This is a genomic window from Acetobacter pomorum, assembly GCF_002738225.1.
Taxonomy (GTDB): domain Bacteria; phylum Pseudomonadota; class Alphaproteobacteria; order Acetobacterales; family Acetobacteraceae; genus Acetobacter; species Acetobacter pomorum.
In genome coordinates this window covers 1-54092 of the sequence record NZ_PEBQ01000080.1, presented here as the reverse complement: position 1 = coordinate 54092, position 54092 = coordinate 1, and the positions used below count along the sequence as shown (strand labels likewise).

At 53.6% G+C, this 54092-nt stretch carries 42 protein-coding genes, 2 tRNA genes and 1 pseudogene; 22 read left to right on the top strand and 23 right to left on the bottom strand.

Annotated features, from left to right (window positions below):
- Together CSR02_RS16980 and CSR02_RS05130 are read left to right on the top strand one after the other, a co-directional pair.
- Positions 1–84 (top strand): annotated as a pseudogene (locus CSR02_RS16980) (biopolymer transporter ExbD); the annotation flags it as partial.
- Between the two features lie 11 nt (positions 85–95).
- On the top strand, positions 96–1325 hold the full coding sequence (locus CSR02_RS05130) for a tetratricopeptide repeat protein (RefSeq protein ID WP_099540805.1): 1230 nt from the start codon (positions 96–98) through the stop codon (positions 1323–1325).
- Positions 1326–1400: 75 nt separating this feature from the next.
- Here the strand turns inward: CSR02_RS05130 and rodA are convergent, their stop codons facing one another.
- From rodA to CSR02_RS05095, 7 genes are all read right to left on the bottom strand, one after another.
- Positions 1401–2570 (bottom strand): rod shape-determining protein RodA, encoded by a 1170-nt coding sequence (rodA, locus tag CSR02_RS05125; RefSeq protein ID WP_042786341.1) that lies wholly within the window; start codon positions 2568–2570, stop codon positions 1401–1403.
- On the bottom strand, positions 2567–4492 hold the full coding sequence (gene mrdA, locus CSR02_RS05120) for a penicillin-binding protein 2 (RefSeq protein WP_099540804.1): 1926 nt from the start codon (positions 4490–4492) through the stop codon (positions 2567–2569). Before mrdA ends, rodA begins: the two co-directional genes overlap by 4 nt.
- Positions 4493–4511: 19 nt before the next feature.
- Positions 4512–5075 (bottom strand): rod shape-determining protein MreD, encoded by a 564-nt coding sequence (locus tag CSR02_RS05115; RefSeq protein ID WP_099540803.1) that lies wholly within the window; start codon positions 5073–5075, stop codon positions 4512–4514.
- A gap of 5 nt (positions 5076–5080) precedes the next feature.
- A complete protein-coding gene (gene mreC, locus CSR02_RS05110; RefSeq protein ID WP_042786338.1) occupies positions 5081–5995 on the bottom strand; it encodes a rod shape-determining protein MreC in 915 nt (304 codons plus the stop codon).
- 95 nt (positions 5996–6090) lie between these two features.
- Positions 6091–7137 carry a rod shape-determining protein gene (locus tag CSR02_RS05105; protein ID WP_003629847.1) on the bottom strand — a complete coding sequence of 349 codons (1047 nt, stop codon included), beginning with the start codon at positions 7135–7137 and terminating at the stop codon, positions 6091–6093.
- 203 nt (positions 7138–7340) lie between these two features.
- Complete coding sequence (locus tag CSR02_RS05100; protein ID WP_099540802.1) at positions 7341–8930, bottom strand: 2-isopropylmalate synthase; 1590 nt, start codon at positions 8928–8930, stop codon at positions 7341–7343.
- A gap of 295 nt (positions 8931–9225) precedes the next feature.
- Entirely contained in the window at positions 9226–10275 is a 1050-nt protein-coding gene (locus tag CSR02_RS05095) for a COX15/CtaA family protein (RefSeq protein ID WP_183172652.1), read from the bottom strand.
- A 14-nt stretch (positions 10276–10289) separates the two neighbouring features.
- Here CSR02_RS05095 and CSR02_RS05090 point away from each other — a divergent pair, with 14 nt between their 5' ends.
- The 6 genes from CSR02_RS05090 to CSR02_RS05065 all read left to right on the top strand — a co-directional run bounded on the left by CSR02_RS05090 (position 10290) and on the right by CSR02_RS05065 (position 19260).
- Positions 10290–11069 carry a TVP38/TMEM64 family protein gene (locus CSR02_RS05090; RefSeq protein WP_099540800.1) on the top strand — a complete coding sequence of 260 codons (780 nt, stop codon included), beginning with the start codon at positions 10290–10292 and terminating at the stop codon, positions 11067–11069.
- A 160-nt stretch (positions 11070–11229) separates the two neighbouring features.
- Positions 11230–12492: a multidrug effflux MFS transporter gene (locus tag CSR02_RS05085; protein WP_183172644.1), complete on the top strand. Its 1263-nt coding sequence runs from the start codon at positions 11230–11232 to the stop codon at positions 12490–12492.
- Positions 12493–12595: 103 nt separating this feature from the next.
- Positions 12596–14839 carry an ATP-binding protein gene (locus CSR02_RS05080; RefSeq protein ID WP_099540798.1) on the top strand — a complete coding sequence of 748 codons (2244 nt, stop codon included), beginning with the start codon at positions 12596–12598 and terminating at the stop codon, positions 14837–14839.
- 161 nt (positions 14840–15000) lie between these two features.
- Positions 15001–15534, top strand: coding sequence for an adenine phosphoribosyltransferase (locus tag CSR02_RS05075; protein ID WP_099540808.1), 534 nt, complete (start codon positions 15001–15003; stop codon positions 15532–15534).
- A gap of 143 nt (positions 15535–15677) precedes the next feature.
- Complete coding sequence (locus CSR02_RS05070) at positions 15678–17912, top strand: FUSC family protein (protein ID WP_099540797.1); 2235 nt, start codon at positions 15678–15680, stop codon at positions 17910–17912.
- 31 nt (positions 17913–17943) lie between these two features.
- Entirely contained in the window at positions 17944–19260 is a 1317-nt protein-coding gene (locus CSR02_RS05065; protein ID WP_099540796.1) for a glycerate kinase type-2 family protein, read from the top strand.
- Positions 19261–19266: 6 nt separating this feature from the next.
- Here the strand turns inward: CSR02_RS05065 and CSR02_RS05060 are convergent, their stop codons facing one another.
- The 4 genes from CSR02_RS05060 to CSR02_RS05045 form a co-directional block, all read right to left on the bottom strand.
- The gene (locus tag CSR02_RS05060) at positions 19267–19908 is read right to left on the bottom strand and encodes a uracil-DNA glycosylase family protein (RefSeq protein ID WP_099540795.1); all 642 of its coding nucleotides are present in this window, start codon (positions 19906–19908) and stop codon (positions 19267–19269) included.
- A gap of 128 nt (positions 19909–20036) precedes the next feature.
- Positions 20037–21455, bottom strand: coding sequence for a cytochrome c (locus tag CSR02_RS05055; RefSeq protein ID WP_042786332.1), 1419 nt, complete (start codon positions 21453–21455; stop codon positions 20037–20039).
- 52 nt (positions 21456–21507) lie between these two features.
- Entirely contained in the window at positions 21508–23736 is a 2229-nt protein-coding gene (locus CSR02_RS05050; RefSeq protein WP_099540794.1) for a PQQ-dependent dehydrogenase, methanol/ethanol family, read from the bottom strand.
- A 217-nt stretch (positions 23737–23953) separates the two neighbouring features.
- Positions 23954–24508 (bottom strand): hypothetical protein, encoded by a 555-nt coding sequence (locus CSR02_RS05045; protein WP_099540793.1) that lies wholly within the window; start codon positions 24506–24508, stop codon positions 23954–23956.
- Positions 24509–24696: 188 nt separating this feature from the next.
- On the opposite strand from CSR02_RS05045, the gene CSR02_RS05040 reads away from it, so the two are divergent.
- The 5 genes from CSR02_RS05040 to cyoD all read left to right on the top strand — a co-directional run bounded on the left by CSR02_RS05040 (position 24697) and on the right by cyoD (position 29949).
- On the top strand, positions 24697–25473 hold the full coding sequence (locus CSR02_RS05040) for a Bax inhibitor-1/YccA family protein (RefSeq protein ID WP_042786329.1): 777 nt from the start codon (positions 24697–24699) through the stop codon (positions 25471–25473).
- A 613-nt stretch (positions 25474–26086) separates the two neighbouring features.
- Positions 26087–27013 carry a ubiquinol oxidase subunit II gene (cyoA, locus tag CSR02_RS05030; protein WP_042786328.1) on the top strand — a complete coding sequence of 309 codons (927 nt, stop codon included), beginning with the start codon at positions 26087–26089 and terminating at the stop codon, positions 27011–27013.
- Between the two features lie 5 nt (positions 27014–27018).
- Positions 27019–29010, top strand: coding sequence for a cytochrome o ubiquinol oxidase subunit I (gene cyoB / locus CSR02_RS05025; RefSeq protein WP_042786327.1), 1992 nt, complete (start codon positions 27019–27021; stop codon positions 29008–29010).
- A 1-nt stretch (position 29011) separates the two neighbouring features.
- Entirely contained in the window at positions 29012–29617 is a 606-nt protein-coding gene (gene cyoC, locus CSR02_RS05020) for a cytochrome o ubiquinol oxidase subunit III (protein WP_042786326.1), read from the top strand.
- Positions 29617–29949 carry a cytochrome o ubiquinol oxidase subunit IV gene (cyoD, locus tag CSR02_RS05015; protein ID WP_042786325.1) on the top strand — a complete coding sequence of 111 codons (333 nt, stop codon included), beginning with the start codon at positions 29617–29619 and terminating at the stop codon, positions 29947–29949. Before cyoC ends, cyoD begins: the two co-directional genes overlap by 1 nt.
- A gap of 246 nt (positions 29950–30195) precedes the next feature.
- On the opposite strand, the gene fdxA is transcribed toward cyoD, so the two are convergent.
- Both fdxA and CSR02_RS05005 read right to left on the bottom strand, forming a co-directional pair.
- Positions 30196–30528, bottom strand: coding sequence for a ferredoxin FdxA (gene fdxA / locus CSR02_RS05010; RefSeq protein WP_012812302.1), 333 nt, complete (start codon positions 30526–30528; stop codon positions 30196–30198).
- 168 nt (positions 30529–30696) lie between these two features.
- Complete coding sequence (locus CSR02_RS05005) at positions 30697–33285, bottom strand: helicase-related protein (protein WP_099540791.1); 2589 nt, start codon at positions 33283–33285, stop codon at positions 30697–30699.
- Positions 33286–33397: 112 nt separating this feature from the next.
- Here CSR02_RS05005 and CSR02_RS05000 point away from each other — a divergent pair, with 112 nt between their 5' ends.
- From CSR02_RS05000 to CSR02_RS04990, 3 genes are all read left to right on the top strand, one after another.
- The gene (locus tag CSR02_RS05000) at positions 33398–34834 is read left to right on the top strand and encodes a leucyl aminopeptidase family protein (protein WP_099540807.1); all 1437 of its coding nucleotides are present in this window, start codon (positions 33398–33400) and stop codon (positions 34832–34834) included.
- Between the two features lie 155 nt (positions 34835–34989).
- A complete protein-coding gene (locus tag CSR02_RS04995; RefSeq protein WP_042786323.1) occupies positions 34990–35406 on the top strand; it encodes a MarR family transcriptional regulator in 417 nt (138 codons plus the stop codon).
- 141 nt (positions 35407–35547) lie between these two features.
- Entirely contained in the window at positions 35548–35994 is a 447-nt protein-coding gene (locus CSR02_RS04990) for a hypothetical protein (RefSeq protein WP_003629818.1), read from the top strand.
- Positions 35995–36003: 9 nt separating this feature from the next.
- Here the strand turns inward: CSR02_RS04990 and CSR02_RS04985 are convergent, their stop codons facing one another.
- Positions 36004–37101: an MraY family glycosyltransferase gene (locus tag CSR02_RS04985; protein ID WP_099540790.1), complete on the bottom strand. Its 1098-nt coding sequence runs from the start codon at positions 37099–37101 to the stop codon at positions 36004–36006.
- Between CSR02_RS04985 and CSR02_RS04980 the strand changes: the two genes are divergently transcribed.
- Genes CSR02_RS04980 through CSR02_RS04970 form a run of 3 tightly spaced genes read left to right on the top strand, consistent with a single transcriptional unit; the run spans position 37095 to position 40739 of the window.
- Entirely contained in the window at positions 37095–39125 is a 2031-nt protein-coding gene (locus CSR02_RS04980) for a polysaccharide biosynthesis protein (protein ID WP_099540789.1), read from the top strand. The genes CSR02_RS04985 and CSR02_RS04980 overlap by 7 nt on opposite strands.
- Entirely contained in the window at positions 39122–40258 is a 1137-nt protein-coding gene (locus CSR02_RS04975; protein WP_099540788.1) for a DegT/DnrJ/EryC1/StrS family aminotransferase, read from the top strand. The genes CSR02_RS04980 and CSR02_RS04975 overlap by 4 nt, the downstream gene beginning before the upstream one ends.
- 16 nt (positions 40259–40274) lie before the next feature.
- On the top strand, positions 40275–40739 hold the full coding sequence (locus CSR02_RS04970; RefSeq protein WP_099540787.1) for a hypothetical protein: 465 nt from the start codon (positions 40275–40277) through the stop codon (positions 40737–40739).
- A 96-nt stretch (positions 40740–40835) separates the two neighbouring features.
- Here CSR02_RS04970 and CSR02_RS04965 read toward each other — a convergent pair whose 3' ends face one another.
- The 3 genes from CSR02_RS04965 to CSR02_RS04955 are packed head-to-tail and all read right to left on the bottom strand — an operon-like array spanning position 40836 to position 44561.
- Positions 40836–42200: a dihydroorotase gene (locus CSR02_RS04965; RefSeq protein WP_099540786.1), complete on the bottom strand. Its 1365-nt coding sequence runs from the start codon at positions 42198–42200 to the stop codon at positions 40836–40838.
- 6 nt (positions 42201–42206) lie between these two features.
- The gene (gene gorA, locus CSR02_RS04960; protein ID WP_099540785.1) at positions 42207–43604 is read right to left on the bottom strand and encodes a glutathione-disulfide reductase; all 1398 of its coding nucleotides are present in this window, start codon (positions 43602–43604) and stop codon (positions 42207–42209) included.
- 60 nt (positions 43605–43664) lie between these two features.
- Complete coding sequence (locus CSR02_RS04955; RefSeq protein WP_052013458.1) at positions 43665–44561, bottom strand: ferredoxin--NADP reductase; 897 nt, start codon at positions 44559–44561, stop codon at positions 43665–43667.
- Between the two features lie 318 nt (positions 44562–44879).
- On the opposite strand from CSR02_RS04955, the gene CSR02_RS04945 reads away from it, so the two are divergent.
- On the top strand, positions 44880–47228 hold the full coding sequence (locus CSR02_RS04945; protein ID WP_099540784.1) for a helicase-related protein: 2349 nt from the start codon (positions 44880–44882) through the stop codon (positions 47226–47228).
- 37 nt (positions 47229–47265) lie between these two features.
- Here the strand turns inward: CSR02_RS04945 and CSR02_RS04940 are convergent, their stop codons facing one another.
- The gene (locus CSR02_RS04940; RefSeq protein ID WP_099540783.1) at positions 47266–48216 is read right to left on the bottom strand and encodes an SDR family oxidoreductase; all 951 of its coding nucleotides are present in this window, start codon (positions 48214–48216) and stop codon (positions 47266–47268) included.
- Positions 48213–48875: a DedA family protein gene (locus tag CSR02_RS04935; RefSeq protein ID WP_095045769.1), complete on the bottom strand. Its 663-nt coding sequence runs from the start codon at positions 48873–48875 to the stop codon at positions 48213–48215. Before CSR02_RS04935 ends, CSR02_RS04940 begins: the two co-directional genes overlap by 4 nt.
- A gap of 164 nt (positions 48876–49039) precedes the next feature.
- Between CSR02_RS04935 and CSR02_RS04930 the strand changes: the two genes are divergently transcribed.
- Positions 49040–51007 carry an alpha/beta hydrolase family protein gene (locus CSR02_RS04930; protein ID WP_099540806.1) on the top strand — a complete coding sequence of 656 codons (1968 nt, stop codon included), beginning with the start codon at positions 49040–49042 and terminating at the stop codon, positions 51005–51007.
- 60 nt (positions 51008–51067) lie between these two features.
- Here CSR02_RS04930 and CSR02_RS04925 read toward each other — a convergent pair whose 3' ends face one another.
- The 4 genes from CSR02_RS04925 to CSR02_RS04910 form a co-directional block, all read right to left on the bottom strand.
- The gene (locus CSR02_RS04925) at positions 51068–52702 is read right to left on the bottom strand and encodes an NAD-dependent malic enzyme (protein WP_099540782.1); all 1635 of its coding nucleotides are present in this window, start codon (positions 52700–52702) and stop codon (positions 51068–51070) included.
- A 143-nt stretch (positions 52703–52845) separates the two neighbouring features.
- On the bottom strand, positions 52846–53376 hold the full coding sequence (gene nusG / locus CSR02_RS04920) for a transcription termination/antitermination protein NusG (protein ID WP_003629802.1): 531 nt from the start codon (positions 53374–53376) through the stop codon (positions 52846–52848).
- A 4-nt stretch (positions 53377–53380) separates the two neighbouring features.
- Positions 53381–53575, bottom strand: coding sequence for a preprotein translocase subunit SecE (gene secE, locus CSR02_RS04915; RefSeq protein WP_003629800.1), 195 nt, complete (start codon positions 53573–53575; stop codon positions 53381–53383).
- A gap of 146 nt (positions 53576–53721) precedes the next feature.
- Positions 53722–53798, bottom strand: a tRNA-Trp gene (locus tag CSR02_RS04910).
- A 223-nt stretch (positions 53799–54021) separates the two neighbouring features.
- Between CSR02_RS04910 and CSR02_RS04905 the strand changes: the two genes are divergently transcribed.
- Positions 54022–54092, top strand: a tRNA-Gly gene (locus tag CSR02_RS04905).

The following is a 54092-nucleotide window of genomic DNA, read 5'->3' as shown; positions in this document are numbered from 1 at the left end:
ATCCATGTCATGGCCGATGCACAGCGCCTCGGCGTCACAAAAATCGGGATCGTCGGACAGGAACAGTTCGCTGACGGGAAATGAGGATTTGAAGAATGGCTTCTCGTATTTTACGTACCCTTTTCTGTGCAACAACGGCTTGGGTTGTTATGCAGCCAATCGCACATGCGGCAGATGAGCTGGGGCAACAGGTTGGAACACAGCTGGAAGCAGCGCAATCTGCTTTGGCCGCGCATAATTATGCCAAGGCGATGGATGCGGTAAATGCCGCAGATGCCGTAAAAGGCAAAACAGATTACGAAGAATATACCATTACGCAAATGCGTGCAGCCGTTGCCACACAAGCGGGTAACCTTTCTGCCGCAACCGGGGCTTACGATAAGCTGATTGCCTCCCCCCGCACGCCTCAAGCCATGAAAAACCAGATGCTGATGTCTGAGGCAACCATGGCATATGGGGCCAAAGATTATCCCACAGCCATTACCAACATTCAGCGTTATCTGAAAGCGGCTGGCCCTAACCCGCAGATGGAAACATTGCTGGCGCAATCCTATTATCTTCAGAAGGATTACCCCAATACCATCAAGGTGGTGAAACAGCAGGCAGATGCCAGCATAAAGGCAGGTAAGACACCAACAGAATCTGAACTGCAAATGCTTGCAGCAAGTGCGACGGCACTAAAGGATTCTGCAACAACAACACATGCGTATGTTTTGCTGGCAACCTACTATCCCAAAAAAGAATATTGGGCGTTATTGCTGCATGAACTGGTTGCAAACCCTAAAATTCCAACATCCTTGCAGCTGGATGTTTATCGGATCCGTCTGGCTGTAGGCGATGTTTCCACCTCCCATGATTTTATGGACATGACGGAAATTGCCATGCAGCAGAATACGCCGCAGTTGGCACTGGACCTGATGAACCAGGGGTATCAGGCTGGTATTCTGGGGCAGGGAGCTGAAGCTACCCGTCAGGCACGCCTGAAGGCCATGGTTGAAAAATCTGTGGCCTCTAAAAAGGCTTCCATTGCCGCAGATGAACAGGCTGCAGCTTCTGCCAGTAATGGGAATGACTTGCTAACTGTTGGGTATAATTACGTTACATTCGGGCAGGCTGATAAAGGTTTGCCCCTTATGCAGCAGGCCATCAGTAAGGGTGTGAGTGATGTGAATATTGCGCGCTTGCATTTGGGGCTGGCGGAACTTCAGGCCGGGCACAAGGATCAGGCACTGGCGGCACTACGGAGTGTTGAAGGCGATAATGGCGCGCGGGATATTGCGCAGCTCTGGATTTTGCATCTGACACAACCAAAAGCGACCAAGTAAATCAAACGACAAAAATTATAAAAAAGGCCGCTCTTATAAATAGAGCGGCCTTTTTTATAAAGTATGGCAATAAGCTTATGAAATAACGTCTTTATTGTCGTCATCCTCTTCTTCATCTTCAACAGAATCACGATGAACCCATGTTGAAAGCAGCAGCCCAAACCCCAGCATGACGTTCAGCATGGCAGAGCCACCATAAGAAACTAGAGGCAAGGGCACGCCGCCGACGGGGATAGCGCCCATCACCATGGACAGATTGACCAGACAGTAGAAAAAGAAATTCATGCTGATGCCAAGGGCGATAAGGCGCCCAAAGCGGTTGCGGCAGCGAATAGCCATGATCATGCCGCCCAGAATGATTGTGAGCAGCAACCCAATAACAGCAGCTGCGCCAACAAACCCCCATTCTTCGGCAATCATTGTGAAAATGAAGTCTGTCTGCTTTTCAGGCAGAAAGTTCAATTGCCCTTGTGATCCGTGCAGATAACCCTGTCCCCACATGCCGCCAGAACCCAGTGCAATTTTAGACTGGATAATATTGTAACCCGCCCCCAAGGGATCATTTTCTGGATGCAGAAAGGTAGTGATGCGCGCACGCTGGTAATCATGCAGATGGTTATAGGCAAATTTGATAAGCGATGGCACAGGGAGCAAAAGCAGCACAATTTGCCAAAGGCGCATTCCGGCTGCAAAAAACAGTGATGCGCCAATACCTCCAATAATAACAGCTGTGCCAAGGTTAGGCTCTTTTAGCACAAGGCCAACAGGTACAAGCACGATAAGGGCTGGAGGTATTAACCACAAAGGGTTGCCCATACGCGCATAGCTTATGCGTGAAAACCACGCTGAAAGCGCCAGAACCAGCGCAATTTTAGCAAATTCCGAGGGCTGAACCTGCAATCCCCCAATAATTAGCCAGCGTTCTGCCCCTTTGCCTACATGCCCCATGCGCAACACGGCAACCAGCAGGATAAGTGAGAGCACATACATGGGGGCTGCGGCGTGCATCAGCATGCGTGGGGGCAGCATGGCGATGGTAATCATCATCACTAGCCCCACGGCAAATCTGGCCGCTTGTGGGGCCGCAAATGGGTAAGGTGTTCCGCCCCCCGCAGAATAGAGTGTGATATATCCAACGCCTGCCAACGTGCAGATCAGCAGGATATAAAGCCAGCTGATACGCCAGAGCTTGGACATAAGGCGAAAGCTGGGTTCTGCCCTGAGCAGCCGTTTATGAAACTTCATGGGTTGGTCAACATGTTGCCGGCATCTGCCACACTTTCTGGCGGCGTGGTGTGTGTTACCGGGTCACGCAGCAAAGTATCACGCATGATGGTGCGGGCAAGCGGGGCTGCGGCATCTGCGCCTGCGTTGCCATGTTCAATCACAACAGATACGGCATAACGTGGGGAATCATAGGGCGCGAAGCAGATAAACAAGGCATGCGGCCTATATTCCCACGGCAGATTGGCGGAGTTGAAATGCCCACTTTCACGCAGTGCGCGAGAAACACGGCGCACCTGTGCTGAGCCTGTTTTGCCAGCCATGGTGATACCGGGCAGATCCAGCCGTGCTTTGGGGGCTGTTCCGTGGGGTTCGTTAATTACGGCAAACATGCCGGAACGGAGGGCAGCCAGGTATTTTTCTGGCATATCAAGGGTAGGCCAGTGGTCTGGCTGTACCTGATTGCCGATTTCCCCGTTAATGGCCCGCACAAGATGCGGTTGCACAGCGCGCCCAGAGGCAATGCGGGCTGTATAGGTGGCCAGTTGCAAGGGTGTAACCTGTACAAACCCCTGCCCAATACCGCTTACAATGGTATCTCCGCCATTCCAGTGGTGATGATGCGCCTGCCGCCATGCCGGGGTGGGGATAAGCCCCGTACGGGTATGGGGCAGCTCAATATCCAACTGTGTGCCAAGGCCAAACTTATGGGCTGTGGCTGCAATGCGTTCCATGCCAATACGGCGGGCAACTTCGTAGAAATAAACATCGCAAGAATATTTCAGTGCCAAGTGTAGATCAACAGATCCATGCCCCCAGCGAGACCAACAGTGAAAGCGTGTGCCGCCTACATCCAAGTGACCAGGGCAGAAAAAGCGATCCGTTGGAGAAACAAGGCCGGATTCCAACGCAGCCATTGCCACAGCGGGTTTGAACGTGGAACCGGGTGGGTACACACCGGCAACAGCCTTGTTAATAAGGGGGGTGCGCTGGTTGTTTGTCCATTCAATCCATTGCGCGTGGCTGACACCGCTATCAAATAGCGATGGATCAAACGAAGGTGTGCTGACCATGGCGAGCACCTCGCCATTCTGGCAATCCATCACCACGGCAGAGGCGGTCTGATCTCCAATAGCGTTCAGCACTTTTTGTTGGAGTGCACGATCTATTGTCAGGCTGATTTCTTCGCCCGGAACACCTTCTTCACGGTTGAGTTCAGACATCACACGCCCTACGGCGTTGACCTCCATTTCTACAGATCCGGCCGTACCACGCAGATTTTCATCCTGACTCTGTTCAATCCCCGCACGGCCAACACGCATGCCCGGCAGGGCCAGTAATGCAGAGCGGGCCACATCTTTTTCATTGGGCGGGGCAACATAGCCGATAATATGGGCCAGCAGTTCCCCTTCCGGATAAACGCGGCGTGTGCCCACATCAATCAGCACACCGGGGAGCGAGGGCGCATTGAGTTCAATGCGTGCCATTTCATCCCATGAAAGGAAATCACGCAGCATAACCGGTACAAAACGCCGCTGATGCCGCATTTCACGTGCAATGCGTGTGCGGTCGCGGTCATCTAGCGGAATAATGCTGGAAAACCGTTCAATCGTGCCCGTAACATCCGTGGTTTCTTCTGGCATCAAAAGGGCGCGCCAGTTTTCCTTGTTATTGGCAAGGGCTACGCCGTAGCGGTCCACAATACGGCCACGGGGTGGGGCAAGAAGGCGCTTGCTGATACGGTTTTTGGCCGCCATGCGTGCGTAATGGTCACCATCTTCTATCTGGATTTTATACAGGCGGCGTGCAAGTTCCCCCAAGGTCACTGTCTGCACGGCCATAAACAGCAGTGCCCGGCGTGTAAAAACACCGCGTGCGGGATCTTTCTGTTCACGAACAGGTAGAAAACGCCTGTTTTCCTTCTTGCGCCGCTTCAGCCACATAAGACGCTTTCATGCCTGTTCATGCGGATTCCTTTTCATCCAGAATATGCAGGAACCATGAAAAAGTGGCGGAAAGCAACGGATAAACCCCTATGCACAGCAGCGCTTCAAACAAAGCTGGCGCTGGATCAAGACCATGCAGCCGGAACAGGCAGGCCAGTGCCCATTGCAGAAAAGAAGCTGCTCCACCTATCAGACCATACAGAAACCATACCACTAAAAAATTCATGCGCATGAGCCCAAAGCGGGCATAGGAACTGATGCCGTACACCAAAAGGAGAATAAAAGAGCTGACCCCCAAAGGTGTAAAACCAACCAGATCCATAAACAGGCCAAGCACAAATGGCGCCAATGCAGGCATGCCGGTAGGCCGCCAGACAGACCAGAAGAAAACAGACCCGATAACAATGGCGGAAAGCAGTTCGGCAGAACCGGGAATGGCCAGCGGGGCCGAAAAAAAGATAATAACCAGAACAATAAATGCAGATGGCAGCAGGTGCCGCGCTGTACGGTCAAGCTTCTGGCCAAAGGTCAGACGTGGTTCAAGGTCTGGGTCCCATGAGGGGGGCGAGGGCTCGGACATCAGGTTTACCCTTCCTGCCCTTGTCCCAGAAGTGTCTTGAATGGCAATGCCAATGGGCGATGTGGCCGCGTAAGGGGTACATGGCCGGGTGCTTCAGGCGGTTCAATTTCAGATTGTCCAAAATCGAACACGCGCAGCATGGTGAGTTTGTCCAGTTGCACAAAAGGCTGCACCACCGGCTGGCCGGGATGCAGATAATGCACTGTGCCAATAGGCAGCCCCATGGGGAAGGCGCCAGCTTGATCACTGGTAACAACACGCTCCCCTTCAATGGGGCGGGAATCCTGCGGGTAATACATCAGCCTTGGCATAGGGGAATTGTCGCCCGCCATTATGGCCGTGGCATGGCTGGATTCCAGCTCAATAGGCAGGCGGCTGGCTATATCTGTTATGAGCAACACGCGCGCAGCATGCGGGCCAACCTCTGTTACGCGCCCAGCCAGACCATTTGTGGCCAATGCCACATTGCCAACATGCACGCCACTGGTGGTGCCAGCCACAAGCAAAACGGCGCGTGCATACATGCCGCCACTATCTGCTACCACCCGGCCGGTTACAAAAGCGGGGGTAGGTTCTGGCACCCAGTGTAGTTCTGTTTTGAGGCTATCATTTTCCCGCGCGAGGGAGACAGCAACATCATACCACCGGCGCAATTTAGCGTTTTCGGTCTGGAGTTTGGCGTTTTCTTCCGCCAGATGCCGTGCATCTTTGACACCCTGTACAAGGTGGCTGATATCTGTCTGACTATGGGCAATTAACCCCCATAAAGGGGCCAGCGCATCTGCCACATACATGCGCGCAGTATCAGCCAGCTTTCTGTCTGCCTGACCAGCAATAATAATCCCGACAGACAACAGCAGCAAAACCGGCAGAACCAGTTTGCCAAGAGCTTGTCTTACCTGGATGGAAACCGGGATCATGAAAGCCGGGAACCCCTATCTGAGGGAAGGAAAGCGAAAGGCATGCCCGTTTGCAATCTGGTGCCGGGTTACAGCCAGAAAGCTGGAGCCTTGGTTTAGTACATGGTTGTCAGCACGTTGCGCAGACGTTTCATTTCTTCCAACGCACGGCCTGTGCCCAATGCCACGCAGGAAAGCGCATCTTCAGCCACAGTCACGGGCAAGCCTGTTGCAAGGCGCAACACATCGCTCAGCCGATATAAAAGCGCACCGCCACCGGTGAGGACAATGCCTTTATCAACAATATCGGCGGCAAGTTCGGGGGGCGTGTTTTCCAGTGCGGTTGTAACAGCATCCACAATCTGGCTGACAGGCTCCATAAGGCTTTCTGCAATTTGTGCTTGCGAAACCTGAACTTCACGCGGGACGCCGTTAATCAGATCGCGCCCCTTAACATCCTGCCAGGGGCCGTTTTCATACGGTTCATCTGGCATCATGGCGGAGCCAAGGCTGATCTTGATACGCTCTGCCGAGCTTTCACCAATCAACAGGCTATGGGTACGACGGATATAGGAGATAATGGCTTCATCCATTTTATCTCCCCCCACGCGTACAGAGCGTGCGTACACAATGCCACCAAGAGAGATAACGGCCACTTCTGTGGTGCCACCGCCAATATCAACAATCATGCTGCCAGAAGGTTCTGTTACGGGCAGGCCCGCACCAATGGCGGCTGCCATGGGTTCCTCAATCAGGAACACGCGCCTTGCCCCGGCACTTTCTGCGCTTTCCTGAATGGCGCGGCGTTCCACTGCTGTAGAACCAGAAGGCACACACACAATAATCTGAGGGCTGGCGAAGGCACGGCGATTATGAACCTTGCGGATGAAATGCTTGATCATTTCTTCCGCTACTTCAAAGTCCGCAATCACGCCATCGCGCATGGGGCGGATAGCTGTAATATTGCCCGGTGTACGGCCAACCATCTGCTTGGCCTCTTCCCCTACGGCAAGAAGCTGCTTTTTTCCCCGTATATCTGCAATAGCCACAACAGAAGGCTCGTTCAGAACGATACCCCGTCCTTTAACGTAAACAAGGGTGTTGGCAGTACCCAGGTCAATAGCCATGTCGGCAGACATCAGACCGAGCAGACGAGAAAACATCCAGGACTCCTGGTTGGAACGGGTACCGTGCAACAGAGGGCAAGAAAGCTGGCCACGCTTATCATCCCTGCTGCTTTGGAAATATGTATGCAGGAATTACCGATGCGTAACGAGGCAGACAAGACCTTCCGTTAAGAAACTGACATATAATGTCAAGGTAAGGTCTGTCTGCCCGGTTTTGCAGAAGGGCCTGAAAAGTTTTTTCAGGCGGTCAGGGCTTCTGGTTCGGTCCGTGCACGTTTTACCAGCAGTTTGTTCAGGGCATGCACATAGGCGCGCACGGCAGAAACAACTGTATCTGCATCTGCACCCTGACCATCTACCAGCTTGCCTGCTTCCTCCAGCCGCACGGTTGTACGGGCCTGCGCATCCGTGCCTTCTGTAACAGCACCAACAGAGAACAGGGCCAGACGTGCTTCATGCGGAAAAGCCTTGCGCAGCGCATTAAAGGCGGCATCCACCGGGCCATTTCCCGTGGCTTTGGCTTCAATGGCTTTGCCATCCACGCTCAGTTCCAGATCAACTTCAGAAGGCTGGCCAGAAATAGATTTCAGGCTCAGGCCACCAAAGCGGATGCGGTCATGATCACGGGCTTCATCATCTACCAGCGCAATAATGTCATCATCGTAAACAACCTTTTTGCGGTCTGCCAGATCCTTAAAGCGGGCAAAGGCTTCGTTCAGGCGGGTGTCATCCATGCCTTCATACCCCAGCACTTTCAACTTGTCGCGGAAAGCAGCACGCCCGGAATGCTTGCCCATCACGAGGGAGGAACGTGTCCAGCCCACGCTTTCGGGGGTCATGATTTCATAAGTGGCTGCGTTTTTCAGCACGCCATCCTGATGAATGCCGCTTTCATGCGCAAAGGCATTACGGCCCACAATGGCTTTGTTGGGTTGCACATCAAAGCTGGTGATAGTGGCCAGCATGCGGGAAACCTTTAGCAGCCCTTCTGTATGAATACCTGTGGTGAAGGGATATTGGTCATGCCGCGTGCGCAGCGCCATAACAATTTCTTCTAACGCGGCATTGCCGGCGCGTTCACCAATACCATTAACAGTGCATTCTACCTGCCGCGCACCACCGCGAATGGAAGCCAGCGTATTGGCAACAGCCAGCCCCAGATCATTATGGTTATGGGCCGAGAAAATGACCTGATCAGCCCCTGGTACGCGCTGGCGCAGCATGGAAAAGATTTTTTCCATGTCTTCTGGCGTGGCGTAACCAACTGTATCAGGAATGTTGATGGTGGTAGCACCCGCCTTGATGGCGGCTTCTACGCAGCGGCACAGAAAGTCCGGTTCTGTGCGGGAGCCATCTTCGGCAGACCATTCCACATCATCTGTCAGATTACGGGCGGCGGCGTTGCCGGAGGTAATCAGTTCCAGAACAGTTTCCGGCTCCATCCGCAGCTTGTACTTCATGTGCAGAGGAGAGGTAGAAATAAAGTTGTGGATACGCTTGCGTTCTGCCGGGGCCAGGGCCTCACCCGCAGCGGCAATATCCTTGGCACCGCCACTACGTGCCAGAGCGCAGATAACGGCCCCCTTGGTGTGTTTGGCAATTTCGTTAACGGATTCGAAATCACCTTTGGAAGCAACAGGAAAGCCTGCTTCAATCACATCCACGCCCAGATTGGCTAACGCTTCCGCCATGCGGAGCTTTTCTGCTAGGTTCATGGAAAAACCGGGAGATTGCTCTCCATCACGCAGGGTGGTGTCAAACACAATCACGCGGTCTGGCGTCATGCGGCCAAAGGACGGATGATTGAAGCTGGTGGTATCAGCAGACATAGAATGCTTCCTGAAAAAATCTGGTCTGAAACAAGAATAGCGGGCCTGTGCCATATTCTGCCCGTTTATGCACGAGCGCTCTTTTCGTTCTCCCCTGGGCGTGGCAGCGCTTGGCCGCCTGGCTCGCTCAGGGGCAGATTAGTCGAAGGAGAAGGTCCAGACGGAGGGCCACGCCGCCCGTACCCGCCAATTTGCGGGTTTTTAGGGAATCGGACGTGAACCACTCGGAATTCATGCGCAGCACCATACCGTCCTGTTTTTCAAACGCAACAGTAAAACGTTATCAAATACTGCCTTAACCCACAGCTTTTGTGCCACGCAGGCAATGCAGCACGTAAAGCATAACGCCCAGCAACACAGCAGCGAATGTTTGGTGCACAGCACCGGCCCATACAGGCACGACCAGCAGCAGAGTTGTGACCCCAAGTGCGTATTGGATCACCACGGCCCATCCCAGCAGAATAAAGGCGTTATGGGTTTTGGCTCCCAAATCCTTGGCTTTCAGGCCCACCAGCAGCACAGCGCCAATACTGAGGACTGTAAGAGTGGCCAGCAAACGATGATCAAACTGCACGGCCGCTTTATTGATGAACCAGTTTAGCCAGAAAGGGGAAAGCTGGGCGTAATCTGTCGGGATCAGGTGCCCGTCCATCAGCGGGAAGGTGTTGAACAGGAACCCGGCATGTGTGCCAGCCGTAAACCCACCGGCAATAATGGTGGTGCAGAGCAGCACAATGGTAAAGCAGGCCAAGCGCTTGGCCAGACGCGCAGAGGAAGAGGCGCCGTGGCTTTCCGGCACAGGCCAGCGGATGGAAAATGCTGTCCATAAAATGGCACCATAAAGCAACAAGGCTGCACTCAGATGCAGCACAAGCCGTATAGGTTCTACTGCCGTGCTGTTGGGGCGGAAGCCAGATGCCACCATAAACCAGCCAATGGCGCCCTGAAGTGCACCCAGAATAAAAAAGATAAACAACCGCAAAGCCAAACGGCGCGTGATCATACCCCTGATTACAAACCAGATAAGCGGGAGCAGAAGCACCAGCCCCATCAGGCGGCCCCAAAAGCGGTGTATCCATTCTGCCCAGAAAATCTTCTGGAACCCTTCCAGCCCGAAGCCTTCATGCTGAAGATGATATTGCGGAATGGTTTTATACAGCGCGAACAACCTTTCCCACTCAGCATGGGAAAGGGGCGGAATAAAGCCGCTTACCGGTTGCCAATCCATAATGGAAAGGCCCGAACCTGTCAGACGGGTTACGCCACCAATGGCGATCATGCCCAGCAGCATGAAGCAAAGCAGAAACAGCCAGCCTGAAATGAGTTTACGGTGGGCGGGTGTCATGTCTGTCTGGGGAGATGATGAGGAGGGCATGGCAGCCTTTGGCGCTATGGGTTGAATTTCTGTATCGGGTTTACAGCCAGCTTGCAGGCTGCTGCAAGAAGATGGTACCGCTTGGCTGGATGGAACAGCACATTCGTCCTCCCCACCGCTCTTCTGTATCGCTTCTGCGTCCGCTGCTTATGCTGCTTGTGTTGGTGGTGGGGGCGGTTGGGTTGCGGCATGTGCCCGCACTTCACAGTATGCTGCACGGTACAGATGTGCTGCGCCAGGGCGTATGGGGCCGCATGGTGTTTTTGTGTGGCGCCATTTTGTGGTGCGGGTTTGGCTTGCCACGCCAGGTGGCCGGGTTTGCAGCCGGGCTGGCCTATGGATTGTGGGAAGGCCTTGCACTTATCACCATCGCCTCCACATTGGGGTGCTTGGCCGGGTTTTTCTGGGCCAGATGGGGCGGGCGTGCATGGGCAAGGCAGAAATTGGGGCAACGTTTTGCCCAAATGGACGCATTTCTGACACGTCAACCGTTTTCAAGTACTCTTACCTTGCGGCTATTGCCTGTGGGGTCCGCTTTGTTGCTGAACTTGCTAGGGGGCATTTCAGGCATGGATGTGCTGCCATTTTTTACAGCAACCCTTGTGGGGGGCATTCCCCAAAACCTTGTGGCTGTTTTGCTGGGGGCTGGTGTTCAGGTTGGCACGTTCTGGCAATACGCGGCAGGGGGGGCGCTGTTTGTGGTTTCTGGCGCCATAGGGGTTTGGCTATGGCGGCATGCACGTATAGCCCGGCAGGTTTCCTGATCCATATATGGTCTGGCTGGCGCTGAGATGTCAGGAATTAGGGACTGATCTTAAGCCCGCTGTAAAATCATAAGGTGCTGGCCTGTATGGGCTGTGTCTGTGTTTTTGCCAGACATTTTTCTTTTTCCCTTCGTTTTTGTTTGTTTTTGGAGTGCTGCTTATGGCTTCTCCCTCTGCTGTGCGGGATGCCGGAACATCGTTTTTTGCAGGGCGTATCCCCGTATGGGTACCGTTGCTTTTGGGGTTCCTGACAGCCGTTGGGCCGATTTCAACAGATATCTATCTGCCTGCCTTTCCGGCCATGGAGCAGACCTTCCATACAAGTGCGGGCAATGTACAGTTTACATTGTCTATCTGGTTTGTGGGGTTGGCAATCGGGCAAATTACCGTTGGCCCCCTATCGGACAGATTTGGCCGACGTAAGCCCATGCTTATAGGCAATGCCCTATATGCTGTGGCCTCTGCCATATGTGCTTTTGCGCCAGATATCACTACATTTTCCATTGCACGTTTTGTCGCTTCCATTGGGGCGTCAGCCAGCTTGGTTATTCCCACGGCCTGCGTGCGTGATATGGTGCCAGACCGTAATGCGGGTGCACGCATGATGTCTCAGTTGGTGATGGTTATGGGTGTTGTGCCCATTCTAGCACCCATGCTGGGTGGGTTGGTTGTTGAGTTTGTATCGTGGCGCATTATTTTTTGGGCATCTGCCGCATACGGTGCGATATGTGTGGCGCTTATTCTGTTTGTGCTGCCTGAAACCCTGCCCTATGATCGGCGCGTGGCACTCTCTCCCGTTACGCTGGTAACGCGTTACGTGACGTTGATGCGGGATCGGGCATTTGCCAGCCACGCGTTAATAACGGCTTTTTCCACTTTCATGTCCTTCAGCTACCTTACGGCAGCGCCTTTTGTATTTGTGAAGCTGTTTCATTTTTCACCGCTGCATTTTTCCATGCTGTTTGGGTTTTTTGCGGTGTTCATGATCGGGGCCTCGCAGATAAACGGGCTTTTGGTGGGGCGTATTGATTCCGCCAAACTGCTTATGGCGGCCATCTGCCTTTCCGTTATTGGCAGCCTTTTGCTGGTGGCTGTCAGTTTGTGGAGTGCATGGTACGCACCTCCGGCGTGGCAGCCCTATGAAGTATGGCTGGTGATTGCCGCCATGCTGCTTACGCTTGCACCAACGGGCATTATTTTCCCCAACGCCATGATGGGGGCTTTGGCGGATCATCCCTCCCTTGCCGGGGCTGCATCTGCTTTGGCGGGCACGCTGCAATATGTGCTGGGGGCCATAGCGGGCGTTGTAGTTGGGCAGTTTGCGGCTGTTTCCGCCATTCCTATGGCGGGATGCATGTGTTTTGGTGCTATTTTGATGCTGATAATGGGCTTGCTGCGTCCTCATCGACAAAATGTGAACTAAAAACTGTACAAAAAGCGGTTATGCCCGCTCTGCTCTTGACGGCGGCAGGGCTGCAGCCCAGTCCAGATGCAAAGATGGGGTTAGGGAAGGGAGCGTGCATAACATGCCACGGCATCCAGCAAGACGGGCCCATATTCTGGCGCTTATTGGCGCCGGGCTGCTGATTGTAACATTTGGCACCATGGGGATTGAGCTGGGCAATGAAATGGCCCGGCATGGAGACCTGGACCGCCAGAGTACCGCAGCGGGAAGTTATCTGCGTGGTTTGCACCATGCCACCAGTGATGCGCGCATATGCCATTATGCATGGGAGGCCGAGCACAGGCCCGAAGATGGTAGCTGTTATGTTCAGGCCATTCAGCAGCTATCTGATGCGCGGCGTGGGTTTGAGTCCTTTCGTGTGGTGCAGATGCGAGAGGGCGGAGGCCGCGTAGAACCACTGCAAAGTGTATGGCAACAGTTGGAAACCATAAGCGCTTGGCCTCACTCTCCAGAAGGTACGCCTGCTGGTGGGGCGCAGCTTCTGGCTGATCTGGACCAGAATCTTTCCGTTCTTAGCCGTGCCAGTACGCTTGATCAGGCAGATCGTGTTGCCAACATGTTGCGCAATACCAGTTGGCAGCGGCGTTTGGCTTTGCTGGGGATTCTCACTGGGGTTTTCAGTCTGGTTTCGGCAGGCTGGGTGCTGGATCGTTCTTCGCTGGATGCAGCACGGGCCGAGGCTTCATCGCGTGATCTGGCTTTGCGTTTGCGGGCCACGCTGGATAGCTTGAGCCTTGGTGTGGCTGTTTTTGGTGCCGATGGGCATTTATGGCACTGGAACGAACAACTGGCGGTGGCCCTTGGGCTGGAAAAGAGTTTTTTCAAACCAGGGCTTTCTTACAATGATTTAAGTGCTGTGCTGGTGGTGGATGGTGTGCCGCTGCTTGAGCCCTTGGAGCATGTTGAAACCAGCTTGGCCAAAGGCCAGCCTGCGCCACCTGTGGTGGTGGAATGCAAAGGCATTAATGGTGCAGATCTGGAACTGTGTCGCACCTTGTTTTTCGCACCTGATGGTGCAGCGGAGCGACGCGGCTTTGTGCTGACAGCTGCAGATATTACCATGCGGTTGCGCAGTGAGCGTGCGTTGGGTGAGGCGCAAAAGCTACGTGCACTGGGCCAGTTTACCGCGGGTATTGCCCATGATTTTAAAAACCTCCTGACCGTTATTTTGGGGAATCTGGAGCTTGCCGCAGAGCATGATCTGCCTGATCAGGTAGAGCAGCGGCAGGAATATCTTTCAGCGGCAACGCATGCCGGGCATCGGTCTGAAGCGCTTACAAGCCAGCTTCTCTCCTTTATGCGCAGGCAGCAGACAGGGGTGCCAGACAGTTTTGATCTGGCGGATCTGTTTTCTTTGCTCGATGGGCTGTTGGCCCGCGTTATCGGGCCCCGCATTGTGGTGGAATGTGCCGATGTTTCAGGCGTATGGCCCGTGCGGGCAGATCCGGCGCAGCTTGAAAGTGCCGTGCTGAATCTGGCCATCAATGCGCGTGATGCCATGCCATCGGGCGGGCGGCTTCGTATTGCGGCGCGGAATGTTACTTTTTCAGTCAATGCAGATCTGATGAGTCTGCTGGTGGAAGAAGGGCGCAACATGCGTGTGGTGTCAGACCCGACTCCGCTTCCTGCCGGGGATTGGGTGCGGCTGGATGTAATAGACAGCGGCAGCGGCATGACGCGTGAGGTGCTGGACCATTTGTTTGAACCTTTTTTCACAACCAAACGTGAGGGTGCGGGTACAGGGCTTGGCATGGCCATGGTTCTGGCTTTTTCCCAGCAGGTGAAAGGCCGGGTTGTGGTGGCAACAGGCAGCGGGAGTGGCACGGAAGTTTCTCTGTGGTTGCCCAAGGCGGCAGCGTTGTCGGCTACACAGGTCTTGCAGCCAACCTCATTACCAAAAGTAAACAAGCCAGCCCCTTCGCAGGCCTTGCAGGTGCTGGTGGTGGAAGATGATGCCGCCATCCGCGATATTGTTGTGACGATTCTGAGTATGGCCGGCCACCGTGTGTTGGAAGCCGGAGACGGAGAGCAGGCTTTTGATGTGGCCGCGGCTGCTGAAGGTCCGCTGGATCTGCTGGTGACGGATATTCAGCTTCCCGGCCCGCTGGATGGGCTAACCCTCTCTCGCGTATTGGTGGAACGTTATCCGGAACTGGCCATCGTCTATATGTCGGGAGATCTCACGGCGGATTCCAAGCTGCCAGAAGGTGGTGTGGCAAATGCCCGGCTTTTGGCCAAACCTTTCCGCAGAGACGGCTTGATGGAAGTTGTAACGGCAGCACTTAGTGCACGTACTGGCGCATAAGCAGACCCTACGGGAAAACCCGCCATACCTTGCAGAACTGGCGCATGCAGGATAGAGCGGGCGCCGGATTGCCCGAACGTGTTCTTCTTTTTTGGCAGGATACAAGGCAGAAGTAACAGAGGGCCAGCTAAGGCTGGCACGCAGGAAGGATGATTAAGGCCATGACGGCACATGAGGAAATCGACCTCAAGCGCTTTATCCGGCACGTTCCCGATTTTCCTAAACCGGGCATTCTATTTTACGATATTTCCACCCTTATGCGGAATGCGGATGCATGGCAGTTGGCCATGGGGCGGCTGGCACGGCAGGTGGCACCACTGAAGCCGGATTTGCTGGCTGCTGTTGAATCCCGCGGGTTTTTAACGGCTGCCCCGTTGGCTGACAGGCTGGGCTGTGGGCTGCTGATGCTGCGTAAATGTGGCAAGCTGCCAGGTGAAACCATTTCCCATACCTATGATCTGGAATATGGAAGCGATACGCTGGAAATTCAGGCAGATGCTATCCAGCCCGGCCAGCGCGTGGTGGTTATGGATGATCTGCTGGCAACCGGCGGCACTCTGGCAGCTTCTGTAGCGCTGCTGCGCAAGGCTGGGGCCAATGTGGTGGGCGCTTCTGTTATGGTAGAGTTAACAGGCTTGGGTGGCCGTAATAAAGTGGATGCGCCTGTTTCCACTTTATTAACGTACGAAGAATAAGCTCTTTCAACATTCATATGTTCTGTTTGCATAGCTAGGTGCTGAACAGAACATATGAGGTGTGAATACGCTTTTCTGCCATGTTGGGGTAAGAGAAGATGTATGGCACGTTGTTTTCCCATTAGCATTCCAGATTTGGCCGCGTGAAAAGCATGACGCTTTCTCTGGGTCAGCTTTGGCGGTCGGTTGCTGTTATTGTGCGGCAAGCGCTGGTTGGCGGTGGGCCGCCGCGCAACCTCAATCATCTGCGCTGGCTGTTTGCACCCAATCTGCTTTCTTTTGGGTATGCACTTCGTACAACCATTTCATCCCTGATCGCACTTGGCATTGCCTTGTGGTGGGAGCTGGGGAGCCCACAATGGGCCGCCCTTACCGTATGGATGGTGGCGCAGGGCACACGCGGTAAATCCATTGCCAAGGCGCGTTGGCATATGTTCGGTATGGTGGTGGGCACGATATGCGCCATCGTGCTGGTGGCCAGCATGCCGCAATCTCCACTGCTGTATATCTTTTTTGTAGCGGTAGGTATTGGCACCTTCTGCTTTATAGGCACGTTACTGCCCGGCCCGGCGGCCATGACCAATTACCGTATTCACGGTATGCGGGCCTCTGGTTTTACATACGTTATTATCGCGCTAGATGGCATTGTTGCGCCCGACCATATTTTTCAGATTGCCATGGCGCGTGCCACCTACATTACGCTTGGCATTGTGGTGGAAACCACAATTTCATCCCTTTTTCAGTATCAGTTGGGGTTGCGGGCCAGAACACGGTTGGCAGCCAACTTTGTGCAGGCTCTTAAAGGGGCGGTGCCCGCCATTTTACGCCTATTGCAGGGTGATAGGCGGGCGGTGGCCAATTCTCCGGGGGTGTTTTCCACCCTTATTGCCTTGAGCGATCAGGTGGAGTTTGCCGAAATTGAAATGGGCAAACACCAGCATGAAGGGGACCACGCCAGAGCGGCTTTGGCAGCCATTACGGTGCTGTTGTCCCGCGGGTTGGATTTGGGCGCACTGTTGGAGGTGCCGCACAGCCAAGGCGCGGAATATCAGGATACAGCCCGCCAGGTGAGCACTTTTTTGCAGGCTCTACCGGACAGGCTGGATAATGACCAACCGGTTGAGCCTGTGCTGCGGGATTTGACCACGCTCCGCGCAACATGCCGCCAGCTTGCCGCAGGGTGTCTGGAAAAGGAAATGGAAGCGGCCACGCATCCTCCGCTGGATGAGCAGCAGGATGAAGTGCTAACCCGGCAGGGGCAGCTGCTGCATAAGTTGGATACCATGCTGGAAGAGCTGTATCTGGCTCTTGAACAGTTTGAAATGAGCCGCAACCCCCAGCCGCATGACCATTTCCGCTACCCCATGAAGTCTTACCGAGACTGGCGGATGGCGTTTACCAACAGTCTGCGCGCCTCTGTCACCATCTTTTTGGCGGGCGTGATATGGATTACCACCGCATGGCCTGATGGCCTGACGTTTATTATGTTTGTGGGCATTGTCTGTGCGTTGTTCTCTACCTTGGAACAACCCGCTCTTGCCACACAGGCGTTTCTGCATGGCACAGTGTGTGTGATAGGCATGAGCGCACTGCTGGATTTGTGGGTGATGGCGCAGCCCACAATTTATGAAATGATGGCTATGTGCCTGGCGGTGCCCATGTTGGTGGGTGGTCTGGCTTTTGCGTGGCCTCCGCTTGTGCTTGCGGCAGTGGCTTATAATCTGTTTTTGCCCATTCTGGTGGGGCCAATCAATCAGGGCCGGATGGATGAAATCATGTATTTCAATACCGCCATGCCGCTGCTTTTGGCCATGATGTTCTGCATGTGGATGTACCGGGTGTTCCTGCCATATGACCCGGATGGTCTGCGGTGGGATATGCGTGTGAATATTCTGCGTGGTCTGCGCCGTTTGGCGGGGCAGCGCAGACCACCTGCGATGACAGAAATTATTGGGCGTAGCGTAGATGGATTTGTGCGTCTTTCCACCATGGCAACGGATGATGGCAATACCTATGTGCTGGAACGCTATTTGAGCGGCGTACTTTCCAGCATGACCATTGCACTGAACGTGCTGCGTTTACGCACCATTCTGGCACGCCATATTTTGCCGCCAGATGCACAGAAATCTGTAGAAGTGATGATGGAGCGTATGCAGCATTTTACAGGCCGGTACGGTGGGCAGTACGGTCGCACAGCGCGTGCCACGCATATAGCTGTACAGTATTTGTTGAACTGTGAAGAAACTGAAGCAAACCTCTCGATTCGTGAGGAAATGCTTCGGGCTTTGGCCAGTTTGCGTGTGATAGAAACAGAACTGGCAGAGAACCGCGCGTTCTTTGATGCGTCTTCTCCATATCTGGATAAAGCCTTTACCTAAACTAGATGGGCCAAGGTATGAGACAGAATGCATGGAGGAGAATGTTGAATTGGCGCCGCCAGATATAAGAACAAAACAGAATGCACGGGCGCGGAGCCTGTTGCGGAATATGTTTGATGCAGCAGTGGCTGCGGCCAACCCCATAAAGGTATTGGCGGATCATTTACCCGAAAAACCTAAAGGCCGATGTGTTGTTGTGGGGGCGGGCAAGGCTTCTGCCGCCATGGCCGCAGCGTTGGAAGCCGCTTGGCCTGATGTGCCAATGCAAGGCATTGTGGTGACACGTGATGATCATGCTGTGCCCACGCGCCATATTACCATTCTGGAGGCATCTCACCCTGTGCCGGACGCCCGCAGCGAGCAAGCTGCGCAAGAGATATTGCAGGCTGTAAAAGGGTTGGGGCCAGATGATCTGGTTATTGCGCTGATATCTGGCGGAGGCTCTGCCCTGCTGGCATTGCCCATAAAAGGCATAATGCTGGAAGAAAAACAGAATATTGGCCGCCAGCTTTTACATTCTGGCGCAACCATTGCGGAAATTAACACCGTACGTAAGCATTTATCCGCTATTAAAGGCGGTAAGCTGGCGGAGGCCGCAGCGCCTGCGCAGGTTATTACACTTGTTATTAGTGATGTGCCCGGTGATGACCCCGCAATTATTGCCAGTGGCCCGACTGTTCCAGATAAAACGACAGATCAAGATGCCCTGCGTATTTTGCGCAAATATAATTTGGATGTGCCTGCCTCTATCAGCCATGCTCTGGAACAGGAGCCTACGAAAGACCCTACCCAACAGAGTGTGAACCCCAAGAACCGGGTTGAGATGATGGCAACGCCCCTTATGGCATTACAGGCTGCAGCGGATGTGGCGCGTAAAGCCGGTATTACGCCTCTGATTCTAGGTGATGCGTTGGAAGGCGAAAGTTCCGTTATGGGCGTTGTTATGAGCGGTATTGCCCGTTCTGTTCAGGCGCACGGGGTGCCGGTACAAGCTCCAGCTGTTTTGCTAAGTGGTGGAGAAACAACAGTAACCATACGTTCTGGCCAAAAGCCGGGGAAAGGCGGGCGCAATACAGAGTTTCTGCTTGCCTGTGCTCTGGTTTTAAATGGTCAGAAAGGCATCTGGGGTTTGGCGGGAGATACAGACGGTATTGATGGTACGGAAGATGCCGCAGGTGCCATATTTACGCCTGATACCTTAGCGCGTGGCATACAAAACGGCGTATCTGCCGAAGATTTTCTGGGCCGACATGATAGCTACAGTTTTTTTGAAAAACTGGGCGATCTTATCAAAACAGGCCCCACGCTTACCAACGTAAATGATGTGCGCTTGCTTCTGGTGCTTTAGCTCTCTCTAACCTGTTAGTGCACGGGCTACCTCCCGCCGGAGGGCAGGGATAATCTTTTCCTGAAACATGGGGGTTTTGCGCTCCCATGCACCTGTGCGCCAGGATGGATGCGGCAGAGGGAAATACTGGGGCAGAAAATCTTGAAAATGCTCTGTTCGCTCGTAAACCTTCCCTTTCCCCAAAACATAATTCTGGGCATAGGCCCCCACCAGAAGTGTAAGCTGGATATTGGGGAGCAAAGCTAGAATACGTTCTCGCCATAAACTGGCGCATTCAGGTGGTGGTGGCCGATCTCCACCTTTTGGCAATACTCCCGGATAACAGAGCGCCATGGGCAAGATGGCGATACGGTTGGAATCGTAAAAAACATCTCGGCTCATTCCAAGCCAGCCACGCAGGCGATCCCCCGATGCATCATTAAAAGAAACACCCGTTTCATGAACCCGTGTCCCCGGAGCCTGCCCAGCAATGAGCAAACGCGCATTGGGAGAAACATGCAGAACAGGCCGCGGGCCTAATGGCAGTTTCTGGGCACAAGCCGCACATTGCCGGATTTCTTGCACCAGACAGTTCAGTCGCGTTTCAACATTACCATTCTGTGTAGAGTTTGTTGAACACAAGTCCAGTTTTGTTTGGGTCTGAATCATTCTGCTTAAACATGTGGGAATGATCTGCTTTGCCGCAATGTAACGAATATAAAAAAAAGCGCTGTAGTGTTGCCACTACAGCGCTTTTTAACCCACCCCAAAAAGGGGAGTTAGATTAGGCAGAAGCCTTACTGGGCTTCATCCACACCAGCATGGGTCTGCGGTGCGAAGGACCAGCCAGCGCCATAAGGCTGCGGCATGAACAGGCCCCATGTTGCGGAGTCTTCCGTTGCATTTGCCCAGCCCGGCGTTGGCAGCGGCGTATGATCCAGACGGAGTTTCTGGATATCTGCTGCTGTTGTATTTGCCGGTGCACGGTTACCCCATGCAGAACGGATGAAGTTTACAACATCTGCAATCTGCTGGTCAGACAGGATATTCTTGTAATCCGGCATGGCCACAGCAGAAGGTGCCCAGTTGGTCGGCGGCAGAACACCACCATCAACAACAATATGGGCAACAGATGTCGGGTTGTCAGAAACAACAACCGGGTTACCTGCCAGCGGCGGGAACATACGGGCTACACCACCACCATCGTTACGATGGCAGATTGCGCACTGTTCCACATACGTTTTGGCGCCAGCATTGCCGGAGAAGTTGTTGGAATCCAGCATCTGAGCCGTAGAGGCATCGTAGCTGTAATCACCGCGTGCAGGCGGAACCGGCGGCAGGGATTTAAGGTATTTCACCATGGCATGCAGGTCAGCATCGGTGAAGTACTGGGTGCTCCAGCCAACCACGTCTGCCATGCCACCAAAGGCTGCGGAGTGATCGGTACGACCAGATTTCAGGAACAGGAACAGGTCATCATCAGACCAGCGGCCAAGGCCGAGAACCGGATCGTTGCGCAGGCTTGGTGCAATCCAGTTGTCGATCACGCCACCGCCAGCAAGGAAGTCTGGCCCACCGGCGCCGTCCAGAGCTTTTTCCTGCATACCAAAGCCGCGTGGTGTATGACATGCCCCACAATGGCCTGGGCCAGTGATAAGGTATTCACCACGTGCTGTTTCAGCATCTGTGCCAGGAGCTGGTGTGAAGTCCTTGGGTGCTGGCGCAAATACAGAACGCCAGATGGACAGCGGCCAGCGCATGGACATTGGCCAAGAAATATCCGTGGGGTGATTTTTCTCGGCAATCGGCTGCACACCATGCATGAAGTATGCATACAGAGCCTTCATGTCATCCTGCGTCATGCGGGCGAAGGATGGGTAAGGCATTGCTGGATACAGCGTTGCACCATCCTTACGCACGCCATGGCGCACGGCTTCATCAAACTCTTTAAATGTGTAGGTGCCAATCCCGTACGTGGGGTCTGGCGTAATGTTGGTGGAGTAAATTGTGCCGATAGGAGTCTTGATAGAAAGACCACCAGCATATTTCTGACCGTTCAGGGCTGTGTGGCAAGCCACACAATCCCCCAGGCGTGCAACGTACTCGCCCTTCTTGATCAGATCTTCATCAGCATTCTGTGCATACGCTAGGGACGTTCCCGCAAGAAGCCCGACAGCGACTGCCCCCAGGGCAGTTTTTAGCCTGTTCATCATCATTTTTACCACTTATCGCCTGTGTGCTGAATGACGTCGTAACTCTGCCGAGGCATTAGGGGTTAATGCCAAGTGTCGGGTTTTCGGGAATATCCTTGTCATTCTTCCGAGCATCCACTTCACGCTGATACGTGTCGTTCGCCCGTTTGATCAGATACTGACGGATTGCTTCAATTTCATCCGGCGTCATGCTGGTGTCAAAGCGATCCATCCCGTAAGCCGTCAGCGCACCGCGTCCAACCACATTGTAGAAGGCATCCTGGTGGCGGATGGCACCGGCCCAACGCAGATCAGGCAACATGCCTGCACCTTCGCCGTTATCACCATGACAGGTCTGGCAGTAGGTCTGATACTGGAAGTATCCGTTATCAACGACCTTCTGGTCATACTGTGCAGGTGGTTTTACAGGCAGGAAGCCGCGGTTGTTCAGGGCTGGCAGCTTGGCTTTGCCGTCCAGAGAGAACACAGCGATATAGGAGTGGTTAACTGTCCAGCCGGAAGTACGGCCCACACCACCCATGGAAATCGGGTAGATGCCGCCCCAACCCACTTCAACAGCAACATACTGCTTGCCGTTGACGCTATAGGTCATAGGCGGAGCGATAATACCGCTCTGTGCGTCAAACTTGTAAAGGTCGCTCCCGTTCGTGGCGTCATAGGCATGGAATTCACCATTGGCCAGACCCTGGAACAGAAGATCACCGCCGGTAGCCAGAACGCCACCATTCCACGGGCCTTTGTGGTCAATCTTCCAGACCGTTTCCATCTTGACCGGATCCCAGGCCAGCAGCCAGCCATGCAGATCCTTGATGTAAGCCGTACGGGCTTCGGGGGTGTCAGGCAGACCGTTTTTGGTCATGTCCAGACCAACGTTCCAGGAATCCGGGTGCGGCTTAAAGCCACCAACCTGGTTTTTGTAACCAAACGGAATCTGATGTGCGGGCAGATAAACCAGGTGCGTTTTGGGGCTATAGGCCATAGCCATAAAGTTATGCGCACCCAGCGGGCCCGGAATACCGTACCAGAACTTGCCGTTCAGGGTGTACAGCCCGTCCGGATTGTAGATCGGGCGACCTGTCAGCGGGTCCAGACCATTGGCCCAGTTCTGGTAAACATAGTTTTTGCCGGACAGGAATTCACCGGTCTTGGCATCCAGAACGTAGAAGAAGCCGTTTTTAGGTGCATGCACAATCACGTGGCGCATTTCACCATTCACGGGCATATCCAGCGTCATGATCTGCTGAACCGAGGTGTAGTCCCACTGATCCATCGGCGTTGCCTGGAAGTGCCAGACATATTCACCGGTTTCAGGCTTCAGTGCGACAATGCTGCCCAGGAACAGGTTGGAACCAATGCCTTCGGAACGATATTTATAGTTCCAGGGAGATCCGTTACCAACGGCCAGATAGATCAGGTCACTCACCGGGTCATACACCAGAGAGTCCCATACGGTGCCACCGCCACCCTGACGTACCCAAGCGCCTTTGGGGCCCCAGGTTTTGTAGGCTTTGCTCATCAGAATATTATCTGATGCAGCATGGTCAGGTTCGTTCTTGTTGTTCGGAACGGTGTAGAAGCGCCACTTCAGCTTGCCGGTTTCGGCATCAAAGGCGGATACAAAGCCGCGGGCGCCAAATTCGGCACCACCGTTACCAATCAGCACCAGACCTTTGGCCACGCGTACCGCGCCGTCCACTGTGTAGGAACGCTGCTTGCCCAGAGAAGCATCGGCCGGGATGGTGTTAACTTCCCAAACCTTTTTGCCGGTTTTGGCATCGGCGGCAACCAGGCGGCCATCAAACGTGCCCCAGTAAACCTTGCCGTTCCAGTAGCCCGCGCCGCGGTTAACCGTATCACAGCAACCTTTGTCGGCGATGTTGCCGGGCACTTTGGGATCATACTGCCAAAGCAGCTTGCCTGTGGCAGCGTCCAGCGCTTCCATCTTGGACCAGTTGGTTGTGGCATACATAATGCCATCTACCACCAGCGGGGTTGCTTCTTGGCCGCGGTTGGTATCCAGCGTGTAGTACCAAGCCAGCTTGAGATCACCAACGTTGGAGCGGTTGATCTGATCAAGCGGGCTATAGCGCTGTTCGCTATAGGTGCGACCATAAGAAAGCCAGTTTTCGGGGTGATCATCAGCATGGATGATCGCTTCCCCTGTATTACCCTGACCGTCGGCGCGGGCAGGGACTGCCGCGTAAGGTAAAGCAGCGGCACAGATTGTTCCGGCCGCGAGAATTCCTAGCAGTGAACGTCTCTTGGCGGAGGCGGGGCGGGTCATGCGTTCATGTCCTCGACTATTATATACGGTGAGGAAAAAGATAGCCGGCAGGCCGGTTTCTCACACAACAGCCAAGGGGAACGCTGTCTGTCAATCACGAGGAAGGAATAGCAGCTTCCATTTCGTGAGATAATTTCCCGTGCTTACAGGCGTGTAGAGCCTGAATTTATGCTCACAATTAAGATAGGATAAGGGTGCTATATGTTTGTTATAACAATCAGGATGGCATTATGCAACTTGGTATAAACGCATAATCAGTCAGAAGTTCCATATCTGTCGTTTCACGATTTTTCCAAGAACTGAACAGGGTGAATTCATAAACCTCTTCTTCTTGCGCACGCAGGCTGTGGTGGATGCGCAACCAATTGTGGACCTCTTCTGGTGGAACGGTTGAGATCGTGGCCAGGGGTACGCTGAGTGGGTGGCAGATGCGCTTTACCTTCACACCAGCCCGCTGAGCTTGGTGTCTGATTTTCACGGAAAGGTGATCACATACAGCAGACAGAATCTTGGCCGTGAGAATGATTCGCTCGCCTTGTTGCGCAACGTCCAACCCGGAGTGAATGAGTGTGGCCGGGGTTGATGTTTGGATAGAAAGTAGCCCCGCATCGAGTTCTTCCATGATGTCTGGATCAGAGACCTCTCCGATCACGACGAGGGGAAGAAACAGGAAAGGTTCGGGCTCCCATTCCCTGTTCGGAAAGAAAGTCTGAATATTCTGGAAAAACTCCAGCATGGGAGCGGGAAGGCGGATTCCGGCAATCAAAAACATACTGGCAATTATTCCCTAGCTTGTGATGGCCGATTTGTGGGGAGAAACGTTTATATTGAAGGATAAAAATCAGGCAGGAATAAAGCGCCCGGTTTTTGACCTGATTCTTTGCAACCCTTGACGACAGGGCAGGGCAGCCACAAGTATTAAGCAAAGCCGGCCTGCCCGGACAAGGAGAGTTAAACACCATGTCGTTTAGTCACGACTACCGATCCCCCGCTGCACCCTCAGATTGGAATGCTCAGGCAGCCAATCTGGATGCTGGGCTGCGGGCTTATATGCTACGTGTTTATAACTGGATGGCATCTGGTCTGCTGCTTACCGGTATAGTGGCATATGTTATTGCCAACACAAGTTTAAGCCATCTGTTTTTTCAGGTGGTGCAGGTGCCTGGTGGTTTGGTGCCACGCCCAACATTGTTGGGTGATGTGGCCATGCTTTCGCCATTGGCATTTGTGTTGGTGATGTCCTTTGGCCTGAACAGGCTTTCCCTACAGGGTGCGCAGGCGCTGTTTTGGGCGTTTTGTGCGGCTATGGGCGCCAGTATGGCCAATATTTTTGTTATTTACACGGATACATCCATTGTAAGGGTGTTTCTGGTCACGGCCTGTATGTTCGCCGCAACGTCTTTGTGGGGATACGTAACCAAAGCCAATCTGTTGCGCTTCAGCTCGTTTCTGATGATGGGACTGTTTGGGCTGCTGATTGCCGGACTGGTTAACCTGTTTCTGAAGAGCCCGGCTTTGTACTATGTGTACAGCATTGTGGGTGTCTTTATCTTTACAGCTTTCAGTGCATTTGATGCACAGCGTATTCGGGTAACCTATCCGCAGCTTGCGGCCTATGAAGGCCCGGAAATGACAGCCAAGCGCAGCGTGTATGATGCGCTGAGCCTCTACCTGAACTTCATCAACCTCTTTCAGTTTCTGTTGCAGTTCATGGGTGTGAGAAATTCCAACGATTGATCCATGGAGGAGTCGGTAAGCGGCATAGGCTCAATCCATGTTTCAGAAAAAAACCCAGCCTCCCAAAGGGGCTGGGTTTTTTTGTATGGGAAGGTATGCCTGAAATGAATAGCCCTATGTTTGCATGGAATGCGTACCAAAATAGGACGTTATATTTATTCAAGATTATGTAACGGAAATGTGAGATAAATTTTTGTCGCGTAACATCATGAAATGGAAAGCGATTTTGTCTTTTTTGAGAAGATTTTGAAATATATAGAAATATTTCGTGAATATGATGATCCCTGTTTTTGCATAGGCAGACAACCCATGCCAGCACGCCATATCAGCTAACCTGATTATGACGAAAGGCAGATGGAACTTTTCCGACATTTGAGAATCTGCGCTTTAGGAATAAAGTGTCTACAAGGTGTTTTCGCACTTCATTCATTCTGTCATCAGCATGATGTGCCGTGTTCCTTATGTTTTTAAAGGATAATGGCGCTGTGTCATGTGTCTATGGCGGGTGGGAAATGTTGAAACGCGGTTTTTTCTTGCTGTTGTCAGGCTTCTATGGCAGCAGAACAAAGAGTCTTAGTGAGGCTAATTTGATGTCAGAACCAAGAGGCGTGCGATGAAAAACAAGTTACTGGCGAGAGTGGCGCGATTGGGCGGCCTATCGTCAGCATTGCTGCTTGCCGGGTGTGAACTTGATGTTCTCGACCCGAAAGGCCCGGTTGGTGAGGGGGTTAAAACCCTAATTGCCACCTCCACAGTCGCAATGCTGATTGTTGTGATTCCGACCATCCTGCTGACGCTTCTGTTTGCCTGGCAGTATCGCCAGTCTAACACGAGCGCCGAGTATCTGCCGAAGTGGTGCCACTCCAACAAAATTGAAGTGACTATCTGGGGCGTGCCTTCCCTGATTATCCTCTTCCTGGCAGTGATTACCTATCAGACCTGTCATTCTCTGGACCCGTATAAGCCACTTGAAGCAGAAGCAAATACCAAGCCTCTGCACGTTGAAGTGGTGGCTCTGGACTGGAAATGGCTGTTCATCTACCCGGAACAGGGTATTGCAACGGTCAATCAGCTGGCCATTCCGGTCAACACCCCGATTGACTTTAACATCACCTCTGATTCCGTGATGAATTCCTTCTTCATCCCGCGTCTTGGTTCCATGATTTACGCCATGGCAGGCATGCAGACCCAGCTTCATCTGCTGGCAAGCGAACCGGGCGACTATCTGGGTGAGTCTGCCAACTACAGTGGCCGTGGTTTTTCTGACATGAAATTCCATACGCTTGCTGTGAGCGGCGATGAATTCAATGCCTGGGTTGAAAAGGTGAAGTCTTCTTCCGAGCAGCTGGATAGCCAGACCTATCCGAAACTTGCTGCCCCAAGCGAAGCGAACCCCGTCGAATATTTCGCGCATGTTGAACCCGGCATGTTCAACACGATCGTTGCCAAGTACAACAACGGCATGGTCATGGACAAAAGCACTGGCAAGATGATCCAGGTGCAGCAGTCTGCGATGTCCGACATGAATATGAAGGAATAGGATCTATGCTAGGGAGACTATCGCTCTCGGCCATCCCCTTGGATGTGCCGATCCTGGTAGGGACGTTCATCGGCGTTGTCATTGTCGGTGTCGCGGTACTGGGACTTATTACGTATTACGGTAAGTGGGGCTACCTCTGGAAAGAGTGGTTCACTTCTGTCGATCACAAGCGTCTAGCCGTGATGTACATCATCTTGGCACTGGTCGCTCTTTTCCGTGGTTTTGCTGACGCTATCATGATGCGTACCCAGCTTGCGTTGGCGTATGCAGGTAACCCAGGCTATCTACCACCACACCATTACGATCAGATCTTCTCCGCTCACGGAACGATCATGATCTTCTTCCTGGCCATGGCGTTCATGACCGGTCTGTTCAACTTCATCGTGCCTCTGCAGATTGGTGCGCGTGACGTTGCCTTCCCGTTCCTGAACAACCTGAGCTTCTGGATGACGGCTGTTGCGTTTATTCTGGTGAACGTTTCTCTGTTCATTGGTGAATTTTCGCAGTGCGGCTGGTTGGCATATCCGCCTCTGTCCGAAAATCAGTTCAGCCCTGGCGTTGGCGTAGATTACTATATCTGGGCCGTTCAGATTTCTGGTGTTGGCACGCTGCTGACCGGTGTGAACTTCTTTGTGACCATCGTGAAAATGCGCGCTCCGGGCATGACCTGGATGAAAATGCCAGTTTTCACCTGGACAGCTTTCTGTGCTTCCATCCTGATCATGGTGGCCTTCCCTGTTCTGACAGTTGCTGTTGGTCTGCTGGGTATGGATCGTTACTTCGGGATGCACTTCTTCACCAATGATGGTGGCGGCAACCAGATGATGTACCTGAACCTGATCTGGGCTTGGGGTCATCCGGAAGTTTACATTCTCGTTATTCCTGCCTTCGGTGTGTTTTCGGAAGTTGTTCCTGCATTTTCCGGCAAGCCGCTGTTTGGTTACAGCACCATGGTTTACGCAACCTGCTCCATCATGGTTCTGTCCTTCCTTGTGTGGGTTCACCACTTCTTCACAATGGGCGCTGGTCCGGACGTGAATGCCTTCTTTGGTATCGCGACCATGATCATCTCCATTCCTACTGGTGTTAAGCTGTTTAACTGGCTGTTCACCATGTATAAGGGTCGCATTCAGTTCCATGCTTGCATGTACTGGGCTGTTGGCTTCATGATCACCTTCACCATCGGTGGTATGACTGGCGTTATGCTGGCTATCCCGGGTGCTGACTTTGTTCTGCATAACTCCCTGTTCCTGATTGCCCACTTCCATAATACCATTATCGGTGGTGTGTATTTCGGTTACATCTGTGGCATGAACTTCTGGTTCCCGAAGGTGATGGGCTTCAAGCTGGATGAAACCTGGGGCAAGCGCGCTTTCTGGTTCTGGTTTGTTGGCTTCTATTGCGCATTCGTACCACTCTACATCGTCGGTTTCGAAGGCATGACCCGTCGTCTGAACCACTACGACAATCCAGCTTGGCACCCGTGGCTGCTGGTTGCTGAAGTTGGTGCAGTTCTGGTTATGCTTGGTATCGCTTGCCAGCTTACTCAGCTGTATGTTTCCATCCGTGACCGCAACCTGCCGCAGAACCGCGACGTGACCGGTGATCCATGGAATGGCCGTACGCTGGAATGGTCCACTTCTTCTCCGCCGCCGGTTTACAACTTCGCTATCGTTCCTCACGTGCACGAACTTGATACGTTCATGCATGATAAGGAAAATGGTATTGATACCCGTCAGGCTGGTGCTCAGTACGAAGCAATCCACATGCCCAAGAACACCTCTTTGGGTCTGGCTTGTGCAGTGTTCGCTCTGATCTTCGGTTTTGCTGCGGTTTGGTACATCTGGTGGTTGGCTGCTGTTGGTCTTGTTGGCGTTATCGGTACGGTAATCGCTCGCAGCGCCGATAAGGATATTGATTACTATATCCCTGCCGAAGAGGTTGCCCGGATTGAAAACGAGCACACCCGTAAACTGATGGCACAGGCAGCTGAATAAAATGGCACAGAACACAACTGTTCAGACCGCAGGCCATGACGAACATCACCACGAATCTCCGGTGGTGTTCGGGTTCTGGGTCTATCTGATGACGGACTGCATTATCTTCGGCACGCTTTTTGCCGCGTTTGCAGTTCTCCATAACCAGTTCAACGGTGGTCCAACGGGCCACGAACTGTTCGAATTCGGTGGGCTTGGGCTGGAAACAGCCCTCCTGCTGGTTTCGTCCATCACTTATGGGTTTGGCATGATTGCCGCCCATAAAAGCCAGGTTTCCAAGGTTATCCTTTGGCTTGGCCTTACCTTCCTGCTGGGCCTTGGCTTTGTGGGGCTGGAACTGCGTGAATTTGCGCACATGATCGCAGAAGGCGCCGGTCCGGATCGCAGTGCATTCCTGTCTGCGTTCTTTACGCTGGTGTCTACTCACGGTCTGCATGTCACGTGTGGTCTGATCTGGATTGTTACCCTGATCGTTCAGCTGATGGGTACGACTGAAATCCCGGAACGTATGATGAATAAGCTCACCTGCCTGAGCCTGTTCTGGCACTTTCTGGATATCGTCTGGATCTGCGTTTTCACCTATGTCTATCTGGCGAGCATGATCTGATGAGCAATCCGCATACATCCTCCTCAGGCGAGAGCCACGGTAGCGTATCTTCTTACATTATCGGGTTTGTTCTTGCCGTTGTCCTGACGGTGCTGTCGTTTGGCGTGGTGATGACCCACAGCCTTTCTCCAGCAGGCACTCTGGCTGCTATTTCAGCTCTCGCTCTGGTTCAGGTTCTGGTGCATCTGCACTACTTCCTGCACATGGGCGGTAGCTCCGAACAGCGCTGGAACAATATGTGCTTTGTTTTCACCGTTGCGTTTGTGGCCATCCTGATTGTTGGTACCGTGTTCATCATGAACAACACCGCAATGCACATGATGTCCCGCTAATATGGTTTGGCTTTCACCGCTGCCTTAAGTGGCGGTGAAAGGTTGGCCGAAAAAAGCCCCCGAAGCTGTTATGGCTTCGGGGGCTTTTTTGTGGGCAGGGTTATAAATGCTCCAAGGGAATAGCGGGCGCTCGCTTATCGAAAAATCTGTTTGATAGATTGGATAAGAAAGCTAAGCGATCTGGCACAAAAAAATGGTGCCAGCCTAACGCTGACACCATTTTTACAAACCCTATAAATAAGGTGCTTAGTCTTTCTGCGGATTGGGAGAAAGAAGCTCTGTTTTGTTGGGCTTGTCTTTCCATTCTTCTGCATCTGCCGGTGGCGTTCCCTTACGGGTAATGTTTGGCCACTGGGTTGCATATTTTGCGTTGATTTCTGCCCACGCTGCTGCACGGTCGTCGCTATCAGGGAAAATGGCTTCGGCGGGGCATTCGGGCTCACACACGCCGCAGTCAATGCATTCGTCAGGGTTGATAACCAGGAAGTTTTCACCAGCGTAGAAGCAGTCAACGGGGCAGACTTCCACACAGTCCATGAATTTGCAGCGGATGCAGTTTTCAGTGACCACGTAGGTCATTGCCATCTCCGAAAATATCTGGCGGTGGAGGAGGGGCTCTCACCGCGTGGGGTCAGATGGCAGTACTTTTATATAAGTCTGCCACCAAGGATGGCGCAGATATGAGGCGCTTTTGGCCTAATGGCAACCCGCCTACATAATGAGATCTGCTTTCTTTTTATGGAAGGGCTAGGGTTGCAGGCGCTGCCGGAGTGTTGCCAGCACGGCAAATGGGCTGTTGTGGTTATGTTTTTCTGGTTGCGCCTTACCTGTACGTTTTTTTGAGTGTGTCCGATTTTTTACAGTTTTCCGAGGGATAATCAGAAAAGGTGCAGGTGGTCCGGCATGCGTATCCGGCAAAATCTGAGGTTTTTGAACGTGCAGACCAAGGCCGCGTAAAATGCCAGGCAGGGCGTTTTTTTTCACACCCAACCGAGAGGCAAAGAAAACGGGAATCTGTCTGGAGCCGCGTGAAATCAGAGAAACAGAGTCTGCGTAAAGTGTGGCGGCAATATCGAGTCGGATTAGCGTATCTTCTGCTATGATCCATCCTAACTGCATGAGCAGAGATTTCTGGCCCTCTGTCAGCAAAGCAGGCAGGGGTGCAGATACGGCACCGGCACGCGGCAACTCTGGCAAAGTGATGCCAGAATACACGCTGATTAAAAGCGCGCGTAAGGCCATGGCAGTAGGGCGCATAATTTTATCGCAGAACAAGATATTCTTCTGCTGGAAAATATGAAGGCGCTTCAGTGCATGTCGGGCAGAGGCGGGAAGTGCGGAAAAATGTGGCACCTTTGCCACTCCTCCATTTTCTACCAGTATATGCACTAGGCCACGCAGCAAGGGTTGATCTGCAACGGCTTTTTCTGCGCGAAATAATGGTGCAAGTTCCTTGTGGATATAAACCTCTATAAAGGTCATCAGCCGCTGCCAGATTTTTTCTTTCTGTCCCGGTTCCAGAAACTCCGCATCAAACACATCAATAACGGGGTGCAGCACATCTGCTCCTGCCCGCAGCTGCGCAATGGTATCGCTCTGCCAAGTGAGGGCACCATTTTGCAGGTTCAGCATTATTTCCGTGTCTTGGGTCTGAAGGAACTGGGAAACCCGATAGGGAATCTGATTACGAGCAGCCCTACGCGCCGCCTTGAGAATAAGTTTTTGGTCAGACTGCGCGGCATCAGGGTCTGGAATAAAACTGAAGCCGCGCATATGGCCCACAGCGTGCCCTTCCACGCTGACCTCACCTGTGCGGGTAATGGCAGAAAGTAAGGGAGTAGTGTCAGCCTCTTCCAGACGTCTTGCTAGGCTTGCGGCGCGTTTATCTACAAAGCGTGTGGTCAGGCGTTCATGCAGCACGTCAGAAAGAGCATCTTCCAGCCTTAAGGTGTGGTTACGCCAGTGCGCGGCGTTTTCCACCCAATCTGCTCTGGCAGAAACGTATGACCATGTGCGGATGCCCATAAGGCGCTGCATAAGAACATCAATATCGCCTTCCAGTTGTTCCAGATTGGCAAGGCGAGACTTCATCCAGGCAGAAGGGAGATGCCCCTTTTGGGCAAGCAGGGTGAAAATTTGCTCACATAGCCGAATGTGGCTGTCTTCCCCCAGTTTACGAAAATCAGGAATCTGGCACACCTCCCACAACAACTGGGTGCGGGCAGGCGTGTGGGCCAGTTTCTGCACTGTGGCATTTTGCATCAGCGCAGACAGCGCCAGTAAGTCAGAGGCAGGGGCCGCAGATTTCAGGCACCGTTCAGGGGGTTTCTGACATAAGCTGGCATAGAGCGCTTTAGGGGAAGCAAAATTGAGCTTGCTGTTACGCCACCATAAAAATGGCAGCGGCTCAAAGTGATGGGTTTCAATGGCTTCTACCATCCCTTCGGGAAAAGGAGGACATTCCCCCGTTGTGCCAAAAGTACCATCTTGTGTGCCACGGCCGGCGCGGCCAGCAATCTGTGCGGCTTCAGCAGGGGTAAGTAGCCGGTTTCTGTGCCCATCAAACTTGGTGATATTGGCAAAGGCAATATGCCGTATATCCATATTCAGCCCCATGCCAATGGCATCGGTGGCCACCAGATAATCCACTTCCCGGTTTTGGTAGAGGGCAACCTGTGCGTTGCGGGTGCGGGGGGAGAGCTGGCCCATAACAACAGCACACCCGCCACGTTTGCGGCGGATAAGTTCTGCAATGGCGTAAACTTCGGCCATGGAAAAAGCCACAATGGCCGTGCGCGCGGGCAAGCGTGAAAGACGCATGTGGCCTGTATATGTCAGGCTGGAAAGGCGCGGACGTGTGTCTATTTCTATGTCACGGATCAGGGTCTTGAGCAGGGGAGCAATGGTTTCTGCCCCAAGAAACAATGTTTCAGAACGTCCACGTGCGTTTAAAAGCCGATCTGTAAAAACATGGCCGCGTTCCGGGTCTGCACAAAGCTGAATTTCATCTACGGCTACAAATTCCACCTTTCGGTCAGATGGCATGGCTTCCACCGTGCAGGAAAACCAGCGTGCCTGTGGAGGAATAATTTTTTCCTCACCCGTAATCAGCCCCACGGAGCGCACGCCTTTGAGCTTGACCATGCGCTCGTAATTTTCACGCGCCAGCAGCCGGAGAGGAAAACCGATAATACCGGATGAATGGGCCAGCATGCGTTCTAGCGCCAGATGCGTTTTTCCGGTGTTGGTGGGGCCCAAAATGGCCCGCACGGGTGCATCGTCCTGCGTAGATGCGTGATGAGCGGCAGCAGCCATACGGCGGGAAGAAACCATCATGCAAACATCGTCTGCTGGCGCGTGTGGAAAAGCAAGCCATCAGATGCCATTATCCACATTAAAGAAAACAAGCTGGCAGGCACACAGCCTGAAAGCAGAGGGAGAGATGTTCATGCCTGTTCGTGAAGCTGATTGCCTAGTTGTATCCCGCCGAGGGAGCAAAGTGCGGACTGTTCATGTTGTTCGCCCGTCAGAACAGGTGCGTTTAGAGGCCAAGATAGGTGCGCAGGCTGTGGCTTTTGCAGAAAATTGCGGCTTTAAAGCACGCCCTGGCCAACTGGTTATGGTGCCAGATGCAAGTGGTGCTCCGGTGGCATTGTTTGGGGCGCCAGAAAAAGGCGTGGTTGATCCCTTTGCTTTTGGTGCTCTTGCACAGGACCTGCCTGCGGGAGACTGGCAGGTGGAAGCCCCAGATGATATCGCACGGCATGACATTGTTCTGGGCTTCTGCCTTGGGGCCTATCATTATGGGCTGAAGTCTGCGCCTCCGTCAAAACCCACAACGCGGTTGGTGGTCACAGCGCAGGAGCGTGCAGGCGTGGCATCGGAAGCCGCGCGTTCCATCTGGCTTGCGCGTGATCTGATCAATACACCGGCCAACCTTTTGGGGCCGTCTGATCTGGCGCGGGCTGCCAAATCTGTGTTCAAGGCATTTGATGCGCAAGTAGACGTTATAAAAGGAACCGCGCTGGATAAGGCCTATCCATTACTGGCGCATGTGGGGAATGGTTCAGACCGAGGCCCGCGTGTGGTGGTGGCACAGTGGCAGGGAAGCGGGGCAGATAAAAAGGCTCCACTGATTTCTCTGGTCGGCAAGGGCGTGTGTTTTGATAGCGGGGGGTACGATCTCAAGCCTTCCAGCGGCATGCTGCGCATGAAAAAGGATATGGGGGGCGCAGCAACAGTTCTGGCACTTGCGCGTTTGATTATGACGCAGGATTTACCTGTAAGGTTGGAAGTGCGGCTTGGCTGTGTGGAAAACAGTGTTTCTGGCCATGCCATGCGTCCGCTGGATGTGGTGCGCAGCCGATCCGGCCTGACAGTGGAAATTGGCAATACAGATGCAGAAGGCCGTCTGGTTTTATGTGATTTGCTTTGCGAGGCAGGAGAACAGAAACCCGATTTGCTGCTGGATGTTGCAACCCTTACAGGGGCTGCACGTGTAGCACTTGGGCCAGACCTGCCTGCTTTGCTTTGTAATGATGATGCGGTTTCTGCCGCATTTCTGGAAGCCGGGCAGCAGGAGGCAGACCCCATGTGGCGCTTGCCCTTGTGGCAGGGTTACCGGGAATGGTTAGGAAGTTCTGTTGCAGATATCAGTAATATTTCATCAAAACCTATGGCGGGCGCCATTACTGCCGGATTATTTCTTGAACGTTTTGTAAATACAGGCCAGCGCTGGGTGCATATCGATAGTTATGCATGGAATGACAGCGCCCGGCCCGGACGGCCAAAAGGTGGGGATTCTCCCGGAGTTCGGGCAGTTTTTAAGGCCATTACAAATCTTTTTGTAAAAAAGCAGAGTGAAGCTGCCATAAAGGTGTCATAAAAGCAGAGGTAATATGCTTTCACTCATACTTTAAAAGAGTCGTTTCGACTCCTATATGAAATTTCAAGGGGATTCGTTCTGTAACAGGACGCACAAACATATCGTTCATGACTGAGGGATCAGGATGAACGGGCAGCAAAAGGAAAGTGAAACTCATGCCTCAGGTCGCAGAAAAAACAGAGGATCTGGCCAAAACCCTGCGGGACACCATTGTGTCCTTGGTGCGTGGAGATGCGCCGGATTTGTCCGCCCGTCAGTTGGCGGTGTTTTTGACATGCTATCTGGATGAAAACGGCCATACTGTGCGTGGTCTGGCATCCAGCCTGAATGTTTCCAAGCCTGCCATCACCCGTGCACTGGACCGGTTGAGTGAACTGGATCTGGCACGCCGTAAGGTAGATCCGCTGGACCGTCGCTCTGTTCTGGTGCAGCGTACACCCAAAGGTGCGGCTTACCTGAAGGAAATTCGTAGCATTATGGGTGATGCCGTAGAAAATGCCGCTCGCAAGGCGCAGCGTTCTGCCGAGCGTGAACCGGTAACGCGCCGCGTGCGCCGCGTAATGGCTGCGTAAGTTTTTGCTGGTCAACCCGGTTTGAAACCTTTGTAATCAATAAACGTTTTTTCTTCAGGAGTTTCTGAACAGCCTGCTGCTTTTATAATGCAAGCGGCAGGCTGATATATCAGTCAGATAACCAGAAGGAAGGAACGTTTCATGCGGTTTTCTTCATTTTTTGCTGCGGCAGCGCTCGCGGCATCAGCCAGTTTTATTCCTGTTGCCCATGCTGAAGATGCCATGGGCTCACCCACTGCTACAGTGACCATAACAGCAAGATCTGCTGATATCGGGGTTGGTTATACTTGGGGTGGTGGCAGGCTGCGGTACGGTGGCAAGACGTACAAATTCTCTATTACCGGTGGCACCATTGCGGCTGTTGGCTATTCCAAAATTGAGGGAAAAGGCACAGTTTATAATCTGCATCGTTTATCAGATTTTAATGGTACTTACGGTGCAGCACATGGTGAGGCCACATTGGGTCAGGGCTTGGGGGGCGCTGTTCTGGAAAACAAGAATGGCGTGCGCATCAAGATCGAAACCATTTCTCAGGGGGCTCGTCTTGCCGGGTCTGCACAGGGGCTTACCCTGACTCTGGAAAAATAAAAACTGTGGTTACCACGCGCCAATCTTGTGTTGGCGCGTGCGTAAAATGGCAAAGGCTGTCCATACAAGTTGTGGCAGGCAGACAAGTAAAAAAGCTATCAGACTCCCTGCCAGAACAGGCATGGGTGCAACAAAACAGCCTATAATCATTCCCCAAAGTGTGAAGGCCCATTCCATACAGGAAATGGCGGGAGCGTATAGGCCGCTACGGTGGAGCACCTGATACAAATGCCCACGATGCGCCTGTACCAAGGAATGTCTGGCCAGTTTGCGGCGGATCAGGGTGAAAATTACATCATAAATCAATGGAAACAGCAGCGCAGGCCCAACAACCCAACCTGAGGGAAAGGGGGAACGTGCGGCAATATAGAGTGCAGCGGCACCAGCTAGTAACCCGCATCCTTGGCTGCCCACATCTCCCAGAAAAATGCGTGCGTGTGGAAAATTGAAAGGCAGAAAACCAGCCAGACAAAAAGCCATAAGTAAAGCGGGCCAACGTAAGGCTGGCACACCCAGATAAGTGGCAGACGCGGCTATGCATAAAGCTGCAATACATAGGCAGCCAGAAATCAGCCCGTTTAATCCATCCATAAAGTTGACGGCATTGGTGATAAATATCAGCCACAATACAGAAAGAATGGCGCCCACAAAAGGGGTGGGCCAAGGTAGCGCCATGCCTCCAGCCACAACCAGGCAGGCTGCTGCACATTGTGCGGCAAATTTAATGGCCGGGGACCACTGATAAATGTCATCTAGCCATGAAACGGCACATAATAAAAGCGTGGCCGCCGCCAACGTGCAGGCAGGCAGAGAAAAAAGTGGCAGGCCGGTAAGAGACATAAGAACTGGCAGCACACCAGCAAAAGCCAGCATAACGCCTACACCGCCCCCTTTGGGGGTAGGCGTATCATGAGCACTGCGGTGCCCTGGTGTATCCATAACTGCAAGCCCAATCATACCCCGCACTATGCAGGCAGAAAGAATACAGGCACCAAAAAGGCAGAAAATTGCCACACAGGAAAAAGAAAAAGACATGAAAAGACAGTCGTCCGGTTGAGCCGCTTCTAGGATGGCAGGTGCTACGCTATAGGTGCAAGATAATGGCATCACAACACTCTCAGCCCCTGCACCGTAATCCGCGCCTACGCCCAGTAAACAGGATAGCCGTAAATATCCTGCTTGATGGCGTGTTGGCAGCACTTGCCGCACCTCTGGCACGGTGGCTGGCGGCCCCGCAGGATGGATTACTGCACCCGCTCTGGTTTTTGGCTGGGGGGGCAATTACGCTGCTTGTCAGCGGGCTGCCATTCCGTATGCCGCAACAGTACTGGCGGTTTTCCGGTGTTTCAGACCTTTTGGGTATTGCCGGGGCCTCCATTGCCAGTTCCGTGCTATTTTCATGTGGTTTGGTGGCGGTGGGTTTTCCGCTGCCCAGTCTGACATTTCCCGTTATTTATGCACTGGTTCTGCTTGTTATGCTGGGTGGGCTGCGTGTGGGGTATCGTTTGGCGCACAGAATGGCCCTCCGGCGTGCCAACCTGCGGCGTGTGGTGCTGATAGGTGCAGATACGGTTGCCGATCTGTACCTACGTGCATTGGAACGTAATCCGGAGGCCGGTATCCGGGTTGTAGGGCTGGTAGCCTTAGGCACCCATCAGGCAGGCCGACGTATCCATAACGTACCCATTTTGGGGCATGTGGAGGATATTGGTGCCATTCTGGATCGGCTGGCAAAAAACAATGTGCTGCCCGAATCCCTGGTGGTGACAGATCCTTCCTTTCGTGGGCGTGCGCTAACCAATGTGCTGGATGCTGCGGCTGTGCATGGGATTTCTGTATTGCGTACCCCTGCTTTAACAGATCTTACCCCAGCCGAGCGTGTGCAGTTACGGCCTGTGCCGTTGGAAGATCTTCTCAATCGTCCGCAGGTGCCTCTGGATCGGGAAGGGATGGAGCGGCTGGTAGGCAACCGTACTGTTCTGGTAACGGGGGCAGGGGGCACCATTGGTTCCGAACTGGTCCGGCAAATTGCCTTGCTTGGCCCCAAACATTTGATTTTGCTCGATCATGGTGAGTTCGAGTTGTGGCAAATAGATGTGGAACTGGCGGATTGTGCCCCCCATGTCCCGCGTGAAGTGGTTGTGGCCGATGTGCGGGATGAAGCACGGCTTGATGCGGTTATGGCCCGGTTTCGCCCAGAACTGGTGTTTCACGCCGCAGCTTTGAAACATGTGCCAATTGTGGAAGCAAACCCCGCAGAAGGGTTGCTGACCAATGTGCATGGCACGCGTGTGGTGGCCGATACGGCATCCCGCCATGGAGCGTTGGCCATGGTGGTGATTTCAACAGACAAGGCCGTAAATCCCTCCAGCCTGATGGGGGCTTCCAAGCGTGCGGCGGAAATGTACTGTCAGGCGCTGGATGTGCGTGCGCGTGCATCGGGCCAGCCAGATGCCATGCGCTGCGTTACCGTGCGTTTTGGTAATGTGCTGGGCTCTACAGGCTCTGTTGTGCCCTTGTTTCGGCGTCAATTAGAGCGTGGCGGCCCACTTACGGTTACGCATCCGGAAATGCGCCGCTATTTCATGACAGTGCCAGAAGCCGTGGGGCTTGTGCTTCAGGCCAGCGTGCGCGGTATGCGCCGTCATGATGGGTCGGGCACCGATGACCTGTTGCGGCATGGCGGCATTTTTGTGCTGGATATGGGAGAACCCGTCCGCATTGTAGATCTGGCCCGGCAGATGATCCATATGGCCGGTTTGCGCCCTGATGAAGATGTGGCCATCCGTTTTACGGGCCTCAGGCCCGGTGAAAAACTGTATGAGGAACTGTTTCATGGTCGGGAGGCCCCAGTGCCAACTGATGAGCCGGGGTTACTGATGGCCACGCCGCGGCTGGTGGATTTAGAGCAGATACGCCAGGCGGTGGACCAGATTACGGCCTATGCGCGTGAAGGTGATGTGCAGGCAGCTTTGCGTATTCTGGCATTGCTGGTGCCGGAATTCGATCATAACCCAGCAGGAGAGGTGCGTGCCCTGGCGCCAGAATCTGCGGTATCTGGCGCTATGGCTGCGGGTGTTGTACACAGCGGACAGGCGCAGGCCGATGGCAATGAGCAGGTGGCATTATGAATAATTCAGAAAACAGGCCGATCGCTTTTCTTGATCTTGCAGCCCAGCAGAAACGGCTGGAACCCGCATTGCGGCAGCGGTTGGAAGCTGTTTTGGCGCATTGCCGCTTTGTAATGGGGCCAGAGGTGCTGGAGTTGGAGCAACGCCTTGCTCAATGGTGCGGTGCGCAAGAATGTGTGGGTGTTTCATCCGGCACGGATGCTCTGCAGATTGTCATGATGGGCGAGCAGATTGGCCGGGGCAATGCCGTGTTCCTGCCAGCATTTACCTACACCGCCACAGCAGAGGTGCCTTTGGTGCTGGGGGCCACACCTGTTTTTGTGGATGTTGACCCAAACACTTTCCAGATTGACCCAGAGCACCTGCGCAGCCGTATTCGTGCCGTGCGGAAGGCAGGAAAGCTGAAGCCTCGCGCCATTGTTGGGGTGGACCTGTTCGGCCAGCCTGCGCCGTGGGCAGATTTGCGCGCCATTGCGCAGGAGGAAGATCTTTTTCTGCTGGCGGATTGTGCACAGTCCTTTGGGGCAAAGCTGAATGGCGCCTCATTAGGGCGGGAAGCCACAGCAACAACATTGTCCTTCTTTCCGTCTAAGCCATTGGGTGGATACGGAGATGGCGGCGCTATTCTGACGGATGATCCAGAACGTGCGGCCCTGTATCGCTCCCTGCGCACACATGGCGAAGGCACAACACGGTATGAGGTTTTGCGCACGGGCATGAACGGGCGGTTGGATACGCTGCAAGCTGCCGTGTTGCTGGCCAAGATGGACGATTTTGCACGTGAGCTGACACGTCGTGAGGAAATTGCCTGCCAGTATGATGCGGGCCTGAAAGACGTGGTGCAGGTGCCAGCGCGTGTGCCCAATAGTCAGAGCGCATGGGCCATTTATTCAATCTTGTTGAAAAACAGTGCAGAGCGTGAACAGATGCAGGCACGCCTGAAGGCACATGGGGTGCCATCGGCCATCTACTACCCGCTGCCGCTGCATAAACAACCCGCCTACCGTGATCATCATGATGGAACGGCGCTGCCGGTTTCAGAAGATCTGGCACAGCGCATTCTGGCGTTGCCCATTCACCCGGAACTGACAGATGCAGAAGTGGCCCGCGTTATTGCTGCGGTGCGTGGGTAAGAGAAAGATATAGATAATGCGGAAAGAGACGGCTTTTATTATTGGCTTTTTTATTTTTACGCTCAGTACAGCAGCACTGATCTGGAAAGTGGCTTTGCCGAACCTGAGGCCGGTTTCCTTTCCGCAGGTGACCAGCGGCACGATTGATGTTGGCCCCATGCACCGCAAACGTGCCCTAAGCCCTGACGAAGTGAAAACGGTGAATGACTGGTTTCAGGATAACAAAGGAGGATGGGGGCCTTTAACGCGCACACCGCCTTCATCGGGTGATGCGCGGATGGTGCTCAATGATGCGCAGGGCAAAGAAGCTCTGGTATTGACACTGTGGACCGGTATTAGTGCTGCGGACTGGAACTCTACCGTGTTTGTTGAAAACCCGGATGGGTCACAGGTGCATTACAGAGCTTTTTCCAACAAGGAATTTGCCCCTTTGCGGATGATGGTTGATCGCTATCCCTACAAGCGCTCCAGTTTTCCCTGATTTTCAAAAGCGTTGTGCAGTATAAAACAAACCCCTTCTGCCAATATGGCAGAAGGGGTTTTTGCTGTGCGCTGAATGACCGTGCTGGAAATAAATTCAGCCAGCAGGCCTGTCCGTTGCATCAAAACGGAAAGGTTCCCCCACGGCTTTGTCTGCCAATGTTCCTTCCCACATCACCTGATGACCGCGGATAATGGTGCCAACCGGGCGGCCTGTTACGGTATCTCCCGTGAAGGGAGACCATCCGCAGCGAGAGGCCAGCCAGTTTTCCTTGATTGTCCACTGGGCTTTCAGGTCCACAATTGTAAAATCAGCATCATATCCAACGGCAATGCGGCCTTTGCGCACCAAACCAAACAAACGCTGCGGGCCTGCGGATGTGAGGTCCACCAGACGGCGGAGTGTCAGCCGGTGGTGTGCAACGTGATTGAGCATGAGCGGCAGGAGCGTTTGCACGCCCGGCATGCCAGAAGGCGAGGCCGGATAGGTGCGGGCTTTGGCTTCCTTGTCATGGGGAGCATGGTCTGAACCAATTACATCCGGCAGCCCTTGTGAGACCCAATACCATAGACCCTCACGGTGCGCACCGGAGCGGATAGGGGGGTTCATCTGTGCCAGTGTGCCAAGACGGGCATAGGCTTCCTCTCCCGCCAGTGTCAGATGCTGGGGGGTCACTTCACAGCTTGCTACATCACGGTGCTGGGCAATCAGCACCAGTTCTGCCGGTGTGGTAATATGCAGCACATGCACACGCCGGCCCGTTTTGCGGGCCAGATGCAACACGCGGGTGGTGGCACGTAGGGCTGTTTCATCATCCCGCCAAACCGGGTGAGATGAAGGATCGCCCTCAATACGTTCCCCCATGCGTTCTTTCAGCCGGGTTTCATCTTCAGCATGAATGGCAACACGCCGCTGGCCAGATTTCAGCACACGTTCCAACATGCTGTCTTCCGAAACCAGTAGGCTGCCAGTGGAAGACCCCATAAAAACCTTAATACCAGCGGTGCCGGGGAGTTTTTCCAGCTCACCGCATTGGTCGGCGTTATCAACCGTGGCCCCAACGTAAAAGGCATGTTCGCACCACATGCGGCCTTTTGCGCGGGCCAGCTTGTCTGCCACTGCTTCTGGGGTGGAGGTTGTGGGTTTGGTGTTGGGCATTTCAAACACGCCCGTAACGCCCCCCAGCACGGCTGCCCGGCTGCCGGATTCGAGGTTTTCATTTTCCTCGGCCCCCGGCTCACGGAAATGAACCTGAGTGTCGATTACCCCAGGTAGAATGGTCAGCCCCGTGCAGTCTATGGTGCGGGCGGCGTCGGCTTGTCCGCCAATAGCGGCAATGGTGCCATCCTTAACGTAAACTGTGGTTTCCACCGTGGCATCAGGCAGCACAACGGAGCCACCTTTTAGCGCCAGATCAAACGGGCCACGCTGGTTGCCAATAAAAAGGTCAGAAGGTGACATGGGGAATTATCCTTCAGCTTTTGGGGTTTCCCGCGTGCGGGTCCGCATGGTGACCAGTTCTTCAGCCGATGTGGGATGAATACCGATTGTGCGGTCAAAATCTGCTTTTGTCAGTTCAGCCGTTACGGCAATGGCCACGCCCTGAAGCATTTCTGGTGCATCATCGCCCAAGATATGTACGCCCACAACTTTCTGGCTTTTCTGGTCAACAACCAGCTTCATAACCGTTTTACGTTTACGCCCCGTCAGAGTGTGGCGCATGGGGGTGAAGCGCGTGAAATAAATATCCACCACGCCATTTCGGGCAGCTTCTTCCTCTGTTAGCCCGACAGTTGCCAGCGGAGGAGAGAAGAAAACAGCCTTGGGGGTTGTAGCGTAGCACCATTGGCGCGCAGGCTCTTTGCCAAACAGGCGGTCTGCCAGATTATGGCCTTCGGCAATGGCAACGGGGGTAAGGTTGATACGGTCTGTCACATCCCCAATGGCGTAAACACCCGGCTGGGCTGTCTCGCTATTGGTGTCCACCTTGATGCGGCCATTATCTGCGATGGTGATGGCAGTATTTTCTAGCCCCAGAGCATCAATTTTAGGGCGTCGGCCTGTTGCCATAAAAACGCAATCTGCGCGCAGGTGCTGGCCATTATCCAGCGTGAGCACAAGGTCTGTGCCCTCTTTGGTAATGGCGGTAAATTGGGTGTGGCGGTGCTGTGTAATGCCGCGCGCATCAATGGCTTCTGCCATGGCGCTGCGCATTTCTTCATCAAACCCGCGCAAGGGCAGATCACGCCGGTAAACCAGATCGACCTTGGAGCCCAGGCCAGCAAAAATACCGGCAAATTCCAACCCGATATATCCGCTGCCAATAATAACCACCCGTTCTGGCCGTTGCGGCAGGTGGAAGGCCTCGTCAGATGTAATGGCCAGCTCTGCGCCAAGAATGTCAGGTTTTACGGGTGTGGAACCAGTGGCAATAACAATGCGTTGTGCCGTAACGGTGCGGGGGGCTTCATCCGGCGCAAGGGGGGAAGGTTCAATGCGGACACTGTGTCCATCTACAAAACGGGCATGGCCGGTCAGGAGTGTGATACCGGCTTTTTCCAGCATGGAGACATAAATGCCGTTCAGGCGGGTAATTTCCCGGTCCTTTGCGGCCATCAGCTTGCCCCAGTCATGCGTGCCGCGGGTGGAGGTCCAGCCAAAACCGTGGCTATCATCCACCATATCGCCGTATTCACTGGCCTGTACCATCAGCTTTTTGGGCACGCAGCCCAAATTTACACAGGTACCGCCCCAGTGTCGGCTTTCTGCAATGGCAACGCGCGCACCGTGGCTGGCCGCAATGCGCGCGCATCGCACGCCGCCGGAGCCCGCCCCAATAACCAGAAGATCAAAATCATAGCTCATGGGGAGCGCTCCTTTAATAATGTGTTTTAAGCGGCGGTGTGGGGCATAAAAACGTGTGCCTTATCGTTCAGCAAACGCTTTTTCCACCACGTATGCACCGGGGGTGGACATGTTGCCTTCATCAAACCCACGCGCACGCAGCAGGGCTTCCGTATCGGCCAGCATTTCTGGTGAACCGCAGATCATGACACGGTCATGTTCGGGGTCCAGTTCAGGAATGTTCAGATCCTTGAAGATCTTGCCCGATTCAATCAGCTTGGTGATGCGTTCTGTTACGGCAAAGTCTTCACGCGTGACAGCCGGGTAATACAGCAGCTTTTCCTTGATTTCCTCACCAAGGAACTCGTGCTGCGGCAGTTCGTGGCGGATATGGTTGGAATATGCCAGTTCACCAGACAGACGCACGGTGTGGGTCAGGATAACGTGGTCATACCGTTCGTAACATTCTGGATCTTTGATCAGGCTCATGAACGGAGCCAGCCCTGTGCCGGTGGAAAGGAAATACAGGTTACGACCGGGGCGCAGGTTATCCAGCAACAGCGTGCCTGTTGGTTTGCGGCCGATCAGCACCGTATCACCCACTTTTACGTGGCGCAGGCGGGATGTCAGCGGGCCGTTGGGCACAGCGATGGAAAGAAATTCCATTTCATCCGCATAGTTGGGGGATGCAATGGAATAGGCACGCAGCAGGGGCTTGCCGTCTACTTCAATCCCGATCATGGCAAACTGGCCGTTTTCAAAGCGCAGGCCGGGGTCACGGGTGGTGGTGAAGCTGAACAGGCGGTCCGTCCAGTGATGAACGGTCAGAACCTTGGCAGGGTAAAGGTGCCCGTATTCCTTGGTTGGCGGGGCCAGATGCCACACGCCTTCCTGTCCATCAACAGGCAGCAGGCCGCTGGGCACTTCAGAGGCAGACATCCGTGGCAGGATATCGTTTTCAAGCATGGTTTCAGACATGGACCGCTATGTACTCCGCTTGTAGCAGATCAGAACAATGTGCCTTTGCATGCCAGATGCAAAAACACCGTGAATTTCTTGCTGGCGGCGTTTTTAGAAGGGTGAGGCGTCTAATGCCAGTGTAAATTCATCACACAACGTGTTCGCGCAACACGTAACTGGCTGAAAACCGCCTGCTGCTTCTGTCTGCTGGGTAGGTTGGGGGCGTCACAATGGCCAAATCGGGCCGTGGGGGCAAGGCAGGTTTCTGATTTATTTTGCATGAAGAAGACCGCCAAGGCATTGTTCCGGCCCGCAGGATGACGCAAGAGAGAAAGTATGACGTCAGACAGCTCTGCTTCTCCAGCTCGTCAGGCCCTTGCCTGCGCTGTAGCCCGCACTACCATTGCCCCAGAGGCCAAGGAAGAACACGAGGTTCTTCGCCGCCTTGCCCGTAACCTTCAGCCCGGTGCGCATGAAGTGCCGGATGAAACATACCTTCAGGTTTTGTGCCAGGTACGGCGCAAGCGCTGGATTTCCCGCTTGCTGGATAAAACACGCCGTAGCGGACGTATCTGGATCAGCCGGGAAGAAATAGAAGAAGCTGTTTCTGGTATTACAGATCCACAGGCTGATGATCAGGCACTGGAGCGTGCCCTTGCGCCAGTGGCCGAGTCTCGCCTGCGTGGGTATGCAGCAACACCCAGAGCGGTGTTTGAAACAGTGCAGGCCGATCTGGTGGATACAGGGCGCGTGCTTTCTCCAGATCAGACAGATCTGCTGCTTATGGCCATTGCCGTGGCATTTGGCCTGCCGGAGGGAGATCCGTTTCTTGAAACAGCGCGGCGGGACGAGGCCCGGAGGCATCAGGCTGCCAGTAAAATAGAACAGACCGCCCGGCAAAAGCGTGACAAAGAAGAAGCGCAATTACGGGAGTGGGAAGAAAGTCTTGTGCCATTTGCCGAGGTGCCGCGCCTGCTGCGTTGTTCCCAGCGGGAGGCGTTGCGCTGGATTGCAGAAAACCGTTTGCCAGTTGCCCGAAAGGTGCGCGAATCCAGTGGGCGTGAACGGTGGGAGTTTGATCCGGCCGCGTTGGTGGCTCTGCGTGGCAAGCTGGGTGAATGGCGTAGAGACAACGGGCATGGGCCAGAATTTGGTGGCCCCAAAACAGCCCCGGATATGGGCCGCAAGGTGGCCAATTCCGTTATTGCACGCGTGGCAGCGCTGGACCGGTATGCCGCGCATTTTCGTACAGCGCGGGCGCTTAACCGGCAGATCACCCTTGTAACAGGGCCAACCAATAGCGGTAAATCTTATACGGCCCTGAATGCATTGGCACAGGCCGAAAGTGGCTTGGCTCTGGCACCGTTGCGATTGCTGGCGCATGAGTTCCGGGAGGCGCTGGCTTCCAGAGGGGTTGAGGCGTCTCTCTCCACTGGGGAAGAACGGATTGTTGTGCCGGGCAGCAGGCATCTGGCGGCCACGGTAGAGATGTGCCCGTTTTACAACCCCGTAGATGTAGCTGTTATTGATGAAGCCCAGATGCTGTTTGATACAGACCGTGGTGCCGCATGGACAGCCGCCATTATGGGGGCACCTGCGCGCCACTTATATGTACTGGGGGCACCAGACTGTATTCCCATGGTGCGGCGTATTGCCGAATTGTGTGGTGATCCGCTGGATGAAATTTCTCTGGAACGTAAAAGTCCGCTGCGTGCGGCCTCCCATCCTGTGCGCTTAGCTGATCTGGGAGCAGGGGATGCACTGATTGCGTTTTCCCGCCGTGAGGTGCTGGATTTGCGCGCTGCATTGCTTCAGCATGGCAAACGTGTTGCCGTTGTATATGGCGCACTCAGCCCGGAGGTAAGGCGCGCTGAAGCCCAGCGTTTTAATGATGGAGAAGCCGATATTCTGGTGGCCACGGATGCCATTGGCATGGGGCTTAATCTTTCCATCAAGCGTGTAGTGTTTGCGGCCCTGAAGAAATATGATGGCCGCCAGACGCGGGATTTAACCGTGCAGGAGGTAAAACAGATTGGTGGGCGTGCTGGCCGTTTTGGTAAGCATGAAACCGGTGTTGTTGCCGTTCTTTCTGGGGCCGGTAGCCCAACTTTTATTCGGCGGCAGTTGGAAGCTGATCCTGAGCAGCCGGATGATCTGCGCCCATATGTGCAGCCCGATGCGGATATTGTAAAAGCTGTGGCGGCAGAAATTGGGTCTGAAAGCCTGTACGGTGTTCTCTCGCGTATTCACCGCGCCGTGCTGCGTAAGGATGATCCAAATTATCGGTTGTCAGATATGGAGCAGGCTTTTGCTATTGCCTCTGCATTGGAAGGGGTGGACGGGCTGGATCTGACAACGCGCTGGTCTTATGCAATGTGCCCGGTGGATGACCGGGATAATGGCATCCGCCGTCTGGTGGGTTGGGCCGCTGACCATGCTGCGGGGCGGCGCGTGCTGCCACCGGGAACAGGGCGTTTGCCCTCTAGTGAGCGAGCCGGGCGTGAAGAACTGGAACGTGCTGAAAAACGCCACAAGCGTTTGGTAGCATGGCGCTGGTTGGCGCTGCGATTCCCCGACATCTACCCAGATCGGGAAGAAGCGGAAGATACAACACGCCGGCTGAATGACTGGATTGAAAGCGTATTGCGGCAGCAGAGCCGTACGCGCCGTTCATCCCGTTTCTGAGTATAAAAATGGTGCCTGCTGATGGTAGGCACCATCCTTACCAGCTCACGTTGGTCAGCCGTTCAGAAACATCCCAAAGGCGCGCAGCAGTACTGCCCTTGCGCGCCGTGGGCGGAATATGTGCCGGGCCGGGTGGGCCACGCCTTTCATGGTAGCCTTGTGGGCCGTAATAATCTCCATCCCGCGCAGTAGGGGAGAGTGCCGCGTATAAAATGGGTTCTGCCCCATGGGCGGCAGATTGCCCCATAACGCGTAGTATAATACCGCCCAGAAACATTTCAATGCGGCCTAATGGAGCAGGCAGGCTGGCAGCTTGCCCGTTGGCAATAATAGATGTGCTGGCCCATCCGGGATGTGCTGCGCGTGCATGCAGGTTCCACCCCTGCTCACCCGCGCGGCGGGCCAGTTCCATGGCAAAAAGTAAGTTTGCCAGTTTACTTTGCTGATATGCACCAAAAGGGCTGTAGCGATAGCGGGATTGCAGGTCATCAAACTGGATATGCCCCTTGCAGGCTGCCAGACTTGCCACACTCACAACAACCCCGCCGCCCGGAGCGTTTTCCAGCAAATGCCGCAAATGAGCTGTCAGGGCAAAATGCCCCAGATGGTTCACCCCAAACTGAAGTTCAAAACCATCTTTGGTTTCCTTGCGGTGGGTAGGCGCCATAACCCCGGCATTGTTGATCAGCAGATTCAACCTGTCCGCATGTTGCGCAACAGCAGAGGCACAATCCGCTACAGACTGGAGAGAAGAAAGATCCAAGTGCAAAGGAACAATCTGGGCATGCGGACAGTCTGTTTTTATACGGGCTATGGCTTCACGCCCGCGTTTTTCATCCCGCACGGGCAGCAATACACGTGCTCCCCTATGGGCAAGCCCTAAAGCAACCTGAAAACCCAAACCACTGTTGCCACCAGTTACCAGCGCAGTCTGTCCTTTTAAATCTGGCTGGTTGTGGTTAACGCGCCATGCTCTGCGTCCTGTCATGAGGGAAGACCTTTCAGGCGTTCATCCTGTTCGGCTGCTTTCATGGCTTCCTCCGTCAGACGTTTCTCATTGCGCTTGATGAATATGAACAAAGACCCGATCACAATACAGGCGACCACCCCAAAGGCGATAGCAAGAGGCCCGGAAAGCCGCAGAATCTCATTGCCCAGCATGTAGGCAACAAACGTGTAGCCACCGGCCCAGAAGATACCACCAAGCGCATTATGAAACAGAAACGTATGCCACGGCATATGGTTCGCCCCGGCCAGTATGGCAACAAACATACGGAGGACGGCAATAAACCGGCCAAAAAATACAACCGGCCCCCCATGTTTAAGAAAAACATACCGCCCCAGCAAAAGGCGCTGGGATGTCAGGCCAAATTTAGGGCCATATTTTTGCAGCACTCTCAAACCAACCAGATGGCCGATCAGATAGCCAAAATTGTCGCCCATAATGGCACCCAGCACACCGGCTAATGCCACACCCTCAATATGCAGTTTGTGCGTTGTGGCACAAAACAGGGCGCCGGTAATAAGCAGGCTTTCTGCGGGAAGCGGAAAGCCCATGCTTTCAAACATCACCACAATCCCCACCACCCCATAGCCATATTGGGCGAAAAGGCTGCTTAGGTAATCCACCGAAAAGAAATTGTGCAAAGAGTGTAACAGAACAGAACATCCAATTTAGACAGAGCACGAGACTGCTCAGGGCAGAAACCGTTCAGGTTCTGTTATGTCAAGCATTCTGCGTAAGAGCGTATGACAGAATCCTTAACACGTGCAGTGCCTAGGTGCATGTTTTTCTGGATGAAGCTGCCAGAATGGTAAAAAATGGTAGCATGAATAATATATCCTCTTCCTCTGTTGTGCCCATGCCCTGTGGCACATGGCCCTCCCCCGTTACGCCGGATCTGGTGGCTGGGAAAACGCTGTCTTTTGCCGAGATTCGGGCTGTGGAAAATACAGTTTTCTGGCTGGAACGGCGCCCGGCAGAAGCTGGACGATCTGTGTTGATGCGTTGGACGCAGGCTGAAGGTGCAACAGAAGCATTGGCGTCCGATACAGATGTTGCCACACGCGTGCATGAATATGGGGGCGGTGCCTATGCGGTAAAAAGTGGATGCATTGCGTATTCTGACAAACGCACAGGAAATGTGTGGTTGCGTAGAGAGGAAGACTCTTCTGCAATTTTTCTGGCGGGAGAAGTAGGGCTTCGGTTTGCTGATTTACAGTTTGATGTGACGTCTGAAACAGTGCTGGCCGTGCGGGAAGATCATCGCGCGGATGGAGAAGCACAAACAACGTTGGTGGCATTGCATGACCAAGCTGATAAAGCCGATTTGGTTTTAAAAGCGGGAGCCGATTTTTATGCGGCCCCCACATTCTCACCAGATGGTGCATTATTGGCGTGGATTGAATGGGATCATCCCAATATGCCGTGGGATGCTACGCGCCTGTGTCTTGCACGTGTTCAGCGCAATGATTCAGGGGCCATTTCTGGTCTTCAAAATATTCGCGTGCTTGCGGGCGAAAACACCAGCGAATCGCTTATTCAGCCGCAATGGACATCTGATGGGCACCTGCTTGTTCTCTCGGATCGCTCAGGAAGTTGGACAATATGGAATGTGGAATGGCAGAAAAATTGTCCAACCTTATCCCATTATCCTGTGCCGGAAGGAGAGGTAGGGCAGCCTGCTTGGGTGTTCGGGCAAAGGAGCTATCAGCCGCTTGAAAATGGGGGCTGTCTGGCTTTGGCGGTAACGCAGGGCCAGGCAACATGCTGGATAAAACCGAATCCGGCAGAGAATTACAGCATTTTCCACGCCAGGCCAGATCAATGCCCCGTTCCATTGGGGGATGGCCGTTTTGCTTGGTTGCAGGCGCCGGCAGATGCGCTGCCTTCCGTTGTGGTGGGAACGCCGAATAAGGGTGTTGAGGTTGTTTTGCGGCAATCTTCTACGCAACAACTGGATGTTGCGGATATTTCCATACCCGAATCGATACGGTTTTTAGTGGATGGGGAAGAAGGTTTGTGGGGACATGCCTTTTTTTATGCGCCAACCAATGCGCATGCGTGTGTGCCAAAGGGTGAGTTACCCCCCATGATTGTGCAGGTACATGGTGGCCCTACGGCGCGGGCGCAGGAAGGGTTGTCTTTTAAAATCCAATGGTGGACGTCTCGCGGGTTTGCTGTGCTGGATGTGAATTATGGGGGTTCTACCGGATTCGGGCGGGCATGGCGGAATCGTCTTAAAGGCCAGTGGGGTGTGGTGGATGTGGCAGATTGTTTATCTGCTTGCCGCGCCGTTGTGGAATCGGGGCGTGTAGATCCGAATCGGATGGCTATTCGGGGTTCCAGTGCAGGGGGCATGACCGTACTGGTGGCGCTGGCTGTTTCAGATATATTTGCAGCGGGTGTGAGCTTGTACGGCGTAACTGATTTGCGTGCTCTGGCGCAGGAAACGCACAAGTTTGAGGCCCGCTATCTGGATGGTCTGATTGGCCCGTGGCCAGAAGCAGAGGCACTTTACCTCCAACGCTCGCCCATTTCTGTTGCAGATCAGATTCGTGCACCTGTGCTGCTGTTACAGGGGATGGATGATAAAGTTGTGCCGCCAGAACAGGCTTATTCCATGGCGAAAGCATTAAAAGCCGCGGGAACCCCTGTGACTTTACGAGAATTTGAAGGGGAAGGGCATGGTTTCCGTAAGGAAGCCACCGTTCTCGCCGCTTTTGCAGCAGAACTGGATTTTTATGCGCATGTGTTTGGATTTACGGCGCAAAACTGATTTGTGATCGGAAAAACCCGGCTGAAGGAAAAGCTATCCCTTCAGCCCGTTTTTTAAGAATCAATCGGCATAGCGTGGCTTGTAAGTCAGATTTTCAATCCATGCCCGAATATCTTTGGGGCGTTCCACTGTTGCGGCCCCTTTATCAAAAATAAATTCCGCAATACGCGTGGCGGAGGTGATGGATACTTCCAGAATATCGCTTTGCGGTGGGAACAATCGACCCCGTTCACGCGCTGCCGGATCAACCTGATCAGCCAGAGCCTGCGCGGCTTCAATAACCATTTCATCAGTAATCAGCTTGGGGCAGGTGGCATAGACAGCCAAACCTAAAGCCGGGAAAATATAGAAGTTGTTTGCTTGCCCCGGATAGAATGTGCGGTCGTTATACGTCACTTCCGGATATTGTAGGCCAGCGGCAAAAAGTGCATGCCCGTTAGACCATTCATAGGCCTGTTCGGCAGTGCATTCCCCATTTTTCTGCGGCAGAGAAAGCGGGAAAATAATAGGCCGTTCGTTCAGTCGGCTCATTTCTTCCACCACGTCCTGGGTAAAAGCTCCTCCAGCGGTGGAAACACCAATCAACACTGTGGGTTTAACAGTTTTGATCATGCCCAGCAGATCACGCGATGGCGGCATATTTTTTGCGAATCGTTCCTGTTCGGGCAGCAGGTCAGAGCGCGATGTTTCTAAAAGGCCGTTTACGTCCATCAAGGTAATGCGGTCAATGGCGTCTTGTTCAGAAAGGCCTTCCTGTTTCAAGGCAGAAACCAGCATATCGGCGGTGCCAATGCCGGAAGATCCTGCCCCCAGAAACAGGAAGCGTTGCTGGGCCAAAGATTCGTTCTTGATTTTTAAGGCGGTAATCAAACCAGCCAGTGTAACGGCTGCGGTGCCTTGAATATCATCATTATAGCACAACACACGGTCGTGATATTTTTTGAGATAACGAAGGGCATCTGTGCCCTTCCAATCTTCAAAATGAATACAACTTTGCGGAAAAATATCCTGCACGGCCTGAATGAATTCTTCTACAAAAGAATCCAGTTCATCTAACGGGGGAGGTTCCCGCCGCAGTCCCAGATAGAGCGGATCAGCCCGCAGGGCGCTGTTTGTGGTGCCAATATCAAGCTGTACAGGAAATAGCGAATCGGGGGGGACTGCACCGCAGGCCGTATAAAGATCCAGTTTGCCAATCGGGATCCCCATGCCGTTCACGCCAATATCACCCAACCCCAGAATACGACCGCCAGTGGTAACACACATGAAGCGGACGTTTTCCATAGGCCAGTTACGCAGGACCTCTTTAATCCGGCCGCGCATGTCCAAGCTGATATACATACCACGAGGGCGGCGATAGATATGGCTGAACTGCTGGCAGACAGCAGCAAGGGTAGGGGCATACACAATCGGCACGAATCGGGCCGGGTTAGACATCAAAACCTTGTAAAACAGCGTTTCATTCTGGTCGCGCAGGCCGCTCAGATAAATATAGCGTTCCAGATTGCTGGGTTTGGCCTCCAGATGGCGATGAATACGCTCCACCTGTCTATCAAGGCTTTCCACCTGCGTGGGCAATAGCCCTTCCAGCCCGTAAAGGCGGCGCTCCTCCTCGGTAAATGCCGTGCCTTTGTTCAGGTGTGCATTGTTAAGAAGGGCCATTCCTCGCAGTTGGGGCATGGAAGCAGATGGCATGATAACTCCATGAATTGTAATTTTGAGCCGGATTACAGCGTTTTTTTATGATGAGGGGAAGAGGACAAACAACAGGTCTGGGTCAAGGCAATAAAAAAGGCGGCTCAACGGCCGCCTTTGTTCGGTAGGTGAAAAGGCCGGTTTTACAGCTTTTCCACCTGATTGTATTCCAGATCTACCGGTGTGGAACGTCCGAAAATGGAGACGCTCACTTTCAAGCGACCTTTTTCTTCATCCACTTCTTCAATCACACCATTGAAGGAGGTAAACGGCCCATCTGCCACGCGAATCTGCTCGCCCACTTCAAACGATACGGCAGAACGGGGATGCTGCACGCCTTCTTCTGTCTGTTTGATAATGCGTTCAGCTTCAGCTGCAGAAATAGGTGTGGGACGGTTTCTGGTGCCCAGAAAACCCGTGACCTTTGGCGTATCTTTTACCAGATGCCACGTCTCATCCGTCATTTCCATTTTGACGAGCACATAGCCGGGGAAGAACTTGCGTTCCGTATTCACCTTCTGGCCACGACGCACTTCAATGACTTCCTCGGAAGGCACCAGGATTTCGTCAATATGGTCGCTCAGACCCTTCTGTTCTGCTTCTTCACGAATGTGCTGGGCAATTTTCTTTTCGAAGCCCGAATAGACGTGAACCACATACCAGCGCTTGGCCATGTCGTTAGCCTCCCAGCCCGAAAAGTTGACGCACACCGAGACCGATCAGCTGGTCAACGAAAAAGAAAAAGATGGATGCCATGCCTGCCATGGCCAGAACGGCGCCAGTGGTAACCAGGGTGGCACGGCGGGTGGGCCATGTGACCCGTTCCGCCTCGGCACGCACGTCATGCAGGAACTTACCGGGACTGAACGACACGAAGCACCCTTTCTCCACTGCACGAAAACCGGCGCATTTCTACCGGCGGCAGTCCTGAACCCACTACACACTCCACACAGGACTTCCCGCCTTGAAACATGGAAAACAAAGCGGAAACAACGGCGCAGAACCTGTAACCCTGAACCTGGCAGGGGTGGAGGGTCTCGAACCCACAACCTCCGGTTTTGGAGACCGGCGCTCTAGCCAATTGAGCTACACCCCTACAGCCTGTCTGCCGTAGCTGGTTCAAAGCTATAACGGATAACCGCCAGCCTGACCAGCCACTTAACAGCAGCCTTTGCAGGTGGCGGAAGAAAATATGTTGTGGGCTTAAAGTCAAGGGGGAAACAGCAAATGCCAGACATTTTTGGTAAGTCGTTAAAAAATTTCTCTTCAAACTTGCAAAATGTCAGCGTTACGTTTAGTGGCAGAAATATACCAAATGTGCGGGCATAGCATAGTGGTAATGCAGTAGCCTTCCAAGCTACTGAGGAGGGTTCGATTCCCTCTGTCCGCT

Coding starts and splice junctions, on each gene's coding strand:
- CSR02_RS05065 (WP_099540796.1), top strand. CDS start 17,944: ATGGAGGAGAATGTTGAATTGGCGCCGCCAGATATAAGAACAAAACAG.
- CSR02_RS05060 (WP_099540795.1), bottom strand. CDS start 19,908: ATGATTCAGACCCAAACAAAACTGGACTTGTGTTCAACAAACTCTACA.
- CSR02_RS04940 (WP_099540783.1), bottom strand. CDS start 48,216: ATGACAGGACGCAGAGCATGGCGCGTTAACCACAACCAGCCAGATTTA.
- cyoA (WP_042786328.1), top strand. CDS start 26,087: ATGAAAAACAAGTTACTGGCGAGAGTGGCGCGATTGGGCGGCCTATCG.
- CSR02_RS04945 (WP_099540784.1), top strand. CDS start 44,880: ATGACGTCAGACAGCTCTGCTTCTCCAGCTCGTCAGGCCCTTGCCTGC.
- CSR02_RS04955 (WP_052013458.1), bottom strand. CDS start 44,561: ATGTCTGAAACCATGCTTGAAAACGATATCCTGCCACGGATGTCTGCC.
- rodA (WP_042786341.1), bottom strand. CDS start 2,570: ATGAAGTTTCATAAACGGCTGCTCAGGGCAGAACCCAGCTTTCGCCTT.
- mrdA (WP_099540804.1), bottom strand. CDS start 4,492: ATGTGGCTGAAGCGGCGCAAGAAGGAAAACAGGCGTTTTCTACCTGTT.
- CSR02_RS04970 (WP_099540787.1), top strand. CDS start 40,275: ATGCGGAAAGAGACGGCTTTTATTATTGGCTTTTTTATTTTTACGCTC.
- CSR02_RS05005 (WP_099540791.1), bottom strand. CDS start 33,285: ATGATGGTTTCTTCCCGCCGTATGGCTGCTGCCGCTCATCACGCATCT.
- CSR02_RS05075 (WP_099540808.1), top strand. CDS start 15,001: ATGACGGCACATGAGGAAATCGACCTCAAGCGCTTTATCCGGCACGTT.
- fdxA (WP_012812302.1), bottom strand. CDS start 30,528: ATGACCTACGTGGTCACTGAAAACTGCATCCGCTGCAAATTCATGGAC.
- CSR02_RS05115 (WP_099540803.1), bottom strand. CDS start 5,075: ATGTCCGAGCCCTCGCCCCCCTCATGGGACCCAGACCTTGAACCACGT.
- nusG (WP_003629802.1), bottom strand. CDS start 53,376: ATGGCCAAGCGCTGGTATGTGGTTCACGTCTATTCGGGCTTCGAAAAG.
- CSR02_RS04965 (WP_099540786.1), bottom strand. CDS start 42,200: ATGTCACCTTCTGACCTTTTTATTGGCAACCAGCGTGGCCCGTTTGAT.
- CSR02_RS04995 (WP_042786323.1), top strand. CDS start 34,990: ATGCCTCAGGTCGCAGAAAAAACAGAGGATCTGGCCAAAACCCTGCGG.
- cyoB (WP_042786327.1), top strand. CDS start 27,019: ATGCTAGGGAGACTATCGCTCTCGGCCATCCCCTTGGATGTGCCGATC.
- CSR02_RS04925 (WP_099540782.1), bottom strand. CDS start 52,702: ATGCCATCTGCTTCCATGCCCCAACTGCGAGGAATGGCCCTTCTTAAC.
- cyoD (WP_042786325.1), top strand. CDS start 29,617: ATGAGCAATCCGCATACATCCTCCTCAGGCGAGAGCCACGGTAGCGTA.
- CSR02_RS05045 (WP_099540793.1), bottom strand. CDS start 24,508: ATGTTTTTGATTGCCGGAATCCGCCTTCCCGCTCCCATGCTGGAGTTT.
- cyoC (WP_042786326.1), top strand. CDS start 29,012: ATGGCACAGAACACAACTGTTCAGACCGCAGGCCATGACGAACATCAC.
- CSR02_RS05040 (WP_042786329.1), top strand. CDS start 24,697: ATGTCGTTTAGTCACGACTACCGATCCCCCGCTGCACCCTCAGATTGG.
- CSR02_RS05105 (WP_003629847.1), bottom strand. CDS start 7,137: ATGTTTTCTCGTCTGCTCGGTCTGATGTCTGCCGACATGGCTATTGAC.
- CSR02_RS05080 (WP_099540798.1), top strand. CDS start 12,596: ATGCCACGGCATCCAGCAAGACGGGCCCATATTCTGGCGCTTATTGGC.
- CSR02_RS04990 (WP_003629818.1), top strand. CDS start 35,548: ATGCGGTTTTCTTCATTTTTTGCTGCGGCAGCGCTCGCGGCATCAGCC.
- CSR02_RS05085 (WP_183172644.1), top strand. CDS start 11,230: ATGGCTTCTCCCTCTGCTGTGCGGGATGCCGGAACATCGTTTTTTGCA.
- CSR02_RS05000 (WP_099540807.1), top strand. CDS start 33,398: ATGCCTGTTCGTGAAGCTGATTGCCTAGTTGTATCCCGCCGAGGGAGC.
- CSR02_RS05090 (WP_099540800.1), top strand. CDS start 10,290: ATGATGAGGAGGGCATGGCAGCCTTTGGCGCTATGGGTTGAATTTCTG.
- CSR02_RS05095 (WP_183172652.1), bottom strand. CDS start 10,275: ATGACACCCGCCCACCGTAAACTCATTTCAGGCTGGCTGTTTCTGCTT.
- CSR02_RS04975 (WP_099540788.1), top strand. CDS start 39,122: ATGAATAATTCAGAAAACAGGCCGATCGCTTTTCTTGATCTTGCAGCC.
- CSR02_RS04980 (WP_099540789.1), top strand. CDS start 37,095: ATGGCATCACAACACTCTCAGCCCCTGCACCGTAATCCGCGCCTACGC.
- CSR02_RS05130 (WP_099540805.1), top strand. CDS start 96: ATGGCTTCTCGTATTTTACGTACCCTTTTCTGTGCAACAACGGCTTGG.
- CSR02_RS05100 (WP_099540802.1), bottom strand. CDS start 8,930: ATGTCTGCTGATACCACCAGCTTCAATCATCCGTCCTTTGGCCGCATG.
- gorA (WP_099540785.1), bottom strand. CDS start 43,604: ATGAGCTATGATTTTGATCTTCTGGTTATTGGGGCGGGCTCCGGCGGC.
- CSR02_RS04930 (WP_099540806.1), top strand. CDS start 49,040: ATGGTAAAAAATGGTAGCATGAATAATATATCCTCTTCCTCTGTTGTG.
- mreC (WP_042786338.1), bottom strand. CDS start 5,995: ATGATCCCGGTTTCCATCCAGGTAAGACAAGCTCTTGGCAAACTGGTT.
- CSR02_RS05055 (WP_042786332.1), bottom strand. CDS start 21,455: ATGATGATGAACAGGCTAAAAACTGCCCTGGGGGCAGTCGCTGTCGGG.
- CSR02_RS04985 (WP_099540790.1), bottom strand. CDS start 37,101: ATGCCATTATCTTGCACCTATAGCGTAGCACCTGCCATCCTAGAAGCG.
- CSR02_RS05050 (WP_099540794.1), bottom strand. CDS start 23,736: ATGACCCGCCCCGCCTCCGCCAAGAGACGTTCACTGCTAGGAATTCTC.